53 protein-coding genes, 2 tRNA genes and 1 riboswitch are annotated in these 54,253 nt (G+C 72.4%); of the genes, 27 read left to right on the top strand and 28 right to left on the bottom strand.

All coding sequences use genetic code 11. From position 1 onward, the window contains the following. From ABZ914_RS05325 to ABZ914_RS05315, 3 genes are all read left to right on the top strand, one after another. On the top strand, window positions 1-1,831 hold a 1,831-nt coding region (locus tag ABZ914_RS05325; RefSeq protein ID WP_500191819.1), incomplete at its 5' end, for a sensor histidine kinase. Window positions 1,832-1,928: 97 nt separating this feature from the next. Beyond that, window positions 1,929-2,582 (top strand): response regulator, encoded by a 654-nt coding sequence (locus ABZ914_RS05320; RefSeq protein WP_500191817.1) that lies wholly within the window; start codon window positions 1,929-1,931, stop codon window positions 2,580-2,582. A 129-nt stretch (window positions 2,583-2,711) separates the two neighbouring features. After that, window positions 2,712-3,989, top strand: a complete 1,278-nt coding sequence (locus ABZ914_RS05315; RefSeq protein ID WP_500191816.1) for an alpha/beta fold hydrolase — start codon at window positions 2,712-2,714, stop codon at window positions 3,987-3,989. On the opposite strand, the gene ftsH is transcribed toward ABZ914_RS05315, so the two are convergent. From ftsH to ABZ914_RS05280, 7 genes are all read right to left on the bottom strand, one after another. Next, window positions 3,986-5,851: an ATP-dependent zinc metalloprotease FtsH gene (gene ftsH / locus ABZ914_RS05310; RefSeq protein ID WP_500191814.1), complete on the bottom strand. Its 1,866-nt coding sequence runs from the start codon at window positions 5,849-5,851 to the stop codon at window positions 3,986-3,988. The genes ABZ914_RS05315 and ftsH overlap by 4 nt on opposite strands. A gap of 158 nt (window positions 5,852-6,009) precedes the next feature. Continuing rightward, the gene (locus tag ABZ914_RS05305; RefSeq protein ID WP_500191813.1) at window positions 6,010-7,149 is read right to left on the bottom strand and encodes a site-2 protease family protein; all 1,140 of its coding nucleotides are present in this window, start codon (window positions 7,147-7,149) and stop codon (window positions 6,010-6,012) included. Window positions 7,150-7,258: 109 nt separating this feature from the next. Then, window positions 7,259-7,825, bottom strand: coding sequence for a dihydrofolate reductase family protein (locus ABZ914_RS05300; RefSeq protein ID WP_500191811.1), 567 nt, complete (start codon window positions 7,823-7,825; stop codon window positions 7,259-7,261). Window positions 7,826-7,886: 61 nt separating this feature from the next. Next, window positions 7,887-9,053 carry a hypothetical protein gene (locus ABZ914_RS05295; RefSeq protein ID WP_500191810.1) on the bottom strand — a complete coding sequence of 389 codons (1,167 nt, stop codon included), beginning with the start codon at window positions 9,051-9,053 and terminating at the stop codon, window positions 7,887-7,889. 37 nt (window positions 9,054-9,090) lie between these two features. Further along, entirely contained in the window at window positions 9,091-11,322 is a 2,232-nt protein-coding gene (locus ABZ914_RS05290) for a bifunctional glycosyltransferase/CDP-glycerol:glycerophosphate glycerophosphotransferase (protein WP_500191809.1), read from the bottom strand. 77 nt (window positions 11,323-11,399) lie between these two features. Beyond that, entirely contained in the window at window positions 11,400-12,608 is a 1,209-nt protein-coding gene (gene fdhA, locus ABZ914_RS05285) for a formaldehyde dehydrogenase, glutathione-independent (RefSeq protein WP_500191807.1), read from the bottom strand. 141 nt (window positions 12,609-12,749) lie between these two features. After that, a complete protein-coding gene (locus ABZ914_RS05280; RefSeq protein WP_500191806.1) occupies window positions 12,750-13,088 on the bottom strand; it encodes an NUDIX domain-containing protein in 339 nt (112 codons plus the stop codon). Window positions 13,089-13,158: 70 nt separating this feature from the next. On the opposite strand from ABZ914_RS05280, the gene ABZ914_RS05275 reads away from it, so the two are divergent. Further along, a complete protein-coding gene (locus ABZ914_RS05275; RefSeq protein ID WP_500191805.1) occupies window positions 13,159-13,434 on the top strand; it encodes a DUF6225 family protein in 276 nt (91 codons plus the stop codon). Window positions 13,435-13,600: 166 nt separating this feature from the next. Here ABZ914_RS05275 and ABZ914_RS05270 read toward each other — a convergent pair whose 3' ends face one another. The 6 genes from ABZ914_RS05270 to ABZ914_RS05245 form a co-directional block, all read right to left on the bottom strand. Beyond that, the gene (locus ABZ914_RS05270) at window positions 13,601-14,632 is read right to left on the bottom strand and encodes an LLM class F420-dependent oxidoreductase (RefSeq protein ID WP_500191803.1); all 1,032 of its coding nucleotides are present in this window, start codon (window positions 14,630-14,632) and stop codon (window positions 13,601-13,603) included. A gap of 10 nt (window positions 14,633-14,642) precedes the next feature. Continuing rightward, on the bottom strand, window positions 14,643-15,443 hold the full coding sequence (locus ABZ914_RS05265; RefSeq protein ID WP_500191802.1) for an SDR family oxidoreductase: 801 nt from the start codon (window positions 15,441-15,443) through the stop codon (window positions 14,643-14,645). Then, a complete protein-coding gene (locus tag ABZ914_RS05260; protein ID WP_500191801.1) occupies window positions 15,443-16,327 on the bottom strand; it encodes an amidohydrolase family protein in 885 nt (294 codons plus the stop codon). The genes ABZ914_RS05265 and ABZ914_RS05260 overlap by 1 nt, the downstream gene beginning before the upstream one ends. Window positions 16,328-16,372: 45 nt before the next feature. After that, on the bottom strand, window positions 16,373-17,968 hold the full coding sequence (locus tag ABZ914_RS05255) for an AMP-binding protein (protein ID WP_500191799.1): 1,596 nt from the start codon (window positions 17,966-17,968) through the stop codon (window positions 16,373-16,375). A gap of 90 nt (window positions 17,969-18,058) precedes the next feature. Further along, complete coding sequence (locus ABZ914_RS05250; RefSeq protein ID WP_500191798.1) at window positions 18,059-18,835, bottom strand: helix-turn-helix domain-containing protein; 777 nt, start codon at window positions 18,833-18,835, stop codon at window positions 18,059-18,061. Window positions 18,836-19,000: 165 nt separating this feature from the next. Then, window positions 19,001-19,681 (bottom strand): hypothetical protein, encoded by a 681-nt coding sequence (locus tag ABZ914_RS05245; protein WP_500191797.1) that lies wholly within the window; start codon window positions 19,679-19,681, stop codon window positions 19,001-19,003. Window positions 19,682-20,087: 406 nt separating this feature from the next. Between ABZ914_RS05245 and ABZ914_RS05240 the strand changes: the two genes are divergently transcribed. Continuing rightward, window positions 20,088-20,933, top strand: coding sequence for a helix-turn-helix domain-containing protein (locus ABZ914_RS05240; protein ID WP_500191795.1), 846 nt, complete (start codon window positions 20,088-20,090; stop codon window positions 20,931-20,933). Here the strand turns inward: ABZ914_RS05240 and ABZ914_RS05235 are convergent. Beyond that, window positions 20,820-22,016 carry an MFS transporter gene (locus ABZ914_RS05235; RefSeq protein ID WP_500191794.1) on the bottom strand — a complete coding sequence of 399 codons (1,197 nt, stop codon included), beginning with the start codon at window positions 22,014-22,016 and terminating at the stop codon, window positions 20,820-20,822. The two genes, ABZ914_RS05240 and ABZ914_RS05235, sit on opposite strands and share 114 nt — an antisense overlap. 321 nt (window positions 22,017-22,337) lie before the next feature. Between ABZ914_RS05235 and ABZ914_RS05230 the strand changes: the two genes are divergently transcribed. Both ABZ914_RS05230 and ABZ914_RS05225 read left to right on the top strand, forming a co-directional pair. Beyond that, on the top strand, window positions 22,338-22,946 hold the full coding sequence (locus ABZ914_RS05230) for an RNA polymerase sigma factor (RefSeq protein WP_500191792.1): 609 nt from the start codon (window positions 22,338-22,340) through the stop codon (window positions 22,944-22,946). Next, window positions 22,943-23,989 (top strand): CU044_5270 family protein, encoded by a 1,047-nt coding sequence (locus ABZ914_RS05225; protein WP_500191791.1) that lies wholly within the window; start codon window positions 22,943-22,945, stop codon window positions 23,987-23,989. The genes ABZ914_RS05230 and ABZ914_RS05225 overlap by 4 nt, the downstream gene beginning before the upstream one ends. Window positions 23,990-24,274: 285 nt before the next feature. Here the strand turns inward: ABZ914_RS05225 and ABZ914_RS05220 are convergent, their stop codons facing one another. The 3 genes from ABZ914_RS05220 to ABZ914_RS05210 form a co-directional block, all read right to left on the bottom strand. Beyond that, window positions 24,275-24,736 carry an AIR synthase related protein gene (locus ABZ914_RS05220; protein ID WP_500191820.1) on the bottom strand — a complete coding sequence of 154 codons (462 nt, stop codon included), beginning with the start codon at window positions 24,734-24,736 and terminating at the stop codon, window positions 24,275-24,277. Between the two features lie 291 nt (window positions 24,737-25,027). Further along, window positions 25,028-25,120: transfer RNA gene (locus tag ABZ914_RS05215), tRNA-Ser, on the bottom strand. A 151-nt stretch (window positions 25,121-25,271) separates the two neighbouring features. Beyond that, window positions 25,272-25,703 (bottom strand): hypothetical protein, encoded by a 432-nt coding sequence (locus ABZ914_RS05210; protein ID WP_190851002.1) that lies wholly within the window; start codon window positions 25,701-25,703, stop codon window positions 25,272-25,274. Window positions 25,704-25,895: 192 nt separating this feature from the next. Between ABZ914_RS05210 and ABZ914_RS05205 the strand changes: the two genes are divergently transcribed. Further along, window positions 25,896-25,968 (top strand) — tRNA-Arg (locus ABZ914_RS05205). A gap of 592 nt (window positions 25,969-26,560) precedes the next feature. Continuing rightward, window positions 26,561-27,133: a hypothetical protein gene (locus ABZ914_RS05200; RefSeq protein WP_500191790.1), complete on the top strand. Its 573-nt coding sequence runs from the start codon at window positions 26,561-26,563 to the stop codon at window positions 27,131-27,133. Here ABZ914_RS05200 and ABZ914_RS05195 read toward each other — a convergent pair. Next, the gene (locus ABZ914_RS05195; RefSeq protein WP_500191788.1) at window positions 27,084-27,686 is read right to left on the bottom strand and encodes a TetR/AcrR family transcriptional regulator; all 603 of its coding nucleotides are present in this window, start codon (window positions 27,684-27,686) and stop codon (window positions 27,084-27,086) included. The genes ABZ914_RS05200 and ABZ914_RS05195 overlap by 50 nt on opposite strands. Window positions 27,687-27,783: 97 nt before the next feature. Here ABZ914_RS05195 and ABZ914_RS05190 point away from each other — a divergent pair, with 97 nt between their 5' ends. Beyond that, window positions 27,784-28,686: an SDR family oxidoreductase gene (locus tag ABZ914_RS05190; protein WP_500191787.1), complete on the top strand. Its 903-nt coding sequence runs from the start codon at window positions 27,784-27,786 to the stop codon at window positions 28,684-28,686. On the opposite strand, the gene ABZ914_RS05185 is transcribed toward ABZ914_RS05190, so the two are convergent. Next, the gene (locus ABZ914_RS05185; protein ID WP_500191785.1) at window positions 28,683-28,997 is read right to left on the bottom strand and encodes a hypothetical protein; all 315 of its coding nucleotides are present in this window, start codon (window positions 28,995-28,997) and stop codon (window positions 28,683-28,685) included. The two genes, ABZ914_RS05190 and ABZ914_RS05185, sit on opposite strands and share 4 nt — an antisense overlap. Window positions 28,998-29,164: 167 nt before the next feature. On the opposite strand from ABZ914_RS05185, the gene lepB reads away from it, so the two are divergent. Further along, window positions 29,165-30,082, top strand: coding sequence for a signal peptidase I (lepB, locus tag ABZ914_RS05180; protein ID WP_500191784.1), 918 nt, complete (start codon window positions 29,165-29,167; stop codon window positions 30,080-30,082). 12 nt (window positions 30,083-30,094) lie between these two features. Here the strand turns inward: lepB and ABZ914_RS05175 are convergent, their stop codons facing one another. Further along, on the bottom strand, window positions 30,095-31,018 hold the full coding sequence (locus ABZ914_RS05175) for a transposase (RefSeq protein ID WP_500191783.1): 924 nt from the start codon (window positions 31,016-31,018) through the stop codon (window positions 30,095-30,097). Between the two features lie 41 nt (window positions 31,019-31,059). On the opposite strand from ABZ914_RS05175, the gene ABZ914_RS05170 reads away from it, so the two are divergent. Further along, complete coding sequence (locus tag ABZ914_RS05170; protein WP_500191781.1) at window positions 31,060-31,614, top strand: nuclear transport factor 2 family protein; 555 nt, start codon at window positions 31,060-31,062, stop codon at window positions 31,612-31,614. Window positions 31,615-31,707: 93 nt separating this feature from the next. Next, on the top strand, window positions 31,708-32,949 hold the full coding sequence (locus tag ABZ914_RS05165) for an ion channel protein (protein ID WP_500191780.1): 1,242 nt from the start codon (window positions 31,708-31,710) through the stop codon (window positions 32,947-32,949). A 12-nt stretch (window positions 32,950-32,961) separates the two neighbouring features. Here the strand turns inward: ABZ914_RS05165 and hpnH are convergent, their stop codons facing one another. Beyond that, on the bottom strand, window positions 32,962-33,963 hold the full coding sequence (hpnH, locus tag ABZ914_RS05160; protein WP_500191778.1) for an adenosyl-hopene transferase HpnH: 1,002 nt from the start codon (window positions 33,961-33,963) through the stop codon (window positions 32,962-32,964). A gap of 117 nt (window positions 33,964-34,080) precedes the next feature. Between hpnH and ABZ914_RS05155 the strand changes: the two genes are divergently transcribed. Together ABZ914_RS05155 and pabB are read left to right on the top strand one after the other, a co-directional pair. Then, a complete protein-coding gene (locus ABZ914_RS05155; RefSeq protein ID WP_500191777.1) occupies window positions 34,081-34,683 on the top strand; it encodes a TetR/AcrR family transcriptional regulator in 603 nt (200 codons plus the stop codon). A 49-nt stretch (window positions 34,684-34,732) separates the two neighbouring features. Beyond that, window positions 34,733-34,814: riboswitch (ZMP/ZTP riboswitch) on the top strand. 24 nt (window positions 34,815-34,838) lie between these two features. Next, window positions 34,839-36,953: an aminodeoxychorismate synthase component I gene (gene pabB, locus ABZ914_RS05150; protein WP_500191775.1), complete on the top strand. Its 2,115-nt coding sequence runs from the start codon at window positions 34,839-34,841 to the stop codon at window positions 36,951-36,953. Here pabB and ABZ914_RS05145 read toward each other — a convergent pair. After that, window positions 36,864-37,523 carry a helix-turn-helix domain-containing protein gene (locus tag ABZ914_RS05145; protein WP_500191773.1) on the bottom strand — a complete coding sequence of 220 codons (660 nt, stop codon included), beginning with the start codon at window positions 37,521-37,523 and terminating at the stop codon, window positions 36,864-36,866. The two genes, pabB and ABZ914_RS05145, sit on opposite strands and share 90 nt — an antisense overlap. Before the next feature lie 92 nt (window positions 37,524-37,615). Here ABZ914_RS05145 and ABZ914_RS05140 point away from each other — a divergent pair, with 92 nt between their 5' ends. The 4 genes from ABZ914_RS05140 to ABZ914_RS05125 all read left to right on the top strand — a co-directional run bounded on the left by ABZ914_RS05140 (window position 37,616) and on the right by ABZ914_RS05125 (window position 41,906). Next, complete coding sequence (locus tag ABZ914_RS05140) at window positions 37,616-38,599, top strand: NAD(P)/FAD-dependent oxidoreductase (RefSeq protein ID WP_500191771.1); 984 nt, start codon at window positions 37,616-37,618, stop codon at window positions 38,597-38,599. Continuing rightward, window positions 38,596-39,798, top strand: coding sequence for a Cmx/CmrA family chloramphenicol efflux MFS transporter (locus ABZ914_RS05135; RefSeq protein WP_500191769.1), 1,203 nt, complete (start codon window positions 38,596-38,598; stop codon window positions 39,796-39,798). Before ABZ914_RS05140 ends, ABZ914_RS05135 begins: the two co-directional genes overlap by 4 nt. Window positions 39,799-39,880: 82 nt before the next feature. Further along, window positions 39,881-40,963, top strand: a complete 1,083-nt coding sequence (locus ABZ914_RS05130) for an NAD(P)/FAD-dependent oxidoreductase (protein ID WP_500191768.1) — start codon at window positions 39,881-39,883, stop codon at window positions 40,961-40,963. A gap of 37 nt (window positions 40,964-41,000) precedes the next feature. After that, window positions 41,001-41,906, top strand: coding sequence for an RNA polymerase sigma-70 factor (locus ABZ914_RS05125; protein WP_500191767.1), 906 nt, complete (start codon window positions 41,001-41,003; stop codon window positions 41,904-41,906). 26 nt (window positions 41,907-41,932) lie between these two features. Here ABZ914_RS05125 and ABZ914_RS05120 read toward each other — a convergent pair whose 3' ends face one another. Further along, the gene (locus ABZ914_RS05120; RefSeq protein ID WP_500191765.1) at window positions 41,933-42,367 is read right to left on the bottom strand and encodes an STAS domain-containing protein; all 435 of its coding nucleotides are present in this window, start codon (window positions 42,365-42,367) and stop codon (window positions 41,933-41,935) included. 420 nt (window positions 42,368-42,787) lie between these two features. Between ABZ914_RS05120 and ABZ914_RS05115 the strand changes: the two genes are divergently transcribed. After that, entirely contained in the window at window positions 42,788-43,021 is a 234-nt protein-coding gene (locus ABZ914_RS05115; protein WP_500191763.1) for a hypothetical protein, read from the top strand. A 62-nt stretch (window positions 43,022-43,083) separates the two neighbouring features. Here ABZ914_RS05115 and ABZ914_RS05110 read toward each other — a convergent pair whose 3' ends face one another. After that, on the bottom strand, window positions 43,084-43,452 hold the full coding sequence (locus tag ABZ914_RS05110) for a thioesterase family protein (protein ID WP_500191761.1): 369 nt from the start codon (window positions 43,450-43,452) through the stop codon (window positions 43,084-43,086). A 141-nt stretch (window positions 43,453-43,593) separates the two neighbouring features. Between ABZ914_RS05110 and ABZ914_RS05105 the strand changes: the two genes are divergently transcribed. From ABZ914_RS05105 to ABZ914_RS05090, 4 genes are all read left to right on the top strand, one after another. Next, complete coding sequence (locus tag ABZ914_RS05105; protein WP_500191760.1) at window positions 43,594-44,529, top strand: DUF5996 family protein; 936 nt, start codon at window positions 43,594-43,596, stop codon at window positions 44,527-44,529. A gap of 25 nt (window positions 44,530-44,554) precedes the next feature. Next, window positions 44,555-45,013: a VOC family protein gene (locus ABZ914_RS05100; RefSeq protein WP_500191758.1), complete on the top strand. Its 459-nt coding sequence runs from the start codon at window positions 44,555-44,557 to the stop codon at window positions 45,011-45,013. Between the two features lie 191 nt (window positions 45,014-45,204). Next, window positions 45,205-46,161 carry a sigma-70 family RNA polymerase sigma factor gene (locus ABZ914_RS05095; RefSeq protein ID WP_500191756.1) on the top strand — a complete coding sequence of 319 codons (957 nt, stop codon included), beginning with the start codon at window positions 45,205-45,207 and terminating at the stop codon, window positions 46,159-46,161. A gap of 48 nt (window positions 46,162-46,209) precedes the next feature. Continuing rightward, window positions 46,210-46,659 (top strand): MarR family winged helix-turn-helix transcriptional regulator, encoded by a 450-nt coding sequence (locus ABZ914_RS05090; RefSeq protein WP_190851073.1) that lies wholly within the window; start codon window positions 46,210-46,212, stop codon window positions 46,657-46,659. Here ABZ914_RS05090 and ABZ914_RS05085 read toward each other — a convergent pair. Then, window positions 46,631-47,806 (bottom strand): hypothetical protein, encoded by a 1,176-nt coding sequence (locus tag ABZ914_RS05085; protein WP_500191754.1) that lies wholly within the window; start codon window positions 47,804-47,806, stop codon window positions 46,631-46,633. The two genes, ABZ914_RS05090 and ABZ914_RS05085, sit on opposite strands and share 29 nt — an antisense overlap. A 78-nt stretch (window positions 47,807-47,884) precedes the next feature. Then, a complete protein-coding gene (locus ABZ914_RS05080) occupies window positions 47,885-48,892 on the bottom strand; it encodes an adenylate/guanylate cyclase domain-containing protein (RefSeq protein ID WP_500191753.1) in 1,008 nt (335 codons plus the stop codon). Between the two features lie 91 nt (window positions 48,893-48,983). Between ABZ914_RS05080 and ABZ914_RS05075 the strand changes: the two genes are divergently transcribed. Then, window positions 48,984-49,751, top strand: a complete 768-nt coding sequence (locus ABZ914_RS05075) for a MerR family transcriptional regulator (protein ID WP_190851085.1) — start codon at window positions 48,984-48,986, stop codon at window positions 49,749-49,751. A gap of 44 nt (window positions 49,752-49,795) precedes the next feature. Here ABZ914_RS05075 and ABZ914_RS05070 read toward each other — a convergent pair whose 3' ends face one another. Further along, window positions 49,796-51,535: an RNA polymerase sigma factor gene (locus ABZ914_RS05070; RefSeq protein WP_500191751.1), complete on the bottom strand. Its 1,740-nt coding sequence runs from the start codon at window positions 51,533-51,535 to the stop codon at window positions 49,796-49,798. Between the two features lie 223 nt (window positions 51,536-51,758). Here ABZ914_RS05070 and ABZ914_RS05065 point away from each other — a divergent pair, with 223 nt between their 5' ends. Together ABZ914_RS05065 and ABZ914_RS05060 are read left to right on the top strand one after the other, a co-directional pair. Further along, entirely contained in the window at window positions 51,759-52,004 is a 246-nt protein-coding gene (locus tag ABZ914_RS05065) for a hypothetical protein (RefSeq protein WP_500191750.1), read from the top strand. After that, window positions 52,001-52,465 carry an SRPBCC family protein gene (locus ABZ914_RS05060; protein ID WP_500191748.1) on the top strand — a complete coding sequence of 155 codons (465 nt, stop codon included), beginning with the start codon at window positions 52,001-52,003 and terminating at the stop codon, window positions 52,463-52,465. Before ABZ914_RS05065 ends, ABZ914_RS05060 begins: the two co-directional genes overlap by 4 nt. Here the strand turns inward: ABZ914_RS05060 and ABZ914_RS05055 are convergent. Then, on the bottom strand, window positions 52,426-54,048 hold the full coding sequence (locus tag ABZ914_RS05055) for a long-chain fatty acid--CoA ligase (protein ID WP_500191747.1): 1,623 nt from the start codon (window positions 54,046-54,048) through the stop codon (window positions 52,426-52,428). The two genes, ABZ914_RS05060 and ABZ914_RS05055, sit on opposite strands and share 40 nt — an antisense overlap. Window positions 54,049-54,253 lie beyond the last annotated feature (205 nt).

Here is a 54,253-nt window from a genome sequence, read left to right as displayed (position 1 = left end):
GGCCGGGGCGGGGCTCCTGGCGGCGGGCGGCGCGGCGATGCTCTGGGTCCTGGGGCGATCGCGGCGGCGTAGACGGGCGGACCGGTCGGCCCTCGCGGCGTACCGCGCCGGAACGTCCGCGCTGCCGCGGTTCGCCGCCGAAGCCGAACGCGAGCGGCTCATGGCCGAACTGCACGACGTGGCGGCGCACCGGCTCACCGGAATCGTGGTGTCGGCCGGCGCCGCGACCCGCCTCGCCGACCGGGACCTGGCGGCCGAGGCCACCCGTCACGCCGCGAGCGCGGCCCGGCAGGCCGTGGCCGAACTGGACCGACTCATCGAGGCCGCCGGGACCGTTACCTTCGACGACATCGACGCGCTGGTCTCAGAACACCCGGCCGTCGACTACCTGCGCACGGCCGCCGACGCGCCGCCGGACGTCGTCGCGGCGGCCCACCGGGTGGTGCGCGAGGCGCTGACGAACGCCGTCAGGTACGCCTCGGGCGCGTGCCGCGTCCGGGTCGAGGGAACCGCCGCGAAGCTCACCGTCACGGTCACCGACAGGGGCGGCCCGCCCGCGGCTCCCGGTCTCGGCACGGGACACGGCCTGGCCGGGCTGCGCTCCTCCGCACGGGCCCTCGGCGGTTCGCTCTCCGCAGGCCCCGACGACGGCGGCTGGACGGTGCACGCCGAGTTCCCTCTCGCCGCACCCGCGCCCGTGCGGGAGCGCAGGACGGCAAGGTCGCCCACCGCCGCCCTTGCGGCCTTCCTGAACGGCCCGGGGGGCTGGCGGGGACCGGCCGCGCTGGACGCGGTGCTGGTCGTGCTGGCGTTCGCGCTGTCCCTCGGCGCCGAACTGCCGCCGGGAGACGACCCGGACCCCTTCTCCTCGCCCGTCCTCGGTGCTCCGCTCGCGCTGCTGTTCACCGTGCACGCGTTCCCGCTGTGGTGGCGGAGGCGCGCGCCGCGCGGCGCGCTGACCATCGCCCTCGCGACGCTCCTGGTGTGGCTGGGGCTCGACCTGGCCGGCTGGCCCGGCCCGCCCCTCAGCGACGTGTTCCTCTGGTACTGGTGGGTCGAGCTGGCGCTGGTCTACGCGGTCGCCGCCTTCCCTCCGGGCGGCCGGACGTGGCCCGCGCCCCTCGCCGTCGCGGCCACGGGCGGGGCGGCCCTCGCCAGTGGCGACGGCATCACCGGGAACCGCGTCGCCGCCTGGGCCGTCCTCACCACGGCGCTCGCGATCCCGTGCTTCGCGGCCTGGGCGCTAGGAACGCACACCGCCGCGCGCCGGAGCCGGCGGGACGCGGCCGCCGCGAGAGACCGCGACCGGCTCGCCCGGGAGGTCTCCGCGGCCGCCGCGTCCGAGCGCCTGCGGATCGCCGACGGGCTGCGCCGGACCGCGCGGCGGCACGCCCAGAACGTGGCCGATGAAGCCGACGCCGGACGGCTCGACGCCGTTCTCGCCGAAGCCAAAGCGGGGCTGGCCGCGCTCCGGGAACTGCTCGCCGACCTGCGGACACAGGACGACGGAGGCGACCCGCCGCCGACCGTCGACGGCATCGCCGTCCTGGCGGCCCGGCGCGGCGCCGCCGTCCGGTTCACCGGCGCCCGCAGGCCGCTCCCGCCGGCCCTTGAGGTCGCCGCGTACCAGGTCGCGCGGGAGCTGCTGTCCGGCGGAGACGCGATCACGGTCGCGTTCTCCGGCCGGGGCGTCGCGGTGTCCGGGCGGGCGCCCGGCGGCACCGCGGCGGCGCGGCGCCTGCGCGCGCTGACGGACGCCTGCGGCGGTACGCTGACGCTCACCGACGACGGTGAGGCACGGGGATGGCTGCCGGAGGTGTCCCGCTCTTGATCGGAACGACCGGTGCGGTCCTCGCGGCCGCGGCCGGCACGGTGGTCGGTACAGCGCCCGGCACGGCGGTCGGTACAGCGCCCGGCACGGTGGCCGCATGATCCGCGTGATGATCGCCGACGACCAGGCCGTGGTACGCGCGGGGATCGCCGCCATGATCGGCGCCGAACCCGACATGACCGTGGTCGGCCAGGCGGGCGACGGCGAGACCGCCGTGGCCCTCGCCGCCTCGCTCCGCCCCGACGTCGCGCTCATGGACGTCCGCATGCCCGGCGCCGGCGGCCTGGCGGCGACCACCCGGATCACCGCCGACGTCCCCGCGACCCGCGTCGTCGTGCTGACGACGTTCGATCTCGACGAGTACGTGTTCGCCGCCCTGCGCGCGGGCGCGGCCGGCTTCCTGCTGAAGGACGCCGACCCGGAGCGGGTGATCGACGCGGTGCGGCTCGCCGCGCGGGGCGACGCGCTGCTCGATCCGGCCGTCACCGGACGGCTGATCGGCCGCTTCGCCGGCGGCCCCGGTCCCGAGGAGGCCGAACGCCTCGCGGCGCTCACCCCCCGCGAGACGGAGGTGCTCCGCCGGGTGGCGCGCGGCCTGACCAACGTGGAGGTGGCCGCCGAGCTCGGTATCAGCCCGGCGACGGTGAAGGACCACGTCGCGGCGGTGCTCGGCAAGCTCGGCGTCCGCGACCGCGTCCAGGCGACGATCTTCGCGTACGAGAGCGGCCTCGTCCGCCCCGGCATCCGCTGACGCCCGCGCCCCGATCGCCGTCCGCCGGACGGCGAGGTCCAGGCCCCGCCGTAGCGCGGGGATCCGGCCTCCTGGAAATAGGCCGAAGGTCCCACGAGCAGGGCTTTCCTCGCTTCTAGCGTGACTCGCATGCCACGTACCGCCCTGCGCCGGCTGTCCGGCGCCCTCCTGCTCCCCGCCGCCGCGGTGGCGGCCCCGCTCGCCGGGATCGCCGGTTTCGTCGGCCTCGCGGCCGTCACCGCCGCCGTCCCGCTCCTCGCGGTCATCGGGCTGCTGGTCGTGGCCGGCGTCGGCGTCCTGCTCGGCCTCCCCGCGTTCGGGCTGCTCGGGGTGCGCCGCAAGCGGGGAGCCGCGCTGCTGCTCGGCGCCGGTCTCGCCGCCGCCGTCGCCGCGATCGCCTCGATGACCGTCTTCCGGCCCGGTCCCGCCCCCGCGCCCGCCGCGCCTCCCGCCGGCGTCCGGTTCTGGAACCTGCCGACCGGCTCCCGGATCGCCTACGTCCATGCGCCGGCCTCCGGCAAGCGCAAGCCGACGCCCGTGGTGTTCCTCCACGGCGGTCCCGGCACCCCGGGCGAGGGCGTACCGGTCGGCGGTGCCGCGCTCGCCGCGGACGGCTTCGACGTGTACGCCTACGACCAGCTCGGCGCCGGACGCTCCACGCGCCTGTCCGACGTCACCGGCTACACGGTGGCGCGCCACGTCGCCGACCTGGACGCGATCCGCAGCGCCATCGGCGCGGACAAGATGATCCTCGTCGGGCAGTCCTGGGGCGGCTCCCTCGCCGCGCAGTACCTCGCCGCCCACCCCGATCACGTCGCCAAGGTGGCCTTCACCTCCCCCGGCGCCCTGTGGCTGCCCGCCCTGCCGGACGGCGACGGCGACCCCTGGACACGGCTCACGCCGTCGCAGAAGAAGCGCTACGACGAGCTGACGTCCTCCCCCCGGTTCCTCGCCGCCGCCCTCCTCCTGGACGTCAATCCCAACGCCGCCCACGCCCTGCTCGGCGACCGCGAGGCGGACGAGCGCTTCCACGAGCTGGGCCTCGCGGCGAAGGACGCCTCGTCCTGCCCCGGCGCGCCGCCGAGAACGCCCCACGGGAACCGCCAGGGCTTCTACGTCAACCAGATCACCAGCAGGGACTTCCGCGACGTCCCGGACCCCCGTCCGGCACTGCGGCGACTCCACGTCCCGGCACTGATCATGCGCGGCGAGTGCGACTACGTGAAATGGGCGGCGACCCGCGACTACCGCCAGACGCTGCCCGGCTCGACGCTCGTCTTCGTCAAGGGCGCAGGCCACGCCATTGCCGGCGACCAGCCCGCCACGTACACGGCACTGCTACGGGCCTTCCTCCTCGGCCACCGCCTCCCCCTCCCCGCCTACACCTCTCCAGCCGAACCTCACTAGGGGCGGTCCTGGGTCCCTTCGTCGCGGAGGATGGCGATGACGGCGCTCCCGTCCACGGATTCCTCCGTCATGAGGAGAGCGACGAGCCGGTCGAGCGCGGCGCGGTGCGCGCGCAGTTGCTCTACCGCGCGGGTCTCCGCGTCGCGGAGGAGCCGCGACACCTCCTTGTCGATGAGCCGTTGCGTGGTCGGGGAGTAGGGGGAGGGCGCGGCGGTGACGGTGCTGAGCGCCTCGTGGCCGTCGGTGGCGTAGCCGACCGGTCCGAGGGCGGTGGAGAGGCCGAACTCGCGGACCATGCGGGTGGCGACCTGGGTGGCGTCGGCCAGGTCGGCGGCGGAGCCCGTGGACGCCTGGCCGAAGACCAGCAGCTCGGCGGCGCGGCCCGCGAGCCGGATGGTGAGCAGGTCGGTGAGGTAGGCGTGGCTGTAGAGGTGCCGCTCGACCTCCGGCAGCTGCTCGGTGGAGCCGAGGGACATGCCGGCGGGCAGGATGGTCACCTTGGTGAGCGGGTCGGCGTGCTCGCAGAGCGCCGCCAGGAGCGCGTGCCCGGACTCGTGGACGGCGACCGAGCGGCGCTCGTCGGGCAGCAGGGCGTTGGCGGCGTCGCGGCGGCCGAGCATGATGCGGTCGCGGGCGGTGTCGAGGTCCTGCGCGGTGATCGTGACGCGTCCGTCCCGCGCCGCGTTGATGGCGGCCTCGTTGAGGAGGTTGGCCAGGTCGGCGCCGGAGAAGCCGGGCGTGGCGCGGGCCATGCGGTCCAGGTCGGCATCGGTGTCGAGGCGCTTGCCGTGGGCGTGGACGGCGAGGATCTCGGCGCGCTCGGACTGGGTCGGCAGCGGGACGACCACCTGCCGGTCGAACCGGCCGGGACGCAGCAGGGCGGGATCGAGGGTGTCGGGGCGGTTGGTGGCGGCGAGGACCACGATGCCGCTCTCCTGGTCGAAGCCGTCCATCTCGGCGAGGAGCTGGTTGAGGGTCTGCTCGCGCTCCTCGTGCCCGCCGCCGGGCAGCACGCTGCCGCGCTTGCCACCGATGGCGTCGATCTCGTCGATGAACACGATCGAGGGAGCGCGCTTGCGGGCCTCGGTGAACAGGTCGCGGACCCGGGAGGCGCCCACGCCGACGAACATCTCGACGAACGACGCCCCGGTCACCGACAGGAACGAGACCTCGGCCTCCCCCGCGACGGCGCGCGCGAGCAGCGTCTTGCCGGTGCCCGGCGGCCCGATCATGATCACGCCGCGCGGCGGCCGCGCCCCCGCCACCGCGTACCGGTCCGGCGCCCGCAGGAAGTCGACCGACTCGCTGATCTCCTGCTTGACGCCCTCGTAGCCGGCGACGTCGGTGAACTTGGTGGTGGGGCGCTCGGCCTCGATGACCCTGGCCTTGGAGCGGCTGAAGGCGCCCAGGCCGCCCGCGCGGCCCGCCATCCGCCGGCTCGCCCACAGCAGGAAGCCGCCGATCAGGACGAGCGGCAGCAGCCAGAGCAGCAGGCCGCCCCACGGGCTGCTCCCCGTCCGGGTCGCGGTGATCCTCACGTGCCGGGCCTGCATCCGCTGCGCCAGGTCCGAGGTGTTCAGCGCGGTGGGGATGCGGGAGGTGAACGCTCGTCCGTCGGTCAGCCTCCCTTCGACGGCGCCCTTGTTGTCGACTCTGACGGTGCGCACCTGACCGGCGTCGACGCGGGCCGAGAAGTCGGTATAGGACAGGTTCTCGTTCTGCCGCTGCCGTGAGGTCACGAGGGCCGGGGCGAACAGGAAGAGCACCAGGAGGATCGTGACGGCCAGCAGCAGCCACAGGCGCGCCGTGGGCTTCTGCGGCGACGGCTGCTGCTGCGGTGAGCCGGAGTTGGCGGACTTCATCCGGCTCAGGGCGGGGCACTGCCGGCCCGGCGTCCCCGGGCAGCGTGACGTCGCAGGTCGGCGGCCATACCGGGCCGCCGGGTCCACTCCTCTCGATGCTTCCTCATAGCAATAGAGCGACTACCCAAAGTGAGTGCCCTCATCCATCATCCGGATGGTCAGGCGGCGGTGCCCCGGGAGTCGCCGAACCTCGCCCGCTGGACGAGCCGCTGGAGATCCTCGGTCGTGACGATGCCCACCAGCCGGTGGTCGGCCGCCACCACGGCGAGGAGACCGCCGGGCATCGGAGTCGCCTTCAGGACGGCCGAGGCGGGCTCCTCCGGGCCGACGACGCGGTCGGGGTCGAGCCGCGTCATGTACCGCGCGAGGGCCGTTCCGGCCTCCTCGGACCGCAGCCGGACCAGGCGGGCCGTCGTGACCGCGCCGACCGGGTCTCCGGCGGCGTCCACGACGGGGAAGACCGGCTGGCGGGACGTCTGGACGACGGTCTCGGCGAAGGCCCCGGCGGGCTGCCAGGTCCACCCGTGAGCCGGATGGGGCGTCATGACGTCGGCGATCCGCCGTCCCGCCGCCGCCTCCCGCAGATCGGTCCACCGGTCCTCGACCTTCGCGGCGGCGACGATGAACCAGCCGACCAGCGCCAGCCAGAGCCCGTCGAGCCACGCGCCCGCCAGCAGGGCCAGCAGACCGCCGCCGATCATGACGAAGCCCAGCACCGTCCCGGCCCGGTCGGCGGTGTGCGCCGCGCTCACCCGGTCGCCGCGGGACCGCCACAGGAACCCGCGCAGGATCCTGCCGCCGTCCAGGGGAGCGGCGGGGAGCAGGTTGAAGACGGCGAGGAGGACGTTCGTCGCGGCGAGCCACCCCAGGCAGGCGACCGCCGTGGCCGGGGCCCCCGCCACGCCCGCCAGCGCCCAGGCACCGCCGAACGCCAGGGCCAGCGCACCGCTCATCGCCGGCCCCACGGCCGCGATCCGCAGGTCGGCGCGGGCCGTCGGCGGCTCCCCCTCGAACTGGGCGACGCCACCGAGCATCCAGAGCGTGATCGAGACGACCTTCACCCCGAACCGGCGCGCGACCACCGCATGGGCGAACTCGTGAGCCGCCAGGGACGCCAGGAAGAGCACGGCCGTGACCACCGCCGCGGCCCACCGGATCCCGCCGGACACGCCCGGAGAGGACGCGGGCAGGATCGACCGGGCCAGCACGTCGGCGACGAGGACCAGGGCCGCGGCGACCGACCAGTTCACGCCGACCGGGATGCCCATGACGGTGCCCAACCTGAGCGTCTGCCTCATCGAGAACCTCCCGGCGGCGTTCCCGGATCGCGTCCTGACGCTTCCAGTCTCGTCGCCGGCCCGCCCTCGGAAACGGGACCTTCGGCCCGAACCGCGGACGACTCCGGACCTAGCGCCCGGCAGGGGGCCGCACGTAGCGCCGGAACATGATTCCCGACGCGAACGAACGGTGCTCGACCAGGCGCAGCGGCACGTTCTCCCCTACGGGCAGGTACGGCTTGCCGCCCCCGATGATCACGGGGGCCGCGTACACCCAGAACTCGTCGATGAGGTCCACCATGGAGACGGCCAGCTCGGGACCGCCGAGTTGGAGGATCCCGTCGATCTCGTCCTTGAGGCGCGTCACCACGGACACGGCGTCCTCGCGCCGGACGAGCGTGACCCCTTCGGGGACGGTCTGGAGGGTGTCGGAGAAGACGTACCGCGGCGTCTCCTTGTAGAGCCGGGCGAACTCCCGCTCGACGGCCGGGGCGCCTTCCTTCCCGAGCTCCTGCGTCCAGGGCGCCTCCATCGCCTCGTACAGCCGCCGCCCGAACAGGAACGCCGAGATCCGGCGAACGTGGTCGCTCGCCGCCTCCTGGAAGTCCTCGTCCGGCTCCATGAAGTCCATGCCGCCGTCGGCATCCTCGATGTAGCCGTCGATCGAGGTGTTCATCCAGTAGATGACCTTGCCCATGAAGCTCCCTCTCGGTCGTAGCGGTCCCAGTGGAGACCCGAAGCACGACCGAAACTCATCGCTACGGGCCGATGCGCGGAAGCACGCTGATTCCGGGATGGTCGGCGCGGAATCCGGACAGCGTCGCGGGCGTCACCTCGGTGTCGACGAGATCGAGCCGATCGAGGTCGTACCGCTCGATCACCGGAACGATCGCATCGCCGACGGGAGTCCCGCGAAGGCTCAGCGACCTGACCTGCGTGACGCCGTCGAGCAGCGCCATCAGGTCCTCGTCGGCGGCAGCGGTGAGGCAGATGGACAGGCTGTCGAGCTTCGCCGGCAGCCTCGCCGATCCGGCGACGTTCGCCGCACTGAGGCTCATCCTGTTCAGGGACGAAGGGAAGGCTCCGTCCAGCCAGAGAGCGTCCTTCGCACTGAGGCGCACGCTCGCAAGGTCGGGAGCGACGTCGGCCAGCACATCCTGGCCCCACGGCCGCGGCGGAAGGCCGGAGACCGTCAGGTCGGTGAGGGCGCCGAGCCGTCCTCGACCGGCGCCGGCATGGAAGAGACTCGCTTCACCGAGATGCAGGCGCAAGACCCGCAGCCGTGGGAAGCGCAGGAAGGCCGACATGGCCTCGGCGCCGATCGCGCACGCCTGATGCTCGAAGATCTCAACGCAGGGCAGATCCGGCAACGCGGAGAGCAGATCATCATCGAACTCCCCGGTCGCCAGCGCCAACGACCACACCTTGCCGGCGACCGCCGCCAGATGTCCGAGGTCGGAAGTGTCCCAGCACTCGAAATGCCGGTGGATGCTGAACGGAGTGCCGTCATGCCGAGGCGGCAGAACCGGACCGAGGACATGAAATGGCGGCGCCCCCTCTTCGGAGTGATAGAGCCGAGAATCGTCACTCGTGAAGCGCCCGCAACACACGACTTCGACGACCGTCGCCGCACCCGTCTCGCCGACCACCGCGATGTTCACCCACTCGGGCACGTGACCGTCACGCCATAATTCGGCCACGACGGTGTCTGCGTCACATCGGTTCAACTCGGCGGCCCGACGGCGGCTGCCGTCCTCCGGAAACCGCAACTCGCCGGGTTTCGGAGGGTGCCCGTCATAGGACTGGTTGAGCCGAACCCGGAACACCAGCGGCTCTGGCAGCTCTTCGGAGACCAGCGACTGGGCGAACCGCCGCGCGGCCCGAGCCGACGCATCGAACCGTTCGGCGAACACCTCTCGATCCACCCGGCCAACCTACCGCCGCCCAGCACCGACCACCTGATCAGCGGATGACGGCATTCTGGACGTCGCGCTCATCGGATCCGCTGTTGCCGTAGACGCGGCGGACGATGCGTTCGGCGGCATGGCCGTCATCGAAGGTGCAGAAACGGCGGCGGAACGCGGCGCGCTTGGCGGTCGACGATGCGCTGCCGGGTTCGTCGCCCTTGAAGCACGCGATGAGTTCGTCCTCGGTCCGGGCCACCGGGCCGGGTGGTTCGGCGAGCAGGTCGAAGGTGACGCCCCTCGTGCTGCGGTAGGTCTCCCAGTCCGGGGCGTAGATGACGATGGGCCGGTCGAGGTGGGCGTAGTCGAACATGATGGACGAGTAGTCGGTGATCAGGATGTCGGCCGCCAGGCAGAGATCCTCGACGGCGGCATGGCCGGACACGTCCAGAATTGACGCCGAATCCGAAGAGGGCGCCTGGAGCGGCGTCGATTCGGTGAGGTAGTGGGCGCGGACGAGCAGCACGTATCGCGGCCCGAGCGCCGCCGCCAGAACGGCGGGGTCGAGTGGATACACGAGTTCGTCGAGGTGGTCCCGGTAGGTGGGCGCGTAGAGGACGGTGGTCTGGCCCGCCGCGATGCCGAGGTCCCGGCGAATGCGGTCGATGTCCTGGCCGCTCGCGTGGAAGAGGCGATCGTTGCGCGGATACCCCGTCTCCAGGATTTCGTAGTCACCGGGATACGCACGCCGCCACACCTGCGACGACAGCGGATTGGCGGAGACGACGTAGTCCCACCGGCGGCTGTGCTTCCGCAGCCGAGCGAAGTTCATGCCGCTCGCACCGACCGGATAAGGCTCTTGCTCCAACCCCATCTTCTTCAAAGGCGTTCCGTGCAGCGTCTGAACGTGGACGGAGCCGCGGCGCTTGGACATGGCATGCGGAAAGTTGACGTTGTTGACGAAGTACTTCGCGCGACCCATGACCCGGAAGTAGCGCAGCGAGCCCTCGACGACGTAGTCGACGCCCTCCGGCAACGACCCGGCGGCCTCCGGGCCGACCACCCACACGCCGTGGACGTCGGGCGCCAACTCCCGGGCTCTCTCGTAGATCGCCTTGGGATTGCAGGCGTAGCCGCGGTACCAGTACGCCGCGTAGACCGCGAGACCGGCGTCCATCGGCAGCCGTTTCTGCAGCTGGTAGTAGGCGAGAGGCGCTGCGGCCTTGGCGCGCCTGGCACCGGTGCGCGCCATGCCGCCCGCCCGGCGTGCCGCGCCACGCAGCACGAGCCGCGCCCGATTGAGCGGCCCGAGCCCGCGGAACAGCCAGTACAGGTCGCGTTCGACCAGCCGGAACTTGATCCCGCGCGCCCCCGGCGGATACCGGTAAGGGCTCGGACGGTGCGCCCGAAACTCCCGCGACACCCGCCGGAAGAAGCGCCGCCGCGAAGCCGCCGGCACCCGGGACGGGTCCTCGGCGATCGTGGTGTAGTGCCAGATCATCCGGTCGAACATCGCGGCCCGGTGGTCGCCTGCGAAGCCCGTCCGTCCGTCCATGAAGGCGAAGATCTTCCCGTACCCGTCGAAGACCTCGAAGTGCCGGTCACTGGACGTCGAGGTGATCGCGCCCGTGCGCCGCACGCGGTAGACGTAGCAGACGCGGTCCAGGAGGGAGATGCGTTCGGCGGCCATCAGGATCGGATAGGTGACCGCGACGTCCTCATAGAACCCATCGCCGAATTCCAGGCCGAGGTCCAGCAGGTACTCCCGCCGGATCACCTTGTTCCACGCCGTCATCATCAGCCCGAGCACGGACGGCCGCTCGTCCAAGGTGAAGGACTCCTCCGGCGGCGGCTCGCGGAGCAGCCCGCTCCACGGGTTCGGAGCCAGCCGGCCGGGCGCGACCTCACGCGCGTGGTCGAACACCAGGACGTCCGGCCGGGAACGCTCCAGACGCCGGCGGATGGCGGCCAGCGCGCCGCTGGTCACCCAGTCGTCGCTGTCCACGAACCAGACATAGTCCCCATGAGCGTGGCCGAGGCCGATGTTGCGGGCCTCACCCAGGCCGTGGTTGCGGTCCAGATGCACCACCCGCAGGCGCGGGTCGCGGCGCGCATGCTCGTCGAGAATCCGCCCGCAGTCGTCGGGCGACGCGTCGTCGACCGCCACCACCTCCACCCCGGAGGCGGCCTGCTGGAAGAGCGATTCCAGGCACTGAGGAAGGTAATCCTGCACGTCGTACACCGGCAGGACCACGCTGATCGTGACCGCCGCATCCGAACCCGATGCCATGAGACCTCCGGCCGTCAGGAGAGGGCGGGAGCCGAACGGCGGCGCGGGCGCGCTCGTGCCGGCGCCCGCGCCGGAGTTCACGCCGCGGCGCCGACCAGCCCGTGCGGGTCGAGGACGTACTTGCGCGCCGCGCCCCGGTCGAACTCGGCGTAGCCCTGGGGCGCCTGGTCGAGCGGGATGACCGTCGCGTTGACGTTGCGGGCGACCTGCACCCGGTCGTGCAGGATCGCCATCATCAGCTGCCGGTTGTAGGACATCACCGGGCACTGTCCGGTGGTGAGGGACTCGGACTTGGCCCAGCCGAGCCCGATCTTCAGGCCGAGCTGCCCGACCCGGGCGTTCTCGTCCGACGCTCCCGGGTCGCCGGTCACGTAGAGACCGGGGATGCCGACCTTTCCGGCCGCCCGGGTGATGTCCATCAACGTGTTGAGGACGGTCGCGGGCTGCTCTCCGCCCTTCGGACCGTGGCCGCGCGCCTCGAACCCGACGCAGTCGACGGCCGCGTCCACCTCGGGGACCCCGAGGATCTGCTCGATCTGCTCGGCCACGTCGGCGTGCTGGGACAGGTCGATCGTCTCGCAGCCGAACCCGCGGGCCTGCGCCAGCCGCTCCTCGTTCATGTCCCCGACGATCACGACGGCGGCGCCGAGCAGCAGGCAGGCGGTGGCGCACGCCAGCCCGACCGGCCCCGCGCCCGCCACGTACACCGTCGACCCGGTGGTCACGCCCGCCGTGTAGGCGCCGTGGTAGCCGGTAGGGAGGATGTCCGACAGCATCGCCAGGTCGGGCAGCTTGGCCATCACGGTGTCGCGGTCGGCCGGGAACTTCAGCAGGTTGAAGTCGGCGTACGGGACGACCGCGTACCGCGCCTGCCCGCCGTGCCAGCCGCCCATGTCGACGTAGCCGTAGGCGGCGCCCGGACGTTCCCGGTTGACGTTCTCGCACACGCCGGTGTGGCGCTCCTTGCAGTTCCGGCAGCGCCCGCAGGCGATGTTGAACGGGACGCTGACGAGGTCGCCCTCCTTGATGAACTCGACGTCCCTACCCGTTTCGATCACCTCGCCGGTGATCTCGTGGCCGAGCGTGAGCCCGGCGGGCGCGGTCGTCCGGCCGCGCACCATGTGCTGGTCGGACCCGCAGATGTTGGTCGCGAGTACCTTCAGGATGACGCCGTGCTGGAGCTTGCGGCCGTTCTGCTCGGCCAGCTCGAGCTTGGGGAAGTCCAGCTCCTCGACCGTGACCTCGCCCGGTCCCTGGTAGACGACGCCGCGATTGGTGTCCGCCACGGTTCCTCCCTCCGCATTGAGGATCGCGGGCCATATACCCCGTTTCCGCAGGTCAACCAGATCTTCAGCCTCAGGCTCACCAGCACGAGCCCCGCCACCCCACCACGCGAGAGCCAAGCCCCTCCTCGGCAAAGCGAAGATCTACTCAAGGCGGCCTTGAATCATCCGCGCATGCCTGCGGACCAAGCTCACGATCGACGGGGCGATCCTGAGCCGCGGCAGGACGTCCGGGCGGAACCAGTGGAGCATGACGCCTTCGGTCAGCGTCAGCATGGACGGGTCACCGTCCCAGCGGCCGGCGAAGATCTGGACCGAGAAAAGCCTGGAATCGCCTTCCATCACTTCGTCCACAACGAATGGCTCCAGGACGGGGATCTCGAGCCCAGCCTCTTCCCGTAGTTCCCGCCGGATCGTCTCGGCCAGCGAACGGTCACCAGGTTCGCGCCCACCACCGAGCAGCGACCACGCGCCGGGCTCCACGATGCCGGCGATGTCGTGCGCAGGTGCAGCAGGTACTCAGTTGCCCCGGTTCGGAGCGTATTCTGCCTGCGTGGAAGATGATCACGAGCTGGAGCGATACCGTCACGAGGTACGGGAGTGGACGGTGGGCGAACTTCGCCAGGCGCTCAATGGGCTCCCGGACGGAATGCGGCTGCGCATCGACGTGCCGGAAGCACCGCGGTCCAATGACTCACTGGAAGCGGATCGTGAATTCGTTCTCGGCGGCGTGTTCGTGGACGACGCCGACTACCTAGCGCAGGACGAGTTCGTTCTCCGGGCTGATTTCAGCACGGACTGGTATATGCGCCCTAGGGCCGAATCATGAAGCTCAGGCGACGTTCGCTCCAACCACGCTCTCGCAGAGGCGTGTAACGACAGGACTTCAGGAACTTCGCACGATTCTCGGCCTTCCTGCCTGCGGGACGGGCCACCATCTCGGGGCCATTGACCGTCAAGCGCTGTAGGGAGTGTTGCGTGGTCAGAAGCGGAGGTCAGGCCACCCACTCTTTGAGTTGGCGTACGAGTCCGGCGGGGTCGTCGCCGACCGGGGTCACCTGGAGATTGGTGACACCGGACTCGCGGAAGGCTTCGATCCGCTCCCGAACGTAAGAGGCCGGGCCGACGAGGTTGATCTGTTCAAGGAGTTGCAATGGGACCTTGGCCTCGGCTTCCCTCTTCTTGCCGTCGAGGTAGAGGTCCTGGATCTCCTTGGCCTCGGCTTCGTAGCCGTAGCGTCGGACGAGGTCGTTGAAGAAGTTCTTGCCGCGGGCGCCCATGCCTCCGATGTAGAGCGCGAGCATCGGCCGCGCGAGGTCGAGTATCTCCTTCACGTCCTCGCCGATGGCGACGATGCCGCCGGCGACGACCTCCAGGGGCGCGAGGGTTTCGGGGCGCTTCGCGGTTCCTGCGGCGAGCGCGTCGCCCCATACCTCGGCAGCGCCCTCGGGGACGTACAGGAAAGGCAGCCAGCCGTCGGCGTACTCCGCCGCGCCTTCGACCGATTTCGGTCCCAGCGCGGCGATGTAGAGCGGAACCGACGGGCGTAGCGGCTCGGTCATGATCTTCAGCGGCTCGCTGAGGCCGGTGCCCTGACCGGCCGGGAGAGGGATCTTGAAGGAGCGGCCGCTGTAGTCGACCGCCTCGCGCCGCAGGGCCGCGCGGATGATCTCGACGGTCTCCCTGGTACGGCCGGTCGACCGTACGAAGGGCATGCCGTGCCACCCCTCGATGATCTTCGGGTTGGAGGCGCCGAGGCCGATGATGGCGCGACCGCCGGACACGCTGTCGAGGCCGGCCGCGGTCGATGCGAGCATGGTCGGGGTGCGGGAGTAGACGTTGAGGATGGCCGCGCCGATCTCCACGCGCGAGGTGCGGGCCGCCAGGTAGCCCATCAGGGTCGGCGAGTCATGGCCGTACCCCTCGGCGACCCAGACGGTGTCGAGCCCGGCGGCCTCGAGTCGAACGATGTGGTCGGCGGCCTCGCGCGGGTCGGTGCCGTAGGTGAGCATCGTCGAGATCTTCATGAGCAGTGCCTCATTTCGACGTCGGCGAGTCGAAGCTCGCGCCCATCCCGATGCCGGCGCCGCCGTCGACCGGGATCACCGCGCCGGTGACGAATCGCAGGTTGGGTGACACGAGCGCACCGACCAGGTCGGCGAACTCGGAGGGCGCCCCGATGCGTCCCATCGGTATCCCGTTCCCGAGGCCGGCTTTGGACAGCTCTGGCTGCCGTTCCAGCAGTCCGTCCAGCAGGGCGGTGTCGAAGAAGCCGGACAACAGCGTGTTGACGTTGATGCTCTGCCTGGCGACCTCCAGGGCGAGGGTCTTGGCGTAGCCGATCACCGCCGACCACACGCCGACGGACGCCGCCATGCCGACGGCCGGGCGCTCGACGACGCCGGAGACCACGTTGAGGATGCTGCCGCCTTCGGCGGTCATGTACGGCAAGGTGGCTCGCACGGATCTGACGACGTAGAAGAAGTGGCGTTCGAAGGCCTTCAGCCACACCTCGTCGGTGAGCTCGGAGATGCGCCGGATCGGCGGTCCGCCGTCGTTGGTGACCAGGACGTGAACGGCTGGACCGAACCGCTCAAGGGTCGAGGCGGTGACGCGCTCGATGTCGGCGTCGGCCGAGCAGTCGGCGGCCAGCCCGAGGACCTTCTCCTCGCCGTATGCGCCGGCAAGGCGTTGCGCGGCGGCTGCGACCTTCTCCGCGCGTCGCGCGAAGATCGTGACATTGGCGCCTTCCTTCAGAAGCCGATCGGCGATGGCGTATCCCAAGCCGTCGCTGCCGCCGCCGACGATGGCGACCTTGCCGGTCAGTCCGAGGTCCATCACTGGACTCCGATCGAGGTGAGGAAGGTCTCGGCGTTGCCGGAGAACACGTCATCGAGGACATCGGAGGAGAAGCCCTCCTCGCGCCATTCCTCGACCAGCCTGTCGTGGGTGAGCATCGGGTAGTCGGCTCCGAAGAAGACCTTCTTGCGCAGCCGCTTACCGATCTCGCGCTTGAGCTCATCGGGGAAGTAGCGCGGTGACCAACCGTGGAGCTCCATCCACACGTTCGCCTTGTGCAGTGCGACCGCGATCATTTCCGACTGCCAGGGCCATGCCACCCGGGCCGCGATCACGTTCAGATCGGGATGCTTGGCCGCGACGCGGTCGACGTAACGGGGGTGGCAGCCCTCCAGGGTGATGCCCATGCCTCCGCGGGTGCCGGCCCCGGTGGCCGACATGCCGACATGGACCAGGACGGGACGGTCGGCCTCGATGCACATGTTCAGACAGGTCTCCCATTCCGGCTGGTCGGGTGTCCCGGCCGGTGTGAACGAGTGGACCGTCAGTCCGACGAGTCCCGTCCCCTCGCTCAGGCAACGCTCGAATTCCTTGACATGAGCCGGTTGCGTGGGGTCGATGCCGATCCAGTTGCCCAGTACGACGTCGGGGTGCTTGCGCGCATAGTCGAAGGCGTAGTCATGCTGGTCGCGTAGTGCACCGGCGTCCATGGTGTAGGTGAACGCGAAGTCGAGCATCGCCCTGACGTTGGCGCGGCGGAACTGGGCGGCCTGCTCCTCGTCGCTGACGAAGCTCATGTCCCACTTGAAGTAGCCCCGCAGGGCCTCGCGGTCCTCGGCCGTCTCGTACGGGCTTCCCTTCCATCCCCGTTCTGTGCCCCAGTGGGAATGGAAGTCGATCAGCCGGGCCGGTGGTACGTTCACGCAGAGTGCCTTTCGTGAATGGCCGCGGAAAGGGCCTCGGGATGATCAGTGGACATTGCGGGCCGAGCCGACCCAGAACGGCGCGCGCAAGCGCTTCTTGTCGATCTTTCCCACCGGCGTGGCGGGAAGTGAGTCCACGACCACGACCTTCTTGGGCGCGTACATAGAGCCCTTGGCCTGCTTCACGTAGGACTGGAGCGCGGGAATGTCGACCTGTCGCCCCGGTCGCGGGACCACGAACGCGGTGACGAGCTCCCCCCAGCGGCTGTCCGGCACGCCGATGACGGCGGCCGCGCCCACCGAAGGGTGCGCTGCCAGAACGGCCTCGACTTCGCTCGCGTAGATGTTGAAACCACCCGAGATGATCATGTCCTTCTTGCGGTCCACGATGTAGATCAGGCCCTCGGCGTCCTGGCGGGCGAGGTCTCCGGTGTGGAGCCATCCCCCCTTGAGCGCCGCTTCCGTCTCGTCGGGGAGGTTCTTGTAGCCCAGCATCACCCCGCGGCCCTGCATGGCGATCTCGCCCACCTCGCCCAAAGGAACGTCGTGGCCGTCATCGTCGATGAGCCTGATGCGGTTGCCGACCACGGGACGGCCGCAGGAGGCGAGTTGCTCGAGACTCGCGGTCTCGTGTGCGGCCTTGGTCAGGACCGTCCCGATGCCGGCCGACTCCGTCTGCCCGTAGATCTGGGAGAAGACCGGACCGATCCGCTCGCGAGCCTCCGCCAGGCGCACCGGCGACATCGGTCCGGTGGCGTACCAGATCACCTCGAGGCTGGAGAGGTCCCTGGTCTCCGGACGCTCCTGATCCAGCAAGGTGTAGATCATCGTCGGAAGGCCGCTCACGCAATTGATGTGCTCGGCCTCGATGACGTCGAGGAACCGGCCGGGTTCGAAGCCCTGCTCGATCACGACCGTGCCGCCGCGCAGCAGGGCCGGGATGACGGCCAGCCCGGCCGCGTGGGTGAGCGGGGCCGCTGCCAGGTACCGCGGGAGGTGCGGCTGCTCGAAGTCGGCCATGTGCGCATAGACCATCTGCACCATCGACCGATGAGGCTGCATCACGCCCTTGGGCCTGCCGGTCGTCCCGCCGGTGTACTGCAGCCAGGCGACGTCCGTCTCCGTCGCCGGACCACGGTCCAGCGACCGGACCGCCGCGGGCTCGCCCTCGGACAGGCCGCCGGCGGCGGGGATCACCATCAGGTGTCGCAGGGAGTCGACCTCGGCGAGGACCTGGCGGCCATGCTCCTCCAGGGGCGCGGTCACCACCAGCACCGTGGCCTCTGCGTCCTCGCAGACGGTGATGTGGTCCGCGACCGAGGCCAGGGCCTGCAACCCGGTGAAGCGGCCGCCCAAGAGATACGTCGCGGCCTGGACGATCCACGATTCAGGCATGTTCGGACTGAGCATCGTGACCCCCACGCCGAGACCCACTCCCCGATGGGCCAGCGCGGCCACATACTGCGAGAGAAGGTCCCTGACGTGCGCATAGGTCAGTCGCCGATCACCGGCCACGAAGGCCGCGGACGAGCTGTGCCGGCTGAGCGCCTGCAGGATCAGGTCACCTAGCGTGACTCCGGAGGATGCCGCCGTAGCGGCCGCCGAAGCCGCAGCACCGTGACCCGGAAGGTGGTGGGACATGCCTCAAAGCGTGGCCGCCGCGCGGGCGGGCGTGCCACCGATGTTCCGCCCCGAATTTCGGATAACCCGCCAGATCGACGGAGGCGATGCTCAGCTGTGAGCCGCACCCGCTGCGGAGCGGTAACGACCGGGCGTCTGGCCGACGAGATCGGTGAAGGCGTTGATGAAGCTGCCGGGGTTCGCCCAGCCGAGTCGCATCGCCGTCTCGGTGACCGAGGTACCTTCAGCGAGTTCGAGCAGCGCTCGCTGAATCCGCAGCAGCGTGCGCCACTGATGGAAGCTCATCGACAATTCGCTGCCGAACAGCCGGCTGAGAGTCCGTTCACTCGAACCGGTTCGGTGCCCCAACTCCGCCAGCGTCGCCGAAATGGCCGGGTCGGCGTGCAGCAGGTCGGTGACGGCCTTGAGGCGAGGATCGCTCGGCTCCGGCAGCCGCAGTGGCTCCTGCGGGGCGCGGGCCAACTCCGCACCGATCACCGCGAGCAGCAGACGGCCGCGCTCACTGCCGGCGGGCTCATGCTCGCCGCTCATCGCCAGGTATGCCTCGCGCAGCAGCGGACTGGCCACGAAGACCGACGGCTCGGGCGGCAGTTCCTCGGACAACGCTGCCGGAACCGGGAGCACGCGGACATCGGTCTCGCCGTAGGAGTGACTGCTGTGGACATAGAAGGGCGGCACCCACGTGATGCGGTTCGCCGGCGCCACCCAGGTGCCGACCTTGGTCGTCGTGACGAGCGCCCCGGAGGCGGCGTACCTCAGCTGGCCGTAGTCATGGAAGTGCGCGGCGATGTCGTCACCGTGCGCCATGGGCTCGCAGACCGGCGAGTCGTCGGTCCAGAACACCGGCTGCTGCGCAACGTCACTCATCAGCAGGCAGCGTAGCTCGCGTTGGCGGGCAGTCAGAATAAGTGGTTACGAATCCAGCAACGCGCCCGAGAACGCGGCGCTCGACCCGCCGTACCGCGCCTACGCCGAGTGCGACCAGTCGGGGACGTCCCGGCGATGATCCGCTCCCGCTGACCGCGGCGTCCGCTACCCCTCGCGGGCGGGATTCGGGAAGGCGCGGTCCGCGAGGCGGCTCAGCAGGAACCACGGCACCGTGAACGCGACCACCACCTGCGGCACGCGCAGGGCAGGCGCCAGCGGCAGGGCGAGGATCGCCAGCATGCCCGCGAGGCCCACGAGGATGAGAAGAAGGCCCGTGAGGTTGTAGGACGGCCTGCTGCGGGACCGCCGCGCCAGCCAGACGGCCAGCACGGCGGCCAGCAGCCCGCTCGCGATCGCCGCCTGGACGACCGGGTTGCCGGACACCAGTTCGAGGAGCGTTGTGATCGCCGCCGTGATGACCATCGAGAAGAGGAACGACTTGCGCGTGCTCGCCATCCACCAGGGCAAGGGCCCCACCGAGTCCGGGACCGGCGCCGGCGGAGGCGGGAACGGACCGGGCTGGGGCTGCTGGGGCTGCGGATACGTGGGGTACTGCGGGTACGTGGGGTACTGCGGGTACGTCGGCTCCTGCGGGTATGCCGGTTCCTGCGGGTACGTCGGATAGGGCGTCTGGGGCCCGGCTGAAGGCTCGCTCGGGGGCTGGGGCGCCGTCCGGTCCGGAGAGGCGAAGCGCCGCTCGCCGTCCTTGCGGACCTGGAGGACCCCGAAAACGATCGTCGTCCCGAGGGAGGCGATCGAGATGCCGTTGGCGACCCAGTCCGTCACGCAGCCAGTCTCGCGAGGCCGGAACCGGATGTCACCGTGTTGGCACGTTCCGCCGTGGCCGCAGAGGGACACCCGGCCCCCGGCGGACCCGGCGCACGTCGTGTGCAGCCCAGATAGGCGCGTGACCTGCGGATTTCCTGCTGTGACCCGGTTGTAGCCACGGGCCTGTTCCGGGCCCGGAAACGCGACTGCGGGGATGCGTCGGACCCCGCCATCCGAGCACTCACCGTCATCACCAGGTCGACTCCCGCAGCCAGTCGAGAGCTCCCGGAGACGCCATCCTGGACGCGCGGGAATAGGCCGCCGTCTTTTACCTGCTTCAGCTCACGTGGCGAACATCGTAGACATCTCACGGGCATACGACGCCGGCGCCTCCTCCCCGGAACCGGCTTGGGAGATGTCGGGCATGGACCATGTCCAGCTGCCGGCGGGCGCGGTGCTCACCGAACCGCCGGGCCCGCTGTGGGCGCTGGTGCTGGCGGGCGAGCTCACGCTTGAGGCGGCGTTCGAGGCGCAGTCGCTCGCCGAGGGGGACGCCGTCCTCATCGACGCCCGCACCGCTCACCGGCTCACCGCTTCGGAACGGCATGAGGAGTCCGCCCTGGTCGTAGCCGACCTTCACATGGCCGTCCCGGTCCGTCGGCTGCCCAGCCCGCTGGTGGTCCGCGGCTTCGGCACCCGGCATGGCGGCGTCATGGCGCTCGTCACGCGGTGCCCGCTCGATCGTGCGTCCCGACCGACCCTGTTCGCCGCCAGCTACGGCAACCTGATCGGCGCGGCGATGACCACCTCTTGGCAGGAGGACCAGGGCGGCGACGCCGGACCTCCTGACGAAGCCGTCACCACGGTGGTGGCCGCCGTGACGGCCCGCCCAGCCGACCCGTGGACCGTCGAGGGGATGGCCCGCCTGGTCCACCTGTCGCGTTCCGCCCTGGGCGAGCGGTTCCGCCGCGCACTCGGCCGCGGACCCGCGGAGGTGCTCCGGGAGATCCGGATGCGGGAGGCGCGCCGGCTGCTCACCGACCCCTCGCGTCCGGTGGAGTACATCGCGTCCGCCGTCGGGTACGGCTCCACCGCCGCCTTCAGCCGGGCGTTCTCGTCCCACCACGGCGTCGCGCCGCAGGCCTGGCGGGAGCCGTCACCCGCGCGGGACGCGCAGCGCGGCGAAAAGCAGCCCGGCCGCCGCGGCGAACCCCGTGCCGAGCAGGAAGGCCGCCTGCACGCCGCGGGCGTCCAGGAGCGCGCCTCCTGACGTCGACCCCAGCGTGATCGCCACCTGGAACGCGGTGACCTGCAACGACAGGGCCGACTCGGCGCGTTCGGGCTCGACGCGGGTCACCCATAGCTGGGTGGCGACCGGGACCATGTTGAAGGCCAGGCCCCACACGACGACCCCCGCGGCCAGCAGCGGCAGGGATGGCGCGGTCGCGGTGACCAGGAGGCCGCCGGCCAGCAGCAGCGGGGCCGCGGCGACCACAGCGCGCAGCCGTCCCGCGAGCCGCCCGGCGGCGAGGTTGCCCGCCATCCCGCCCACGCCCCAGGCCAGCAGCAGCCATACCGTGGCGCCCGCGTCGACGTCCTTGATCGCGACCCGGATGAAGGGGTAGGCGGCGAAGTTGCCGAACGCGACCAGGACCACGCCCAGCACCCCGGCCATCAGCCACCGGTTGGCAAGCGCCGCCCGCAGCATCGCCATTCCGGCGGCCGGGTGCGGGGGTACCGGTGGCAACGTCAAGGCCACGGCCAGGGCAGCGGCGATGCCGAGGGCCGCCGCGACGCCGAACACCAACCGCCAGCCGACCGCGTCGCCGAGCAGGGACGCCAACGGGACGCCGCCGATCGTCGCGAGGGTGACGCCCAGCGCGATGGACGTTGAGACCACGCTGTCGCGTCCCGGCACGGCGCGGGTTCCGGCGCCGAACGCGAACGACCAGTACCCGGCGATGGCGACGCCGAGGACGAGCCGGCCGAGGAGCAGGACGGCGAAACCGGGGGCGACCGCCACCGCCAGGTTCGAGACGGCCGCCGCGACCAGCAGCCCGGTCAGGACCGTGCGCCGGTCCGTCCGCGGCAGCAGCACCGCGATACTGGGGGCGGTGACCGCGCCCGCGACCGCGGTCGCCGCGACCGCCAGCCCGGCGGTGCCCTCGCTCAGCCCGAGATCGGCGGCCATCGTGGGCAGCACGCTCGCCGGCAGGAACTCGCTGGCGACGAGCACCGCGATACCGGCAGCGAGCGCGACGATCGGTGACCAGTTCGTCGAGCCGCCGGACCATGCCGGGGATTCGGGCGGCGGAGTGTCTGCGGACGGCGGCGAGGACTGAGGCGTTGACATGCCTTCCAGCCTCGCCTCCTCCGCGCCGCCGCAGTTGATCGCGTGACGCCAAAAGTTGATCACCTGACCGGTCTGCGCCGTACGCGATCGACGATGCGGGATCGTCGTCAGGAGTCGGTGCAAGCCGGAGCGCGGCGCCCCAGGCCCGACGTGATCTGGCGGCATCCGCGGATGGTGAGCGGCAGTCCGCCGTTGTCGGCGGTCAAGTCGCCGGACGGGCCGCCGCGAGAGGCGATCCAGAAAAGGGAACCGATCCGGGGCGACCGGCCGAGTACCGGGTGACAGCCACTCGAAAGGATCCTTCATGAACGGACGGGGCATATGTTGACCGCGCCTTCCGGGACGGAACCGGGCGTCCCTCCCGGCCCGGTCACCGACGCCGCGGTCCTGCAGGAGTCGCTCCAGCGGCCCGACAGCTTCGCCGACCTGTTCGACCGGCACGCCGACGAGATCCACCGGTACCTCGCCCGCCGCCTCGGCCCCGGCACGGCCGACGACGTCGTCGCGGAGACGTTCCTGACCGCCTTCCGCAAACGCGGACAGTACGACTTCGCACGTCCGGACGCGCGCCCGTGGCTCTACGGAATCGCCACACACGCCCTGCGCGAACACCGCCGCGCCGAGGTTCGCCGCAACCGCGCTCTGGCCCGTGCGGCGCCGGACCGTCCGGAGGAGCCGTTCGACGAGCGCAGCGCCGCCCGGGTGGCGGCGCATCGTCTCCGGCCCGAACTCGCGGCGGCGCTCACCCGGCTCTCGGCCGCCGACCGCGACCTGCTCCTGCTTATCGCCTGGGCGGAGCTGACCTACGACGAGGCGGCCCAGGCCCTCGGCGTCCCCCTCGGAACGATCAGGTCCCGCCTGCACCGGATCCGCAAGAAGACCCGCCGTGCGCTCGGCGGCGCCAACCCCCTTGAGGAGAACGCGACATGACCACCGAAGAGATCACCCTTTTCCGCGAGGGCCGCCCGGACGTCGCCGAATACGACCGCATGGCCAAGGCCCGCCTGCGGGCCCGTCTCCTCGACGAGGCTCCCGCCCCCGCCGCCCGGCCGTGGTCCGGCCGCCGGCGCCTCCTCATGGTCGGCGCCCTCGCCGGGGCGGTGGCCACCGCCAGTGTCGTCGTCGGCGTCCACGGTGACCGGGATCCCGCCCCCCTCGCCCTGCGCCCGCTCGGCGGTCCTCGGGACCTCGCCCACAACGCCGCCCTGGTCGCCGCGAGCAAGCCCGTCCCGAAGATGGGCAAGACGCAGTGGGTCTATCTGAAGACGGTCTACGCCGATACCCAGGAAGGCGGCGGACGCCCCGTCTTCGGCACTCCGAAGAAGACCCTGACCCGGGAAGTGTGGCGGCGGACGGACGGCGAGCGGTTCGCCGTCATCCAGGACGGCCGGCTGCGCGTCGCCGGGGGGTCGAAGTACAGCCCGACCTACCCGGAACTGCTCGCCCTGCCCACCGACCCTAAAGCGGTACTCGCCGGGGTCTACAAGACGATCGACGGGGAGTACGCCCGGAGGCTCGCCGAGTGGAGCAAGCCGATCCCGAAGGACCTGCCGAAGCGGACGCGCGAAAAGTACGCGCTGATGAAGAAGACGAAGCCGGAACCGCCGACGGCCGAGGAGCGCAACTCCCGGGCATTCGAGCTCATCGCCCTCTCGATGCGCGACGCCGTCCTTCCCCCGAAGATCGAGGCGGCGCTGTACGGTGCCGCCGCCGGGATCCCCGGCGTCCAGTACGAGCCCAAGGCCGCCGACATCGGGCATCGTCACGGCGTCACGCTCTACCGCGTCGAGAACGGTTACCTGCGAAGTGAGATCATCATCGACCCCAAGACCTACGCCTATCTGGGCTTCCGCACCATCGTCGTCAAGGACCACCGGGAGCCCGGCCTGCTGCCCGTAAAGCAGGGCCAGATCACAGGCTGGGGCGCCCTGATGACCGCGTCCTTTGTGGCGAAGCCGGGCAGCCGCGGCTGACCCGTGCCGGAGCATCGCTCGGCCGACGAGCACGCCCCTCTGCCCTCGGCCGGGCGACTTCCCGTGGACGACCCGCCTCCGCCGGCCGTGACCGGGCTACGGTCTCGTTGAGGAACCCGGTCGTGGTCAGCTCCTCGATACCAGCGACCACCACGCGAGCACACCGGCCAGAGAGTCGTCGGCGAATTCAAGGTCGGTCATCGAACCCATCGGTTTCCTTTGTCCGGGGGCCAGCGGCGACGGGCGCGGCCAACCTAACATCGGCCCCCGACGGCGACGGGCCGTTCATCTGGACCGAGTGCGGAGGCGTGCCGCACGGTCGAAGGAACCGCATGCCCGACGAGGTGGCGTGACGCCAGGGAACCCCCTTGCCGTACGAGTGCCTGGGGGCGCCGCCATGCGGATATCAGCGCCTCTCTCCTTGGCCGGCGGGAGCTTCGCCGAGCGGGAGCCGAGAGTGCCGAAATAGCGTTGGGCGGATGCCGCCACCCCCGTCGCTCCGGTGACGCAGAGACGGTCTCCCGGCCGGGCACCGGTCCGCAGCAGTGATCCGCCTCGCTCGACGATGCCGACGGCGGACGCGGACAGGGTGATCCTCTCGGCGCTGCCGATATCGCCTCCGACGTTCGGCGTGCCCACCTGCCGGCAGGCGTCGCGGATCCCTTCCATGAGGACCGTGAAGTCCTCGTCCGGCAGAGACCGCGGATAACGAACGACCGTGAGAAGCGCGATCGGTAGCGCACCCATGGCGGCGATATCGCTGAGGTTGGCCGCTGTCGTTCCGCGCATGTCAGCGGACGAGGTGACGGCCGAGCCGCCGGTGAACGTGGTCTCGCTGGCGGACCCGCGCAGGAGGCGAACCGAACACGCAGGGCAGTCGTGGGGGATGATCCACTTCGGGGCTCTGACCAGGGCTCGGTGACGCCGCCACGACATCTCGTGCTCACCACGTGCTATCCAGGGCCAACAAAACGGGCGTCTGGAACGCGACAGGGACTTCGTCCAAGATCGCAATCTCGGGCGAAGTCCCTGTTCAGGTGGCGGAGGATCGGGGATTTGAACCCCGGATGGGCGGTAAACCCAAACCGCATTAGCAGTGCGGCGCCATAGACCGGACTAGGCGAATCCTCCAGGAGCCATCAGGCTCAGCACAGGGTACCGGTTCGGCGCAGCAACCGGCAAAGTCTGGCCTGTGGCACTGAAGCATAGTGCGAAGACGCCCTCCGGGCGACGAGGTTGCCGGACGATTCGCTCCCGGGGCCGCGGGAGCGAAGCGCCGCGATCAGCCGATGTGGAAGCCGGTGTAGCCGCAGGCCTTGCCCAGGTCCTCGCCGTGCTGCTGCATCTGCGTGAAGTTGGGCGTGCCGCCGGACAGGTTGCCGGAGCTGAGCTTGCGGAGCGTGGCCGCGGTCTCGTCGAGGTCGCCGGCGAACGCGGTGGCGGCGGTCTCGACGTCGCCGCCGGCGTTCTGGCCCTCGCTGCGGATCTTGGCGGCCGCGTCGGAGAACGTCTGGGCCGTCGACTCGGCGCCGCCGGTGCCGGTGGCCGAGCCGCCGCTCGAGGCGACGCTCTTCAGCTCGGTCTCGATGTTCTTGCAGGCGGTCTTCTTCTTGCCGCCGCCGGTGATGGAGTCCACCGGACCGCAGGCCGTGGAGCCGATCAGCAGGCCACCGATGGCCAGGGCGCCGACGAGCTTGGCGGCAGACATGCGCATGAACTTTCTCCTTCAGGGGGGTTTGGGACTTCGGACGAGGGTAAACCTCGGTGGTCACATCCGTCTCGAATACCCCTTTGGCGTTATTCCGCCACAGACGGTTCCGTGACCCAGCTCACACTCTCGCGAGCGCCTCTTCGGACGCCGATTCGCCGTCCGGTGCTGGGAGCCGGTACAGTTGGGTCCGAACGGGCACCCGTAGCTCAATGGATAGAGCATCTGACTACGGATCAGAAGGTTAGGGGTTCGAATCCCTTCGGGTGCGCAGCAGGTCAGAGGCCCCTCGCGATCATCGCGAGGGGCCTCTTGCGTTAGCCCGGGAGCCACGGCACCGATCACGCTCCGAAGAGCGCCCGCTCATCGCCTCGGCCGCCTGCTTGCCGTCACGAGGAGATGTGTCGAGGGCCACGATGTGAGGAGCTGCCGAAAGAGTGGCGATGTCGGCTCAGCGGATCCCGCTGTCGTAGCCGATCTCTACACGTGCATAGGCGTGAGCATGGACAGTGACGGGAATCGTGGATCGCCTCAAGAACGGGGTGGGGGAAGAACCCCAGGGGCTCCGCATCACGTGAATCGTGTAGCGGCCGGGGGCGAGGCGCACTCGGAAACGCCCTTGACCATCCGTCCGGATGACGGCCGCCACTCCAGGCCAGTCATGCCGCGTCACCACCGCCGACATCCTCACATGGCCCACGGGGCACACTTGCCCGACCCGCTGCACAGGGCACATTGGCCCTACCGTCGTCTGCCCAGCCAGGCCACTGCCCGAAGCCGTCGAGAAGAGCCAGGCCGGTTCGACCGCACCCAAGGCCAGCACTCCCAGCGCCGTCGCCGCAGTGATCTTCCAAGCTCTTCGCATGGCTCTGGGACGCTCGGGAACCGCCGACGAGTTCCCAGGGCGCCAGGAGTCTCTCGCGTTCGGGGAACGTGGGGGTGGGGGCTGGCGTCTTAAGGGGGTGAGTTTGAGTGCGACGGTCTTGCCGTTGGCGGGGGTGGCTCTCGGGTCGGCGGGGACGCTGGTCGGTCAGTACCTCTCCACGCGGGTGGACGCGCGGCGGGCGCGGTTCGAGCGGGACAGTGCGGAACGGGCGGAGCGCAAGGAGGCGCTCATGGAGTTCCTGTCCGCGGCCCAGCAGGTGGAACTGTGCCTGGACCGCCTCTCCCTGGGAGAGCACATCGAGGACTCCGAGAAGTGGCAGCATCTGCACGCGCTTTGGATTGCCAAGAAGGTCGCGGAACTCGTGTGCACTCCTTCGGTGGCTCAGGCGGCTCACGACTACACGATGGCCCTCCATGCGCTGCTTCGCGGGACGGGCGCGCCGGCCAAGCGGGAGCTCCGGTTCGCGTTCATGGAGGCCGCCAGGGTGGAACTCGGTGTGGCTAGCGAGCCGTTGAGGCGGGATCCCCCGGCGGTGGAGTCCGGCCGGTAGCGGAGAGGGCGCGCAGGTCGTCGAAGGCCTGGAGGAGATGGGCGTCCAGGCTCTGGGACGGGTCGTCGATCCAGGCTTGGGCGGCGTGGTGGAAGGTGGCCCAGCCGGTCTGGGCGGCGAGGGCCGCCAGACGGTCGGGGACGCCGCGCCGGCGGAGGGCGTCCGCCAGGGCGTCGGTGAGCGAGGCGGCCTTGGCCAGTTCCCGTTCGCGGAGCGTGGGCGTCGCGGCGATGATCTCGAGCCGGGGTTCGGAGAACGGGCGGTTCTCCTCGAGGACGCGTCCCGCCTTGCGGAACGTGCCGAGCAGGACGTCGAGCGGTTCGAGGTCGGCGGGCGCCTCGGCCACCGCGCGGGTCATCGCGTCGCGCAGGTCGGCCTCGCCGTCGAAGAGCACCTCGCGCTTGTCGGGGAAGTGCCGGAAGAACGTGCGCTCGTTGACGCCGGCCCGTGCGGCGATCTCGGCCGCGGTGGTGCGGTCGTAGCCGCGTTCCCGGTACAGCTCCAGGGCCGCCTGGCGAAGGCGGCGGCGCGCTTCTGCTCCGCTCCGTGGCACGCGTCGAGACTACCGCATGTGTCAGTGGCTGGCGCTACGTGTAGAGTCAGCGACTGGCGCTAAGAAGCGTCAGTCACTGGCTTTATGAGGAGTCGTCATGCATGTCTTCGTCACGGGTGGTTCGGGTCTGACCGGTCCGGCCGTTGTCGCCGAGCTCATCGCCGCCGGTCACACCGTCACCGGCCTCGCGCGCTCGGACGCGGCGGCGGCGCGGCTGGAGTCGCTGGGCGCCGTGCCGCACCGGGGTTCACTGGACGATCTCGACAGCCTGCGCAGCGGCGCCGAGGCCGCCGACGGCGTCCTGCACATGGCGTTCGGGGGCGACTTCGCCGACCCCGACGACATGATGAGGCGCGACCGGACCGCGATCGAGACGCTCGGCCGGGCGCTCGGAGGCTCGGGCAAGCCGCTGGTCTGCACCTCGGGCACGCTGGTCATGCCGGCCGGACGGGTGAGCACCGAGCAGGACGAGCCCGACCCGTCCGGGATCGCCGGCTTCCGGATCCCGGGCGAGCGGGCCTGCCTGGGCTTCGCCGCCGAGGGGGTGCGGTCGAGCGTGGTCCGGCTCGCCCCGACCGTCCACGGGCCGGGGGACTACGGGTTCATCGGCATGCTCGTCGACACCGCACGGAAGACGGGTGTGTCGGCTTATGTCGGGGACGGCGGCAACCGGTGGCCCGCGGTGCACCGGCTCGACGCGGCGGTCCTGTTCCGCCTGGCGCTGGAGAAGGCGCCCGGTGGCAGCGTGCTTCACGGGGTGGCGGAAACCGGCGTCACGTTGAGGAGCGTCGCGGAGACGATCGCGCGGGGGCTGGGGCTGCCCGCGGTCTCACTGTCCCCGGACGAGGCCGCCGCCCATTTCCCCAGCCCGTTCATGGCCATCGTGTACGGCTTCGACGCGCCCGCGTCCGCGTCGTCCACGCGGGAGCTGCTCGGCTGGACGCCCGTCCACCCGACGCTGCTCGACGACCTGGAGCACGGCGACTACCTCAAGGGCTAGCGGGACCGCGAGCGGCGCCGCTCCGCCACGGCCGCCGCCAGGAACAGCGCCACCGTCACCCCCGCGGCCACCTGCCCGGGACGCTTGACCTGGTTCCTGGCCTCGCCGCACTTGACGTCGCGCTGGAGATCGACCTCGCCGGTCGGGTCGTTCTTCGACGGGTGATCGTCGCTGGGCGTCCGGGAGAACCACACCGAGCCGCAGCTCTCCGTCTCGACGCCCACCTTGATGTGCGTCGGCCAGAGACCGAAAACGGCCACGGCGAGCAGCGAGCAGAACCCGAGGACGGCGAGGAGGCGCGGCAATGACATAGAGGCATCATGGATCACTCGCCGCCGAGACAGGGTCCTGAACCCGGCCATCACCAATCCCCGGGTTTCGGACAGAGGCGCCGGCGGAGAGCGGCTCTTCATGAAGGGACGGGGCGCGGCGACAGTAGGATCCGGCTGGAGGGCAGGCGCGAGGCGATCGGAGAGACATGCACCCCAGCTCTGACGGCGCGGCGCCCCGCGAGGAGGACCTCGACAGGTCCGCACCCGCAGACGAGTCCTCGGAGCGGCCGTCCGGCGGAGCGGGCACCGGGACGGACGGCGAACGGCCCGGTGACGGCGCGGCGGAACCGGCGAAGGGGAAGAAGAAGGGGTCGTTCTGGAAGGAACTGCCCGTCCTCATCGTCGTCGCCGTGGTGCTCGCCCTCGTGGTGAAGACGTTCCTGGTGCAGGCCTTCTACATTCCGTCGGGCTCCATGCAGAACACGCTGGAGATCGGCGACCGGGTCCTCGTCAACAAGATCGTTTACCACACACGCGACGTCAAGCGCGGCGACATCGTGGTGTTCAACGGCATGGACTCGTGGGACCCCGAGGTGACGTACACGGCGCCGAAGAACCCGGTGGCGCGTTTCTTCCGGTGGGTCGGCGGCGCCTTCGGGGTCGCCCCCGGCGAGAAGGACTACATCAAGCGGGTCATCGGCGTGCCGGGCGACCACGTGAAATGCTGCGACGCGCAGGGCCGCGTGTCCGTCAACGGGGTGGCCCTGGACGAGCGGTCGTACCTCTACACCGATCCGGTCACGCACGAGCAGAACAAGCCGTCCGAGCAGCCGTTCGACGTGACGGTGAAGCCGGGGACCCTGTGGGTCATGGGCGACCACCGGGAGCTGTCCGCGGACTCGCGCGCGCATCGGGGCGACCCCGGCGGCGGTGCGATCCCGAGGGGCCGGGTCATCGGCCGCGCCTTCGTCGTCGTGTGGCCCGTGAACCGGATGAAGATGCTCCCCATCCCCGGCACGTTCGACCGGGCCATCGGTGCTCTCGCGCCCGCGACGCCGGTCGCGCTGGGATTGGCGGCGGCGACGCCGGTCGTCCTGCTGCGGCGCCGCTCGCGTAAGGGCTGATGAGCGGGGCCGTCAGGTCTCCAGTGCGATGGTGATGCGCTGCCAGGTGCCGTCGCGGGTCCACAGCCGGAAGCGGCCGTAGATCGTCCGCCAGTGGCCGTAGCGTGCGGGCAGTTGGCGCCAGGGGACGCCGGTGCGTTCGCGGTGGCGGATGCCGTCGATGACGGCGCGGTGGTCGATCCAGTGGGGGCCGCGGCCGTCCGGCGGGAGGAGGCCGGCGATGCGGGCCCACTGGTCGTCGGACAGGTCGCGCTCGTCCGCTTGTTTTATAAAACAGGTCGGCTGCGGGTCGGTGAGGCGGGCCCGGGTGCGGCGGATCAGGTCGTCGAACAGGTCGTCGTCGTGGTAGCTCGCCATGCGGCCCGCGATGCGGGACCAGCGTTCGGCCGCGCCCGGCACCGTGTCGCCTAGGGCCGCTCCCACGTCGTGGGTCACGTCGGAGAGCGGGGCCTTGGCTTCGAGGAGGGCGACGCCCACGGTCGTGCGGGCGATCCAGACGAACGCGTCCGCGCGCGCGGCGTCGTCCAAAGGACCGCGTTCCAGTGCGGCAAGCAGCCGGTCGAGGGCGGCTGCCCAGGCGGGCGAGAGCCGCGCGTGCGAGCCGAACAGCGGCGCGATCCAGGGGTGGTCGACGATGCAGCGCCGCACGTCCCGCATCCACAGCACGACGGCGTCGTCCCAGGGCGCGGTGCCCGTGCCGGCGCTCGCCACCGCCTCCAGGACGAGGCCGGACACCCCGGCGAGCAGCGCGTCCCGGTCCTTGACGTGCCGGTAGATCGCCATCGGCGTGACGCCGAGCCGCCCGGCGGTGGCGGCCATGGTCAGCGCCTCCAGCCCGCCCTCGTCGAGGACGTCCAGCGCGGCCGACAGGACGTCCCGCACGGTGCGGCCGCGCCGGACGACCGGAGAGGAGTTCGTTGACGGTTCCGTGGCCACCCTGCTAAGTCTACGACATACACAACCGGAGGGAGATCGGGATGGCCGTCATCGACCCGACGAAGTCGTGGGCCGCGCTCGAGGAGCGGCTGGCCCGGGAGACCGACCCGATCCTGCGCAGGAACCTCGAGACCGTCATCACCCACACCAAGGCGGAGTCGCGCGGCGACCTCGACGGCCTGATGGACACCCTCACCGACGAGCCCGCCTACCGGATGGGCACGCCGGGCGCGCCCGGGATGCGGCCGCGTGGCCGGGCCGAGGTCCGCGCCTTCTACAGCGACTTCATCGCCTCCGGCGCCACGCAACTCGAGCACGACGTCGACCGGCTCGCGGTCGACCGCGACTGCGTGGTCACCGACGGGCTGATGCGGATGGCCTACCCGGGCCGGACGCTGCTCGCCCTCGGCATCGAGGTCGACGACCCGGACGCGTTCTACCTGTACGAGACCCGGATGGCGATCGTGTGGCCCATCGACGAGCAGGGCCGCATCATCGGCGAGGAGAGCTACACCGACCGGGACGGCTTCGACGGCATCGCCGGCCGCAAGCTCGGCGCGGGAGACGTCCTTCCCCTCGGCCCCCTCGACGCCTGACCGCCGGAGGAATTTGACCCGGGGTTTCTGCGCAGCGCGATCTTCGCGGGTAGGGAGGAGAAGATCGATCGCGTCGGCTCCGGGGGAGGGCGGGTGGCCGGCACCACCGCGAACAAGCCTCGCGCACTGCTGGCGCTGTCGCTGCCCGCGCTGCTGATCGGCGTGGGAGCGAGCCTGCTCCTGCTCGGCGTGAGCACGGTCGCCGAGGCGCTGCAGAAAGCCGTCTGGGAGCGGCTCCCGCACGCCCTCGGCATCGGCGGCGAGCCCGCCTGGTGGACGGTCCTGATCCTCGTCATGACGGGCGTCGTGGTCGGCCTCGTCGTCTGGAAGGTGCCGGGCCACGCGGGACCCGACCCGGCCACCGAGGGCCTCGTCGCGCCGCCGATGCCCGCGCCCGTCGTCCCGAGCCTGCTGCTCGCCACCGTCCTCACGCTCGCGGGCGGGGTCAGCCTCGGCCCGGAGAACCCGATCACCGCGGTCAACATCGCGCTGGCGTTCGCGCTCGGGCGGCGCTTCCTGCCCCAGGTCCCGGGCGAGGCGTGGGTGGGGCTCGCGGCGGCCGGGACGATCGGCGCGCTGTTCGGCACTCCGGTCGCCGCGGCGCTCATCCTGTCGGAGACGATGACGGGCGAGTCCGGCACCCCGCTGTGGGACCGCCTGTTCGCGCCGCTCGTCGCGGCCGGCGCCGGGGCGCTCACCACCGTCGTGCTCGCCGCGCCGGTGCTGGCGGTGAACGTCCCCGGCTACCCCGGCTTCACGCTCGTCGACCTGGTCAGCGGTTCGGTCATCGCCCTCGCGGCGTGCGTGCTCGGCCTGGTGCTGGTGTACGCGTTCCCGTACGTCCACGCCGCGTTCCACCGGCTGCCGGGCCCGGTCGTCGCGCTCGTGGCCGGCGGAGCGGTGCTCGGCGTGCTCGGCGCGATCGGCGGCCGGATCACCCTGTTCAAGGGCCTGAGCGAGATGAAGACCCTCACCGAGCACGTGTCGTCGCACTCGACGGGCGGGCTGCTGCTGATCGTCGTGGTGAAGCTGGCCGCGCTGCTGACCGCCGCGTCGTGCGGGTTCCGCGGCGGGCGGATCTTCCCGTCGGTGTTCGCGGGCGTCGCGATCGGGCTGCTCGCGAACCGGCTGGTGGACTCCGTCCCGGTGTCCCTCGCGATCAGCGCGGGGGTGCTCGGGCTGCTCGTCGCCGTCACGCGGCAGGGGTGGCTGAGCCTGTTCATGGCGGTCACCGTCGTCACCGACATCAAGCTGCTGCCGCTGATGTGCGTCGTCATCCTGCCGCCGTGGCTGCTGGCCGTCGGGCGCCCGCCGATGCTCGTCAAGGAAGGCTGACGAGGCGCGGCGTCAGCCCGCCAGGGCCCGGAGGCTCTCGCGGAGCGACTGCGTGGTGGCGAGGACGGCGGTGGGCTCGTAGCCGCAGTGGGCCATGCAGTTGTCGCAGCGCGGGTCGCGGCCGCGGCCGTAGGCGTCCCAGTCGGTGGTCTCCAGCAGCTCCTTCCAGGAGGCGGCGTAGCCGTCGGCGAGCAGGTAGCAGGGCTTCTGCCAGCCGAGGAGCGAGTACGACGGCACGCCCCACGGCGTGCACGCGAACTCGCGCCGGCCTTCGAGGAAGTCGAGGTAGAGCGGGGAGTGGTTGAGGCGCCAGCGCCGCCGGCGGCCGCCCGCGAACGCCTGCCGGAACAGGTCGCGGGTCTGCTGGACGCCGAGGAACCGGTCCTGGTCGGGGGCCTTCTCGTAGGCGTAGCCGGGCGCGATCTCCATCCGGTCGACGCCGAGCTCGTCGTTCAGGTAGTCCAGGGTCTCCCGGATGGTCTCGGGGGTGTCGGTGTTGTAGAACGTCGAGTTCGTGTAGACGGCGAACCCGGCGGCCTTGGCGGCCCGGATCGCGTCCACGGCCTCGTCGAAGACGCCGTCCTTGCTGACGGACTCGTCGTGGCGCTCCTTCAGCCCGTCGATGTGCACCATCCAGGCGAAGTCGCGGTGCGGGCGGAAGCGGTGCAGGTGCTTGCGCAGCAGCACCGCGTTGGTGCACAGGACGACGAACTTGCGGCGCCGCAGCAGCTCGACGACGATCCGGTCGATCTGCGGGTGCATGAGCGGCTCGCCGCCGGCGATCGACACCATCGGCGCGCCGCACTCCTCGACGGCGGCCACCGCCTGCTCCACCGGCATCCGCCGCTTGAGCAGCGACGCGGGCTGCTGGATCTTGCCGCAGCCGGCGCACGTGAGGTTGCAGGCGAACAGCGGTTCCAGCTCCATGATCATCGGGAACTTCGCGGTGCCGCGGATCCGCTGCCGCACCAGATGGGTCCCGATCTTGACCGCCAGCCGCATGGGCAGTCCCATGTGCGCCTCCCTGAGCCGCGGGTGTCGTCCGTGCGCCGGGCCGTCCCGGCATCCGGACGATGCTCCATACAGCGAGTATGAAACATGGTGGCTGTACGTCAATATAGGTTCGCGGGTATGACGCCGTCCCGACGCGCCGAGCACGCCGCCGACACCCGCGCCGCCCTGCTGGCCGCCGCCCGCGCGCTGTTCGCCGAGCGCGGCTACGCCGCCACCGGCACCGAGGACGTCGTCGCCGCCGCCCGCGTCACCCGCGGCGCGCTCTACCACCACTTCCGCGACAAGGCCGCACTGTTCGGCGCCGTGGTCGAGCAGGTCGGCGCGGAGCTGGCCGAGCGGCTGATCCGCCAGCAGCTCGACCGTCCGGCGGCGGGCGGCCCGCTGGCCCAGATCCGGGACGGCCTCGCCGCGTTCCTGGACACCTGCGTCGACAGCGACTTCCAGCGGCTCGTGCTCGTCGAGGGCCCCATCGTGCTCGGCGCCGACGCCTGGAACGACCTCGCGGAACGGCACGGCCTGCGGCTGCTCACCGAGTGGCTGGAGCGCGCGATGGACGCCGGCGAGCTGGACCGGCAGCCGCCGGGCGTGCTGGCCCGGCTGATCGTCGCGATGATCATCGAGGCGAGCCTCGTCATCGCGCGCGCCGCCGACCAGGCCGCCGCGCGCGCCGAGGTCGGCGCCGTCCTCGACCGCACCCTCCGCGGCCTCCGGCCGGCCTGAGCGCGCCTCCGGCCGGCCTGACCACCGGGCGCCGCCTGCGGTTACAGTGTGGGCGGGCCGTGACTGGCGCCTAGGGTGGAGCACCACCGGGGAGCGGCCCGCCACCGCCGCCGTGCGCCTGGGCGATCCATGACGACGCCCGGGAGCGGTCGCCGATGCGGACACTTCTGATCGACAACTACGACTCGTTCACGTTCAACCTGTACCAGCTGCTGGGCGAGGTGAACGGGCGGCCGCCGACGGTCGTCCGCAACGACGCCGACTGGTCGGGGCTGTCCCCCGCCGACTTCGACAACGTGGTCATCTCCCCCGGGCCGGGACGTCCCGACCGCGAGCGCGACATCGGCATCGGCGCCCGGGTGATCGACGAGTGGTCGCTGCCGCTGCTCGGCGTGTGCCTGGGGCACCAGGGCATCTGCCACCGGCTCGGCGGCAAGGTCGAGCACGCGCCGGAACCCGTGCACGGCCGGGTCTCCCAGGTCGTCCACACCGGGGAGGGGCTCTTCGCGGGGCTGCCGTCGCCGCTGCCCGTCGTCCGGTACCACTCGCTGGCGGTCACCGCGCTGCCCGACGAGCTGGAGGCCGTCGCATGGTCGGACGACGGCGTCCTGATGGGGGTGCGGCACCGGTCGGCGCCGATCTGGGGCATCCAGTTCCACCCCGAGTCCGTCCGCACCGGTCACGGCCGCGAGCTGCTGGCCAACTTCCGCGACCTCACCCGCGCCCACCACGGCGCGGGGCCCTACCGGCTCCACGTCCACCGGCTGGCGGCGGCGCCCGACCCCGAGGCGGCCTACCGGACGGTGTTCGCCGGACGCCCCGGCGCGTTCTGGCTGGACAGCGGCACGCACGCGGAGGGGACGTCGCGGTTCACGATGATGGGCGACGGCGACGGCCCGCTCGGCGAGCTGGTGACGTACCGGGTCGGGGAGCGGCGCGTCCGGGTGGACGGGCACGGCACCGTGTCGGAGCAGCCGGCCGGCTCGTTCTTCGACTACCTGGAACGGGAGGTGACCCGGCGGGCGCTGCCCGACGACGGCGATCTCCCGTTCGGGTTCCGCCTGGGCTACGTCGGCTACCTCGGGTACGAGCTGAAGGCCGAGACGGGCGGCACCGCCGCGCACGCCTCGCCCACCCCGGACGCCGCGATGGTGTTCGCCGACCGGGCGCTGGTCATCGACCACGCGGAAGGCGAGTCCTACCTGCTGCGCCTCAGCCGCCTGGCCCGCGACCCGGAGGTGGACGCGTGGTTCGCCGCGACCGCCGAGCGCGTCCGCGGCCTGCCGTCCGAGCCGGAGACACCGCTGACCGGGCCGCTGACAGGCGACGCGGCGGAACCGCCCGTCGAGCTGCACCACGACCGGGAGGCGTACCTCGGCCTGGTCGCCGAGTGCCTGGACGAGATCCGCGACGGGGAGTCGTACGAGATCTGCCTGTCCAACACCGCGACCGCGCGCACCGCCGTCGACCCCGCCGCCACGTTCGCGCACCTCCGGCGGGTCAGCCCCGTCCCGTACGGCGCGCTGCTCGCGTTCCCCGGCGTCGCGGTGCTCAGCGCCTCGCCGGAGCAGTTCCTGGCGGTGACGTCCGACGGGCGGGTGCGGTCGAAGCCGATCAAGGGCACCCGGCCCCGCGGCGCCGCCCCCGGACACGACGACGCCCTCCGCCGCGAGCTGGCGGCCAGCGAGAAGGACCGCGCCGAGAACCTCATGATCGTGGACCTCGTCCGCAACGACCTGAACACCGTCTGCGCCGTCGGCTCCGTGCGCGTCCCGCGGCTGTTCGACGTCGAGTCGTTCGCGCCCGTCCACCACCTGGTGTCCACCGTCGAGGGCAGGCTCCGCGACGGGGTGACGGCGGTCGGGTGCGCGCGCGCCGCGTTCCCGCCGGGGTCGATGACCGGCGCGCCGAAGGTCCGCACGATGGAGATCATCGACCGGCTGGAGGGGCGGGCCCGCGGCGTCTACTCCGGGGCGCTCGGCTGGTTCTCCCTCGGCGGCGCGTGCGAGCTCAGCGTCGTCAACCGGACGATCGTCGTCGCGCCCGGCGGCGCCTCCTTCAATGTGGGCGGCGCGATCGTCGCGCTGTCCGACCCGGAGGAGGAGTTCGCCGAGACCCTGGTGAAGGCCCGCGCGATGATCGCCGCCATCGCCGCGTCGGCGTTCCCGGCGCCGGAGCCGTCACCGGCCGGCGTCGCGGGGGCGCGGCCGGGCGCGGATGTGGACGCGCTCCCCCTGGCGGCCGAACAGGTTGAGGACCTCCACGGGTGAGTCCCCTGCGGGGCCGAACCAGTGCGGCAGGCGGGTGTCGAACTCGGCGGCCTCGCCCGGCCCCATGACGAGGTCGTGGTCGGCCAGGATGAGCCGCAGCCGCCCGGACAGGACGTACAGCCACTCGTAGCCCTCGTGCGTGCACGGGTCGGGGGTGTTCTGGTCCGCCGGGATGATCGACTTCCATGCCTGGAGCGGGCCCGGGTGCGGCGTCAGCGGGATCACGGTGCGGCCGTTGCGGACGACGGGCTTCGCGCGCACACGCGGGTCGCCGACCTGCGGCGCCCCGACCAGCTCGTCCAGCGGCACCTGGTGGGCCTGCGCGATGGGCAGCAGCAGTTCGAGGCTCGGGCGGCGCTGTCCCGTCTCCAGCCTGGACAGGGTGCTCTTGGAGATGCCGGTGGCCTCGGACAGCGCCGCGAGGCTCACGCCGCGCCGGGTGCGGACGCGCTTGAGGCGGGGGCCGACCTGGGCCAGCGTGTCGGCGATCGCGGCCGCCGGAGCCGGCGCGGACGCCGGGGCGGGCGTGCTCGCGGGGGCGGGCGCGAAAGGCGGGGAGTGCTCGGTCATCCCCCCATTCCACCTCCCGCGTCCCGGAAACGGCAACGGAAGTTGTCGGGTCGGGATGCCGGACCGGAGCATCGGCGGCGGAGGTGATCGCCGTGAACGAGGCGACGAACGACCGGGCCGGCGGCGCGCCGCGCGCCACCGGGGACGGGTCCTACGACGTGGTGGTGGTCGGCGCGGGTGCGGCCGGGCTGAACGCGGCCCTGGTGCTCGGACGGGCCCGCCGCAGGGTGGTGGTGATCGACGCCGGCGAGCCGCGCAACGCGCCCGCCGCGCACATGCACGGCTTCCTGTCCCGCGACGGGCTGCCCCCGGCGACGCTGCTGGAGCTCGGCCGCGCCGAGATCGCCCGGTACGGCGCGGGGCTGATCCGCGGACGGGTCGAGCACATCGACCCCGGCTTCCGCGTGCGCATGGACGGCGGGCCGGTGCTCGCCGCCCGCCGGATCCTCGTCGCGACCGGGCTCCGCGACGAGCTGCCGGACATCCCGGGCGTGCGCGAGCGGTGGGGCAAGGACGTGCTGCACTGCCCCTACTGCCACGGGTTCGAGGTCCGCGACCGGCCGCTCGCCGTCCTCGGCACCGGCCCCGGCGCGGTGCACCAGGCGCTGCTCCTGCGCGGATGGAGCGACGACGTCGCCTTCTTCGCCCACACGCTCGACCTGGCGGCGGAGGACCGCGAGCGGCTGGAGGCGCGCGGGCTCCGCATCGTCGAAGGCCGGATCGAGCACCTGGTCGCCGACGGGAACGGGCTGCGGGGCGTCGCGCTCGCCGATGGCCGTGTGATCCCCCGCGCGGCCGCGTTCCTCTTCCCCCGCATGGTCCCGAACGACGGGCTGCTGACCCGGCTGGGCTGCGAGAAGGACGGCGGATGGGTCGTCACCGACCGCACCGGACGCACGAGCGTCGCGGGCGTGTGGGCGGCGGGGAACGTCGTGGACCCGCGCGCCCAGGTCGTCACGGCGGCCGGGATGGGCTCCGCCGCCGCGTTCGCGATCAACAACGACCTGCTGGACGAGGACGTCGCCGAGGCGGTCGCACGGCGCCGCGCCGCCACCGTGGGCGGTGGGGTCCGGTGAGCGCGACGTCCAGGGGAAGGCTGCCGCTCGGCGTCTACCTGCTCGCGTTCAGCCTGTTCGCGATGGGCAGCGCGGAGTTCCTGCTCGCGGGGGTGCTGCCGGACATCGCCGACGACCTCGGCGTCGGCCTGTCGTCGGCGGGCGCGCTGATCTCGGCGTTCGCGATCGGCGTCGTGATCGGCGGGCCGCCGTTCGCGATCCTGACGCTGCGCTGGCCGCGCCGCACCACGCTCGTCGCCACGCAGGCGATCTTCGCCGCGGCGGTCGCCGGGGGGCTGCTGACCAGCAGCTACACGGTGCTGCTCGGGTGCCGCTTCGTCTGCGGGCTCGCCTACGCGGGGTACTGGGCGGTCGCCGCGGTCACCGCCGTCGGCCTCGTCGCCCCCGACCGCACCGCGCGGGCCTCGGGGGTCGTCGTCAGCGGGCTCAGCCTCGCGATGATCGCGGGCGGTCCGGCGGGCGCGCTGCTCAGCCACTTCACCGGATGGCGGGGCGGGTTCTGGGGCGTCACCGCGCTGACCGCCGCCGGCGCCGTCCTGAGCCTGACCGCCGTGCCCGCGACCGGCGGCGGCGAGGAGCCCAGCGTCAGGCGCGAGCTCGGCGCCCTGAGGCGGCCGCAGCTGTGGGTGGTCTACGCGGCCACCCTGCTGAGCACCGCCGCCTACATGATCTCCTTCAACTACCTCGCGCCGCTCCTGACCGGCGTCACCGGCGTCCCCGAGGTGTGGGTGCCCGCGGTCCTCGCGCTGTTCGGCGCCGGCGCGTTCGCCGGGCTGTCGGTCGGCGGGCGGATCGCCGACCGGCACCCCACGCACGCGCTGCTCGCCGGGGCGACGGGGATCCTGGCGTGCTCCGTCCTGCTCGCGCTGCTCGCCCGGCACGCGTGGGCCGTCGTCCCGCTCGTCGCGCTCCTCGGGGTCGCGGGGTTCGTGCTGAACCCGGCGATCTACGGGCGGGTGTTCGCGATCGCCGGGCGGGCGCCGACGCTCGCGGGAGCCACCACCGTCTCGGCGTTCCAGCTCGGCATCAGCCTCGTCCCGGCGCTGGCCGGAGCCGCGCTGAACGCCGGTGCGGGCATCACCGCCGTCGCCTGGATCGGCGCGGCCCTCGCCGCCGCCGTCGTCCCCGCCGCCCTCCTCGACCGGTCGCTGTCCCGGCGCCGGTCGCGGGCGGTTCCCGCCCAGGTCACGGCGGTGTGACGCACGTTACCCGCGGCGCTGTTATGGACCGGGCGTCCCCGGTGTCTCGTGGGCGGACCCATCCGAGACGCAGGAGGCGGACATGAAGGTGATCGTGGCAGGCGCCGGGTACGCCGGGACGCTCGCGGCGAACCGGCTGGCGAAGAAGGCGCCGGGCGCGGAGATCACGGTGGTGAACCCGCGGCCCGACTTCGTCGAGCGGGTGCGGCTGCACCAGCAGCTCGCCGGGACGGGCCGGGCGGCGACCCCGCTGGCGGAGATGCTCCGCGCCGGGATCCGCACGCGGCAGGCGGCCGTGGAGAAGATCGGCGACGGGTGCGTGGTGCTCGACGGCGGCGAGACCCTCGACTTCGACTACCTGGTCCTGGCCGTCGGCAGCACGCTCTCGCCGCTGCCGGGCACCGTCCCGGTCGGGACGTGGGAAGGGGCGGAGCAGGCCCGCGCGGCGCTGGCGGCCCTGCCCGCGGACGGCGCGGTGACCGTCGTCGGCGCCGGGCCGACCGGCATCGAGACCGCCGCCGAGGTCGCCCACGCCCGCCCCGGCCTGACGGTGCGGCTCGTCGGGCGGGACTTCGCGGCCTCCCTCTCGGCGAAGGCCCGCGCGCGCGTGCGGACCGGCCTGGAACGGTTGAATGTGACGGTGCTGGACGACACGGTGACGGAAGTGCGGGACGACGGCGAGGTGCTGCTCGGCTCGGGCGGGCGGCACGCCTCGGACCTCGTCCTGTGGGCCGTCATCGGCGGCGTCCCCGACCTCGCCGCGCGCAGCGGCCTGGAGGTCGACGAGCGGGGCCGCGCCCTCGTGGACGAGTACCTGCGCAGCACCGGCGACCCGCGCATCGTCGTCGCCGGCGACTGCGCCGCCGTCCCCGGCTCGCGCATGTCGTGCCAGACGGCTGAGCCGCAGGGGACGCACGCCGCCGACACGGTGGCCCGGATGATCCAGGGACGCCCGCTCAAGCCGTACTCGGTGGACTACGTCGCCACGTGCATCAGCCTCGGCCGGCGCGACGGCGTCATCCAGCCGTCGCACCGGGACGACAGCCCGCGCCGCCGGTTCCTCGCCGGACGGGCGGCGGCCCTGACGAAGGAGGGGGTCGTCCGCAGCGCCCGGTTCAGCGCCAGGACCGGCATCGGCGCCACCGGGCTCCCCGGATCGAAGTGACCGGCCGGCGGATCCGGCACACGACAGGGACGAGGACATGACCGACGACCACGCCACCGACGCGGCGACCGACGCCTTCGTCGCCCACCGCAACCTCCTCTTCACGGTCGCCTACGAGATGCTCGGCTCCGCGGCCGACGCCGAGGACGTCCTCCAGGAGACGTGGCTGCGGTGGGTCGGGGTCGATCTGGACCAGGTGCAGGACCCGCGCGCCTACCTGGTCCGGATCGCGACCCGGCAGGCGCTCAACCGGCTGCGCACGATGTCCCGGCGCAAGGAGTCCTATGTCGGCCCCTGGCTGCCGGAACCGCTGCTCACCGCGCCGGACGTGGCCGAGGACGCCGTCCTCGCCGAGAGCATGTCGATGGCGCTGATGCTCGTGCTGGAGACGCTGTCGCCGACCGAGCGCGCGGTGTTCGTGCTGCGCGAGGCGTTCGACGTGAGCTACGAGGAGATCGCGGCCGCGGTCGGCAAGAGCCCCGCGGCCGTCCGGCAGATCGCCTACCGCGCCCGGCGGCACGTCGACGCCCGCCGCCCCCGCGAGGCGGTCTCGGCGAGCGAGAGCCGGGCGGTCGTGGAGTCGTTCCGGCGCGCCCTCGACACCGGCGACCTGCAGGGCCTGCTGGACGTCCTCGCGCCCGAGGTCGTCCTGATCGGCGACGGCGGCGGCGTGAAGCAGGCCGCGCCGCGGCCGATCGTCGGGGCGAGCAAGGTCGCGCGCTACATCGTCGGCGGCAGCGGCAAGGTCAAGAGCACGGTCACGATCACGACGGAGCTCACGGTCGTCAACGGCGCACCGGCGCTGCTCCTGCGGCTCGACGGCGAGCTCGACGGCGTCATGGCGGCCCGCGTGGAGGGCGGTCGCATCACCGGCCTCTACTACGTCCGCAACCCCGCGAAGCTGACCCGCGTGGACTCCGAGACCCCGCTCAGCCTGGGCTGAGCGGGCCGCCCGCCCCGGCGGCCGGTTCAGGGGCCGGTGCGCGGCACCGTGGTCTGGTGCACGGCGACCGCCGGCTCCACCGTCGAGTAGATCGGCACGAACCGGGTGAAGCCGGTGGTGCGCAGGACCTCGCGGATCCGCAGGTTGACCGCGGCGAGGGCGAGGGTCCCGGACGCGCGGGCGCCCTCGCCGGACCCGGGGCCGGGGGCGCCCTCGCCGGGGCCGGGGCGCTCGGGCGCGGACAGCAGCCGGTGGATCCCGGCCAGCACGCTGAGCCCGCTGGAGTCGATGAACGCGACGCCCGCGAAGTCCAGCACCAGGTGGCGCGCGCCGCGTGCGATCAGCGCGGCCAGGTGGTCGCGCAGGCGGCCGGCGGTGGCCACGTCCACCTCGCCGGTCAGCGTGACGACGACCAGATCGGTGTGCACCGGGTCGGCCCGGCTCTCCACGGTCAGGCCCATGGTGGCTGCTCCATACCCGGACAGGAGCCGATCACTCATTCTTCTTGTTTCGGACGTATTTGACGGAAAGACCGGAATTCCACGGCCAGGGAAACGGGGCTTTTTGCGGCGGTTGCGCGGGCCGCCGGGAATCGCCGCGCTCCCCGGCGGTCGCCCTTCCGGCGCGCTCTCCCTGGAAGACTCGACGGTCGACATCGACACGACGAAGAAAAGACGATGAGCAGCGAGGCGCAGCGGAACACGGCACCGGGGGTCCGATACCGAGGGGACCGCCGGGACCCGCGCGCGCGAACGGGCACCGCCGGGCCGTCCGCCGCCGTCGCGGACCTCGCCCCGCCCCGCCCGCCGGGAGCGCCCGGACCTGCGTCCGCGCTCCGCCCGCCCGCCTCCCCGCGCAGGACGCGGGCCCGCCGGGCGGCCGTGGGCAGGGCCATCGCCCGCACCGTGCTGATCATCGCCGCCGGCCTCGCGACCGGGCTGCTGACGACGCTCACGTTCGTCCTGCTGCTGTTCGCGGTCGGGTACCTGCTCCAGGGCACGTGGCGGACGGGCCTGTGGCTGCTCGCCGCCGCGCCGGCCGCCTTCGCGTCCGCGCTGGCCGCCGGCGGCTGCCTGTTCCGGCTGATCCGCCGCGCCCGCTTCCGCCGCGTCTGAGGGCCGCCCGCCGCAGGTCCCCGGCCACCCGATCGGCGTCGACGGGGCGACGCGCCCGCGGGTCACGTTCCCGGGGTGCCGCGCGCCGCTTCGGTGAACCGGGCGCGGTCCACGATCGCGCGGTCGATCTCGCCGACCGCGACGACCGCCCCGGAGGCGTCGACGGCCCGCACCGCGAAGGTGAGGCGGCGGCCGGACGCGCCGTCCGGCGCCTCGGCGGTGACGTCCACGGTCCCGCCGACGGGCGTGGCGCGCAGATGCTCCACGCGGACGGCGACGCCCACCGTCGTCCGGCCCGCGTCCAGCAGCGGCGCGGCGGCCTCGACGGTCGCGGCCTCCATCCAGGCGATCACCCGCGGGGTGCCGAGCACCGGGACGTCGCCGCTGCCCAGCGCGGTCGCGGTGTCGGCCTCCGTCACCTCGTAGCGCACGGCACCACGGTAGACGCCGCCCGGCGGCTCCGGGGCCGCCGCGCCGGAAGGTTGCCCGAGGGGAACCAGGGGTAGGGGGCGACCATAGGAGGCGGGCGGTCCCCCAGCGCCCGCGGACGCGTGCGCGCGAGGGGGACTCCAGTGGGGGAGCACAGGCAGGAGGAATGGCCGCGGCTGCGCGTCGCGGACTGGACCGACACGCGGGAAACCCTGCACATGTGGGCGCAGATCGTCGGGAAGATCCGCATGGCGCACGCGCCGCTGGTCAACCACTGGTGGCAGGTCACGCTGTACGTGACCCCGCGTGGCCTCACCACCTCGACGATCCCGTTCGCGGCCGGCGCGTTCGACATCGAGTTCGACTTCGTCGGCCACGTGCTGCGCATCCGCTCCAGCAGCGGCGAGGAGCGCCGGGTGGCGCTGGAGCCGAAGCCGGTCGCCGACTTCTACGCCGAGACCATGGACCACCTCGTCGGGCTCGGGATCGAGACGACGATCCAGGCGCGGCCGAACGAGGTGGAGCCGTCGATCCCGTTCGCCGACGACCACCAGCACGCGTCCTACGACCCGGACGCGGCGCGGCTGTTCTGGCGGCAGCTGCTCCAGGCGAACCGGGTGCTCGGCGAGTTCCGGTCCCATTTCGTCGGCAAGGTGAGCCCGGTGCACTTCTTCTGGGGCGCGATGGACCTCGCCTGCACCCGGTTCTCCGGACGCGACGCGCCCCGGCATCCCGGCGGCGCGCCGAACTGCGGCGACTGGGTGATGGTCGAGGGGTACTCGAAGGAGCTGAGCAGCTGCGGGTTCTGGCCCGGCCTCGACGAGGGCGCCTTCTACGCCTACGCCTACCCCGAGCCCGAGGGGTTCGCCGAACGTCCCGTGGCGCCGGACGCGGCGTTCTACAGCCGCGAGAATGGGCAGTTCCTGCTGCCGTACGAGGCGGTGGCCACGGCGGACGACCCGGACCGGACGCTGTCGGCGTTCCTGCAGAGCACCTACGAGGCCGCCGCGGACCTCGGCGGCTGGGACCGGCCCGCACTGGAGGACGACCCGAACCGCTGGGCCCCGTACCGGGTGTAGCGCGCGACGAGAGAAGGGAGCCGGGATGCCCGGCCAAGGTGGTTTCCCCGCACCGACCGAAGGGCTGGTGCTCACGCACTTCCTGACCGTCCGGGACGTCGCCGTCTCCAGGGACTTCTACGTGAACGTCCTGGGCGGCGAAGTGATCCTGGAGGAGAACCCCGCCACCGTGAAGGTGGCGAACAGCTGGATCATCATGAACCCCGGCGGCGGACCGACACCGGACAAGCCGGACATCGTCCTGACGCCGCCCTCGCCGGGCGACCCGGTGTCGACTTTCATGAACGTCCGGGTGGCGGACATCAACGCCTTCTATGAGCACGCCAAGGCCCAGGGCGCCCAGTTCGTCACCGAGCCGCTGGACCGCAAGGCCGAGATCCGCTGCTACATGCGCGACCCCGACGGCTACCTCATCGAGGTCGGCCAGGCCACCGGCCTGCTCCAGGGCATCTTCGCCGACCCGCCGGCGTCGTCGTCCGGCTGAGGGATCGTCCCGCCGCCCCCGGCGGGATTCCCGGGCGCTCCCGGCGGGATTTCTCCGCTGGGAGCGATGAACGGACGGGAGCCGGCAGGTATATCCCACGACCTGACGCGTGCCCGGACGCCCGCGCACACACAGCCCGTCGCGCGAGCCGGCGTTTCCGGCGCGGCGGACGCCCTTGGAGGAGGCCCGGTATGGACGAGGACTTCGAGGCCCGTGTGGAGCCCTACCGGCGCGAGCTGCTGGTGCACTGCTACCGGATGCTCGGGGCCGTCCACGAGGCCGAGGATCTGGTCCAGGAGACGATGCTGCGCGCGTGGCGGGCCCGCGAGCGCTACGACGCGGGGCGGGCGTCCGTCCGGACGTGGCTGTACCGGATCGCGACGAACGCCTGCCTGACGGCGCTGGAGGGCCGGTCGCGGCGGCCGCTGCCGTCCGGCCTCGGCGCCCCGAGCGAGGATCCGCACGCGCCGCTCGTCCCGGCGCTGGACGTGCCGTGGCTCCAGCCGTTCCCGGACGCGCTGCTCGGCGATCCGGCGGAGCGGGCCGTCCGGCGGGGGACCCTGCGGCTGGCGCTGATCGCGGCGATGCAGGCGCTGCCGCCGAAGCAGCGGGCGGTGCTGATCCTCCGCGACGTGCTGGAGTTCCCGGCGGCGGACGTCGCGGAGCTGCTGGAGACGAGCCCGGCGGCGGTGAACAGCGCGCTCCAGCGGGCGCGGGCCGGGCTGGAGGAGGCGTCCCCCGCGGAGGACCAAGTCGCGGAGCCGGACGACGGCGCGATGGACGCGCTCGTGGACCGCTACGTCCGGTCGTTCGAGGCCGCCGACGTGGCCGGGCTCGTCGCCCTGCTGACGGAGGACGCGGTGCTGGAGATGCCGCCCGTCCCGCTCTGGTACCGCGGCAAGGACGCCTACGGACGGTTCATGGAGCGGCTCTTCGCGATGCGGGACACCGACTGGCGGATGGTCCGGACGGCCGCGAACGCGCAGCCCGCCGTGGCCGCCTACCACCGGGACGACGACGGCGGCCACGTGCTCCACACCCTCCAGGTGTTCGACGTCCGCCCCGACGGGCTGGCGCGCAATGTCGTCTTCCAGGACGCGCGGGTCTTCGCGGCGTTCGACCTGCCGCCGCGGCTGGAGGCCCGCTGAGATTCCGGTTGCGGGCAACTCAATGGGCGCAAACGTAGACTGGCGGGCATGACCGGGATCCCCGACGGCGACCTGATGCGGCTCGACCACCAGGTCTGCTTCGCCCTGCACACCACGTCCCGGGCCTTCGACGCGCTCTACCGCACGGAGCTGAGCGGCCTCGGGCTGACGTACCCGCAGTACCTGGCGATGCTCGCGCTCTGGGAGGCGGACGGCCCGACGGTCAAGCGGCTGGGCGAGCGGCTGCGGCTCGATTCGGGGACCCTGTCGCCGCTGCTCAAGCGGCTGGAGTCCGCGGGCCTGGTGGAGCGGCGCCGCAGCCGCGACGACGAGCGCTCGGTGACGGTGCACCTCACCGAGCGGGGCGACGCGCTCAGGGCGCGCGCGGCGGACGTCCCGCGCCGGATCCTGGAGGCGACCGGCCTGGACCTCCAGGAGCTCCTCACTCTGCGCGAGACGTTGCGCCGCGTCACCGCGAACCTCGACGCCGCTCGCTGAGTCGCCGGGCGGCGATGCGGTCGAGGACGGGGAGCGGGACCAGCCCGTACTGGTAGAAGTCGACGGTGTCGGCGCCGGACGCGCGGGCCGCGTCGATCTTGGCCGCCAGGTGTTCGGCGTCCGCCGTGTCGGGATGCCCCGGGCGCAGGACGGCCCTCAGCCGGGTGTCCGGGCCGAGTGCTGCTCGGTAGGCGGCGACGTCCTCGGCGATCCGTGCGGTTTCCCGGGCGTAGCAGAGAACGGCATAGGACGGGACGGCGCCCGCCAGGGAGGCGGGGTCGATGCCGACCTGCCAGGCGTCGGCGGCGGCCGGGGCACCGCTGGGGAGGCCGTCCGCGTAGCCCTTCATGGCGCCGGTCAGGTCGACGAACGTCAACCGGGAGCCTTCCGCCGCCACGGCGTCGGCGACCTCGGCGGCCAGGGACGTGACGACCGGCGTGCGCGCGCGGGCGAACTCGGCCAGGGCGTCCGGGATCTCCTCCGCGGGCGGGCCTCCGTCGAGCACCGACGCCGCGAGCCGGGCCGCGACGTCGCGGGCCTGATCGGCACCCGGGACGCGGCGGCGGCAGTGCTCGCAGAAGCACAGGCCGAGGGCGAACTCGGCGGCCGGGCCGAGTTCCACGAACGAGCGTTCGTGGTGGTAGCCGTGGCCGAACGTCCCGAAATGCAGGGACTCGGCGACGACGGAGTCCATTCCCTGCCGGGCTATGGCGCGGCCTAGGGCGACGGCATAGGCGCGGACGTCCGGGTGGGACGGGCAGAGGTCGGCGGGCGCGGCGCGGTCGCCGAAGCAGTTCTCTTGCGTCACGTCCGGGAACGCCAAGCCGAGCGTGGTGTTGTGCAGGAAAACGCCCCATCCGTGCAGGGGGACGCCGAGCGCGCGCGTCTCCTCCCGAAGCGCGCGCAGCGGCTGCTCGTCCGCGCCCTCGCGGACGGGCGGGACGAGCCGGAGCCCGTCGAAGTGGCCGTCCAGCGGGAAATGGACGCCGTCGTGGCGGAACGTGACGCGCGAGCGGCCGTGGGGCGTCACGTCGCGGGCGCGGTGGTAGGCCGCGCCGACCGTGATCGAGGAGACCCTATGGGCCAGGATCCGCGCGGCGTCGACGCCGCGCAGGTCCTCCACCAGGACATAGAGGGAGGAGTCCATCAGCTCTTCTCGTGGACGGCGACGTCGGGCCCGACGAGGATACGGCGCCCTCACCCTCCTCCGGCCGCGCCCAGCGCGTCAGCGCCGGTCGTCGGAGGCGCGGCGCAGGAGCCGCGGCCTGACCCGCCCCAGCCCCTGCAACGGGCGGGGCCGGAGCGACGAGATGTCGAAGCGGCCGCCGCTGGGCAGCGCGGACGCCAGCTCGCCGTCGATCAGGACGGTGCCGGGGTAGGCGGTCGCGGTGAGGCGGGCGGCAAGGTTGACCGGCGTGCCGAAGACGTCGCCGAGCCGCTGGATGACCTCGCCGTACGCCAGGCCGACGCGGACCTTGGGGAACTCGGGGTCCGCGTTGAAGCGCTCCGCGACGCGCAGGCCGATCTCGGCGGCGGCGGACGGGTCGGTCGCGACGAAGAGGACCTCGTCGCCGAGGGTCTTGACGACCCGGCCGCCGAGGTCCGCGACGATCTCCGCCGTCGCGGACTCGAACCGCTCGACGAACGCGGCGAGCGCGTCGGCGTCGAGACTGCGGCTGAGCCGGGTGAACGAGACGACGTCGGCGAACCCGACCGCGAGGTGGGCGACGCCGGCGGCGGGGTCGGACGGCGCGGCGGCCGTCACGGCGGCGGCGCGCATCCCGGCGGCGGTGAGCTGGCGGCGCCAGCCGTGCAGCAGCAGCCGCTCGAACGCGGGCCGCAGCTCCTCGGTGGCGGCGAGGGCCGCGGTGACCAGGTCGGGCGTGACGGGCTGGTCGGCCGGCAGCAGGCTGAGGCGCTGCAGCCAGACGTCGCCGAGCCAGCTCGCGAGCCGCCCCATCGTCTGGCCGACGGCGCGGACCAGCTGCAGGACCGTGTCCTCGTCGACGAGGTCGTGGCCGAGCACCTCGTTGATCTCGCGGAGGGCGGTGACGTCGCCGTCGGTGAAGGCGACCTCGTCGTCCGGCGGGATGGGGAAGCCCAGCGCCTGCCAGATGCGGCGCGCGTACGCGTCCGGGACGCCGGAGAGGGCCTCGACGTCCTTGCGCGTGTAGCGCAGGGGCCCGCCGAGGAGGGTCTCCTCGATGTCCAGGGGTCCGCCGGGGTCCGTCATGGACTCCCCCTCTATGTCTCATTGATCAATGTCACAATGATGGCGGAGTAAGATCGCGGCGGTCAAGATGGACGCAACCGGCAGGCGGGGCATGGCCGAGTACCGAATCGACGACCTGGCGCGGGCCGCCGGGAGCACCGTGCGCAACATCCGCGCCTACCAGGACCGGGGGCTGCTGCCGCCGCCGCGGCTCGCCGGCCGGGTCGGCCTGTACGACGACTCGCACCTGGCCCGGCTGCGGCTGATCGGCCAGCTCCTCGGCCGCGGCTACACGTTCGCGGTCATCAAGGACCTGCTGACGGCGTGGGAGACCGGCCGGGACGTCGGCGACGTCCTCGGCCTGGAGAAGGTGCTCACCGACCCGTGGTCGGACGAGATCCCCGGCACCGTCGGCTACGACGAGCTCATCGCGATCTTCGGCGCCGGGCTGGACGAGGCCGAGCGGGAGCGGATGCGGGAGCGGACCGTCGCGCTCGGCCTGATCGAGCCGGACGGCGAGAAGTTCCGCGTGCCGAGCCCCCGGCTGCTGCACGTCGGCGCCGAGCTGGTCGCGGCGGGCATCCCGCTGGACGCGGTGCTCGACATCGCCGAGCGGATCCGCGGCGACGTCGACGTGATCGCGGGACGGTTCGTCGGCCTCGTCCAGGAGCACGTCTTCGCCCGGCTGGAGGACCAGCCGGGCGGCGAGGAGGTCACCGAGGTCGCCGCGGTGGTGCGGCGGATGCGGCCGCTGGTGAAGATGGTCGTCGACCCGCTGATCGCGCGGGCGATGGAGGCCCGCGTGCAGGCCGCGCTCGGCGAGCACCTCGAGACGATCAGGGACCACCTCGCCGGCGACGGCCGGCCCGCCGCCGGCTGAGCCCGCGGCCTCGGGGCGCGGGGCCGCCGGGCGGGCCCCGCGTGTCACAGCAGCGAGGCGCCCCACTTGACGGTGACCTGGTGGGCGGCGCCCTCGGAGTCGGTGAAGGTCAGCGTGCCCTGGCCGGGCAGGCCGATGAGCGCGGTCCGCAGCGTGACCGTCACGTGCGCCGTCCCGCCCTTGGCGACGCCGCCCTGCATCTGCGACAGCACCAGCTCGCCGTTGGACGTCATCGCCGTCCAGGTCACCGGACCGTTCTTGGCGGACAGGCTGACCTGCGCGGTCTTGGTGCCGTACATCTCGACCGTGCCGGGGTTCACCACGAGCACGCCCGGCCGCGCGGGCGGCTTCGGCGTCGGCGTGGGCGTCGGCGGCGCGGACGTCACCGGGGGCGACGGGCTCTTCTCGTCGGTCTGCGGCTGGACGGGCGCGCCGGACGGGCCGCCCGGCAGGCCGGACGGGCCGCCGGGGCCGCCGGGCGCGCCGGACCGGTGGCCGCCGTGCTCCTTGCTCCCGCCGCCGTGCCCGCCTTCGTGCTTGATCGTCGGCTGGTTCAGGAACGGCGGCCACGACAGCGTGCCGCCGCCGATGCCGGGCCCCATGAGGAGCGCGGCCACGACCGCCGCGACCAGCGCGCCCGCCATCCCGCCGCCGGTGAACAGCCACCGCCGGGTGAACGGCGACGGCACGTCCGGCTGGCTCGGCAGGCCCTCCGGGGTCAGCGGGCCGCCGCGCGCGGCGATGTCCGCGCGGTAGCCGGCCAGCTCCGGGTCGGTCGCGGTGTGCATGACGCGGTGGCGCAGCGCGGCGGGCAGCACGGGCGCGGGCGCCCGGCGCAGCAGCGGCGCGGCGCGGACCCGGCCGCGGGCCCGGCAGGCCGGGCATCCCTCGACGTGCTCGGCGACCGCCGGATCGGCGGTGTCGTCCGCGGCGGCTTCGCCGCGGCGGTGGAACGTCCGCCACAGCGCGGCGGACAGCGGGCCGCGCCTCGCCCCCTCGCGGGCGGCGCCGGACGCGCCGTCCGCCGTCTCAGGGCCGTCCACGGCGTCCCGGTGATCTTCGCCCTCCGGCGTCTCGGCGCCGGGCGGCCGCTTCGCCGGCGGGGTGCGGGCCGCCAGGACCGCGATGGCGGCGGGCCGGGTCTCCTCGGCCGCCTCGTCGTCGGGTGCCGGGACGGGCGCCGAGGAATCGGCGCAGGAGCGGGCGGCCCGGACGGCCTCGGCGGCGAGCGCCGCCTCCATCGCGGCACCGCCCTCGCGGACGCGCGCGGCGGCGCGGCGGCCCGACATCCCGAGCGCGGCGCCGAGCCGCGCGGGCCGCAGGTCGTGCCGGAACGCCATCAGCACGGCCTCCTGGTCGACCGGGTCCAGGGCGTCGAGGGCGGCCCGCAGCAGGCGGTGCAGCTCGGCGGACGGCGGCCAGCCGGAGACGTCGCCGGCGTCGGCGCGCTCCAGGAACGGGGTGTCGGAGAACTCGGCGTCCCGGTCCCAGTAGAGGTGCCTCGGGCGGCCGCGGCGGATGCAGCGGCGCCGGGCGGAGCCGTAAAGCCACGAGCTCAGGTGCAGGTGGTCGCGCATCCGGGGGGCGCGGCGGCTCGCGTCGATGAAGGTGTCGTGGACGATGTCGGCGGCGGTCTTCTCATCTCCCGTCATTGACAACGCGTAGTCGTAAAGGCGCTCACCGTACTCGTCATAGAGCGTGCCCAGCGCCGCCTCGTCGCCTTCGTTCAGACCCTGGACCAGTTTTCGGTCCGCCACGTCTTCGGAGGGGGACAACCTGGGCATACACGCTCCCCGACACCGACATGAGAGTCGCCCCCAAAGGGGCCGTCCGGACATTCAGCCCACCTTGCATACACCCCTTGGCCCGTTCGACACCACTCGATCCCCCGAAAACGCCGATACCGGTGACCGAACGCCGAAGCGCACGCCCCGCTCGGTGACCACTCCGTTCATGACCGAGCGTCAGAATCCGGTCAGATGATGTTATGTTGGTACCATGGTACATGTGGACCGCGTTCAGACCGGCCTGCGGATCGAGCGGAACGTGCTGAAGGTGCTCAAGGGGCTGGCCGAATACCTCGACATCTCGCTCGGCGACCTGGTCGAGGGCATCGCCCTGCACGCCTTCGACGGCAGCGCCCCCTTCTCCCCCGAGACGCTCGGCAAGATCCGGCAGCTCAAGTCCGTGTACGGGCTGACGCTCACCGCCGCCGACGCGCACGCCCTCACCGAGGACGGAGCGGCCCGATGAGGCGCCGGCTCGCCGGGGCCGTCCGGGTCCCGCTGCCGCCCGGCGAGGCGTTCGCGCTGTTCACGCCGCGCGGCGAGGAGCGCTGGGTGCACGGCTGGCGGCCGCTCTTCCCCGCCGGCGCCCCCGACGACACCGCCCCGGGAACGGTCTTCGAGACCGTCCACGGCACCGAGCGGACGACCTGGGTCGTCCTCGCCCGCGACCCCGGACGGCACGTCTCCTACGCCCGCGTGACACCGGGCCTCCGCGCCGGGACCGTCACCGTCGCCGTCGTCCCGCACCCGGACGGCGGGAGCACCGCCGAGGTCGTCTACGACCTGACCGCCCTCACCGCCGACGCCGCGCCCGACCTCGACGCGTTCGCCGACGGGTACCCGGCGTTCCTGCGGTCATGGGAGGACGCGATCGCCGCGCACCTCGCTCAGTCGACCCGCTCGACCTCCAGCCCGCCCTCCGCGTAGCGGCGGCGCAGCACCTTCTTGTCGAACTTCCCGACGCTCGTCTTCGGGACCTCGGCGATGAACGTCCACCGCTCGGGCAGCTGCCACTTCGGCACCCGGCCGGTGAGGAACTCTCTGAGCTGCGCCGCCGTGACCGACGCGCCGTCCCGGACGACCACGGACGCCAGCGGGCGCTCCTGCCAGCGGTCGTCCGGGACCCCGACGACGGCCGCCTCGATCACGTCCGGGTGGGCCATGAGGTGGTTCTCCAGCTCCACCGAGGAGATCCATTCGCCGCCGGACTTGATGACGTCCTTCGCCCGGTCGGTAAGGACCATGTAGCCGTCGGGGGAGAGGTTGCCGACGTCGCCCGTGCGCAGCCAGCCGTCGTGGAACCTGCCGGGGTCCTCGTCGCGGTAGTAGGCGCCGGTGATCCACGGGCCGCGGATCTCCACCTCGCCGACGGCGTCCCCGTCGTTCGGCAGCACCACGTCGCCGTCCCCGACCACCCGGATCTCCAGCCCGGCGAGGACCCGCCCCTGGCTGACCCGCGCCTGCCACGCCCGCTCGCCCTCCGCACCGGCCGGCGCGTGCGCCATCGTCGCGACCGGCGACGTCTCCGTCATCCCCCACGCCTGCACGATCCGCACGCCGATCTCGTCGAACCCGCGCATGAGCGCCTCCGGCACCGCCGACCCGCCGCACGGGACGAGCCGCAGCGAGCTGAGGTCCGACCCGTGCTCCAGCGTGTACCGCAGCACGTCCGACCAGATCGTGGGAACGGCGCCCGCGATCGTCGGACGCTCCGCCTCGATCAGCCTCACCAGCGGCTCCGCCTGCAGGAACCGGTCCGGCATCACCAGCGCCGCGCCGGCCAGCATCGCCGCGTAGGGCAGGCCCCACGCGTTCGCGTGGAACATCGGCACGACCGGCAGCACGACGTCGGCGCCGCTCATCCCCAGCGCGTTCCCGGTGCACACCGACAGCGAGTGCAGGTACGCGGACCGGTGCGAGTAGACGACGCCCTTCGGGTTCCCGGTGGTCCCGCTCGTGTAGCACATGGCCGCCGCCGACCGCTCGTCGATCTCCGGCCAGTCGAACTCCGGCGGCGCGGCGGCGAGCAGCTCCTCGTACGAGTGCAGTTCCTTGCCCGCCGCCTCCAGGGGCGCCGTGTCGCCGTCGCCCACCACGACGACGTGCCGGACGGTCTTCATCTGCGGCAGCACCGGCGCGAGCAGCGGGATGAGCGACCCGTCCACGATGACGGCGTGGTCCTCGGCGTGGTTCGCGATGTACACGAGCTGGTCGGGGAACAGCCGCAGGTTCAGCGTGTGCAGGACGGCCCCCATCGACGGGACCGCGAGGTACGCCTCCAGGTGCTCGGTGTTGTTCCACATGAACGTGGCGACGCGCTGGTCACCGTCCACCCCGAGCGCGCGCAGCGCCCCGGCGAGCCGGGCGGCGCGCTCCCCGACCTCGGCGTACGTCCGGCGCCGCGCGCCGTCCCCGGTCCAGGTCGCGATCTCCGCGGACCCGCACACCTGCGTGCCGTATCGCATGATCGTGGTGATGGTCAGCGGGAAGTCCTGCATGGTGCTCCACACGGCACACCTCCGGCTCAGCTGCGGAACTCCGTTCTAGCCCACCACCTCCCATTTGCCCAGAGCCCAACCCCAACCACCAAGGCTTGAACCCCAACCACGCAGCCTTGAACCCCGGCCACCAAGGCTTGAAGCCCAACCACGCAGGCCTGAACCCCAACCACCATCACGGGCAGGCACGCGGAGCGAGCGCCAGCGAGCGCAGCGG

This window comes from Spirillospora sp. NPDC046719 (assembly GCF_040645715.1).
Lineage (GTDB): Bacteria > Actinomycetota > Actinomycetes > Streptosporangiales > Streptosporangiaceae > Spirillospora.
This window is presented reverse-complemented; position numbering and strand designations above follow the sequence as displayed.

Excerpts from the sequence above, each read along its gene's own strand:
- ABZ914_RS05235 (WP_500191794.1), bottom strand. The coding sequence starts at position 22,016 with ATGTCAACGCCTCAGTCCTCGCCGCCGTCCGCAGACACTCCGCCGCCC.
- ABZ914_RS05185 (WP_500191785.1), bottom strand. The coding sequence starts at position 28,997 with ATGTCATTGCCGCGCCTCCTCGCCGTCCTCGGGTTCTGCTCGCTGCTC.
- ABZ914_RS05080 (WP_500191753.1), bottom strand. The coding sequence starts at position 48,892 with ATGACGGACCCCGGCGGACCCCTGGACATCGAGGAGACCCTCCTCGGC.
- ABZ914_RS05320 (WP_500191817.1), top strand. The coding sequence starts at position 1,929 with ATGATCCGCGTGATGATCGCCGACGACCAGGCCGTGGTACGCGCGGGG.
- ABZ914_RS05170 (WP_500191781.1), top strand. The coding sequence starts at position 31,060 with ATGGCCGTCATCGACCCGACGAAGTCGTGGGCCGCGCTCGAGGAGCGG.
- ABZ914_RS05225 (WP_500191791.1), top strand. The coding sequence starts at position 22,943 with ATGACCACCGAAGAGATCACCCTTTTCCGCGAGGGCCGCCCGGACGTC.
- ABZ914_RS05210 (WP_190851002.1), bottom strand. The coding sequence starts at position 25,703 with ATGCGCATGTCTGCCGCCAAGCTCGTCGGCGCCCTGGCCATCGGTGGC.
- ABZ914_RS05145 (WP_500191773.1), bottom strand. The coding sequence starts at position 37,523 with ATGACCGAGCACTCCCCGCCTTTCGCGCCCGCCCCCGCGAGCACGCCC.
- ABZ914_RS05250 (WP_500191798.1), bottom strand. The coding sequence starts at position 18,835 with ATGAGTGACGTTGCGCAGCAGCCGGTGTTCTGGACCGACGACTCGCCG.
- ABZ914_RS05120 (WP_500191765.1), bottom strand. The coding sequence starts at position 42,367 with ATGGGCCTGACCGTGGAGAGCCGGGCCGACCCGGTGCACACCGATCTG.
- ABZ914_RS05265 (WP_500191802.1), bottom strand. The coding sequence starts at position 15,443 with ATGGACCTCGGACTGACCGGCAAGGTCGCCATCGTCGGCGGCGGCAGC.
- ABZ914_RS05075 (WP_190851085.1), top strand. The coding sequence starts at position 48,984 with ATGGCCGAGTACCGAATCGACGACCTGGCGCGGGCCGCCGGGAGCACC.
- ABZ914_RS05315 (WP_500191816.1), top strand. The coding sequence starts at position 2,712 with ATGCCACGTACCGCCCTGCGCCGGCTGTCCGGCGCCCTCCTGCTCCCC.
- ABZ914_RS05200 (WP_500191790.1), top strand. The coding sequence starts at position 26,561 with ATGGCTCTGGGACGCTCGGGAACCGCCGACGAGTTCCCAGGGCGCCAG.
- hpnH (WP_500191778.1), bottom strand. The coding sequence starts at position 33,963 with ATGGGACTGCCCATGCGGCTGGCGGTCAAGATCGGGACCCATCTGGTG.
- ABZ914_RS05270 (WP_500191803.1), bottom strand. The coding sequence starts at position 14,632 with ATGAAGATCTCGACGATGCTCACCTACGGCACCGACCCGCGCGAGGCC.
- ABZ914_RS05130 (WP_500191768.1), top strand. The coding sequence starts at position 39,881 with ATGAAGGTGATCGTGGCAGGCGCCGGGTACGCCGGGACGCTCGCGGCG.
- ABZ914_RS05070 (WP_500191751.1), bottom strand. The coding sequence starts at position 51,535 with ATGCCCAGGTTGTCCCCCTCCGAAGACGTGGCGGACCGAAAACTGGTC.
- ABZ914_RS05290 (WP_500191809.1), bottom strand. The coding sequence starts at position 11,322 with ATGGCATCGGGTTCGGATGCGGCGGTCACGATCAGCGTGGTCCTGCCG.
- ABZ914_RS05300 (WP_500191811.1), bottom strand. The coding sequence starts at position 7,825 with ATGGGCAAGGTCATCTACTGGATGAACACCTCGATCGACGGCTACATC.
- ftsH (WP_500191814.1), bottom strand. The coding sequence starts at position 5,851 with ATGAAGTCCGCCAACTCCGGCTCACCGCAGCAGCAGCCGTCGCCGCAG.
- ABZ914_RS05085 (WP_500191754.1), bottom strand. The coding sequence starts at position 47,806 with ATGGACTCCTCCCTCTATGTCCTGGTGGAGGACCTGCGCGGCGTCGAC.
- ABZ914_RS05100 (WP_500191758.1), top strand. The coding sequence starts at position 44,555 with ATGCCCGGCCAAGGTGGTTTCCCCGCACCGACCGAAGGGCTGGTGCTC.
- ABZ914_RS05240 (WP_500191795.1), top strand. The coding sequence starts at position 20,088 with ATGGACCATGTCCAGCTGCCGGCGGGCGCGGTGCTCACCGAACCGCCG.
- ABZ914_RS05220 (WP_500191820.1), bottom strand. The coding sequence starts at position 24,736 with ATGGGTGCGCTACCGATCGCGCTTCTCACGGTCGTTCGTTATCCGCGG.
- ABZ914_RS05255 (WP_500191799.1), bottom strand. The coding sequence starts at position 17,968 with ATGTCCCACCACCTTCCGGGTCACGGTGCTGCGGCTTCGGCGGCCGCT.
- ABZ914_RS05155 (WP_500191777.1), top strand. The coding sequence starts at position 34,081 with ATGACGCCGTCCCGACGCGCCGAGCACGCCGCCGACACCCGCGCCGCC.
- ABZ914_RS05190 (WP_500191787.1), top strand. The coding sequence starts at position 27,784 with ATGCATGTCTTCGTCACGGGTGGTTCGGGTCTGACCGGTCCGGCCGTT.
- ABZ914_RS05125 (WP_500191767.1), top strand. The coding sequence starts at position 41,001 with ATGACCGACGACCACGCCACCGACGCGGCGACCGACGCCTTCGTCGCC.
- ABZ914_RS05095 (WP_500191756.1), top strand. The coding sequence starts at position 45,205 with ATGGACGAGGACTTCGAGGCCCGTGTGGAGCCCTACCGGCGCGAGCTG.
- ABZ914_RS05305 (WP_500191813.1), bottom strand. The coding sequence starts at position 7,149 with ATGAGGCAGACGCTCAGGTTGGGCACCGTCATGGGCATCCCGGTCGGC.
- ABZ914_RS05230 (WP_500191792.1), top strand. The coding sequence starts at position 22,338 with ATGTTGACCGCGCCTTCCGGGACGGAACCGGGCGTCCCTCCCGGCCCG.
- pabB (WP_500191775.1), top strand. The coding sequence starts at position 34,839 with ATGCGGACACTTCTGATCGACAACTACGACTCGTTCACGTTCAACCTG.
- ABZ914_RS05060 (WP_500191748.1), top strand. The coding sequence starts at position 52,001 with ATGAGGCGCCGGCTCGCCGGGGCCGTCCGGGTCCCGCTGCCGCCCGGC.
- ABZ914_RS05090 (WP_190851073.1), top strand. The coding sequence starts at position 46,210 with ATGACCGGGATCCCCGACGGCGACCTGATGCGGCTCGACCACCAGGTC.
- lepB (WP_500191784.1), top strand. The coding sequence starts at position 29,165 with ATGCACCCCAGCTCTGACGGCGCGGCGCCCCGCGAGGAGGACCTCGAC.